51 protein-coding genes and 1 pseudogene (2 of these 52 only partly in view) are annotated in these 57,671 nt (G+C 38.0%); 23 read left to right on the forward strand and 29 right to left on the reverse strand.

Annotated features, from left to right (window positions below; all coding sequences use genetic code 11):
- The 3 genes in view from ACGHEH_RS09875 to ACGHEH_RS09885 are tightly spaced (each overlapping or abutting the next) and all read left to right on the forward strand, a layout consistent with a single transcriptional unit that may run on beyond the window.
- On the forward strand, positions 1-337 hold the final stretch of the coding sequence (locus ACGHEH_RS09875; RefSeq protein WP_390444634.1) for a TolC family protein. It extends 1,040 nt beyond the left edge of the window; only the last 337 of its 1,377 coding nucleotides appear in the window; its start codon lies beyond the left edge, outside the window; the stop codon is at positions 335-337.
- A complete protein-coding gene (locus ACGHEH_RS09880; protein ID WP_390444636.1) occupies positions 337-1,581 on the forward strand; it encodes an efflux RND transporter periplasmic adaptor subunit in 1,245 nt (414 codons plus the stop codon). Before ACGHEH_RS09875 ends, ACGHEH_RS09880 begins: the two co-directional genes overlap by 1 nt.
- Positions 1,578-4,679, forward strand: coding sequence for an efflux RND transporter permease subunit (locus ACGHEH_RS09885; RefSeq protein WP_390444638.1), 3,102 nt, complete (start codon positions 1,578-1,580; stop codon positions 4,677-4,679). The genes ACGHEH_RS09880 and ACGHEH_RS09885 overlap by 4 nt, the downstream gene beginning before the upstream one ends.
- A gap of 58 nt (positions 4,680-4,737) precedes the next feature.
- Here the strand turns inward: ACGHEH_RS09885 and ACGHEH_RS09890 are convergent, their stop codons facing one another.
- Together ACGHEH_RS09890 and ACGHEH_RS09895 are read right to left on the reverse strand one after the other, a co-directional pair.
- Positions 4,738-5,154: a response regulator gene (locus ACGHEH_RS09890; protein WP_390444640.1), complete on the reverse strand. Its 417-nt coding sequence runs from the start codon at positions 5,152-5,154 to the stop codon at positions 4,738-4,740.
- A gap of 57 nt (positions 5,155-5,211) precedes the next feature.
- The gene (locus ACGHEH_RS09895) at positions 5,212-6,153 is read right to left on the reverse strand and encodes a glycosyltransferase family 2 protein (protein WP_390444642.1); all 942 of its coding nucleotides are present in this window, start codon (positions 6,151-6,153) and stop codon (positions 5,212-5,214) included.
- Positions 6,154-6,356: 203 nt separating this feature from the next.
- Here ACGHEH_RS09895 and ACGHEH_RS09900 point away from each other — a divergent pair, with 203 nt between their 5' ends.
- The 16 genes from ACGHEH_RS09900 (at position 6,357) to ACGHEH_RS09975 (ending at position 25,042) form a co-directional block, all read left to right on the forward strand.
- A complete protein-coding gene (locus ACGHEH_RS09900) occupies positions 6,357-7,508 on the forward strand; it encodes a glycosyltransferase (RefSeq protein ID WP_390444645.1) in 1,152 nt (383 codons plus the stop codon).
- Positions 7,509-7,510: 2 nt separating this feature from the next.
- On the forward strand, positions 7,511-8,896 hold the full coding sequence (locus ACGHEH_RS09905) for a lipopolysaccharide biosynthesis protein (RefSeq protein WP_390444647.1): 1,386 nt from the start codon (positions 7,511-7,513) through the stop codon (positions 8,894-8,896).
- A gap of 4 nt (positions 8,897-8,900) precedes the next feature.
- Positions 8,901-10,268 carry an O-antigen ligase family protein gene (locus ACGHEH_RS09910; RefSeq protein WP_390444649.1) on the forward strand — a complete coding sequence of 456 codons (1,368 nt, stop codon included), beginning with the start codon at positions 8,901-8,903 and terminating at the stop codon, positions 10,266-10,268.
- A gap of 3 nt (positions 10,269-10,271) precedes the next feature.
- A complete protein-coding gene (locus tag ACGHEH_RS09915; RefSeq protein WP_390444651.1) occupies positions 10,272-10,970 on the forward strand; it encodes an acyltransferase in 699 nt (232 codons plus the stop codon).
- Between the two features lie 9 nt (positions 10,971-10,979).
- On the forward strand, positions 10,980-12,143 hold the full coding sequence (locus tag ACGHEH_RS09920; protein WP_390444653.1) for a glycosyltransferase family 1 protein: 1,164 nt from the start codon (positions 10,980-10,982) through the stop codon (positions 12,141-12,143).
- Positions 12,144-12,322: 179 nt separating this feature from the next.
- A complete protein-coding gene (locus ACGHEH_RS09925) occupies positions 12,323-13,825 on the forward strand; it encodes a GumC family protein (RefSeq protein WP_390444656.1) in 1,503 nt (500 codons plus the stop codon).
- Positions 13,818-14,894, forward strand: coding sequence for a glycosyltransferase (locus ACGHEH_RS09930; protein WP_390444658.1), 1,077 nt, complete (start codon positions 13,818-13,820; stop codon positions 14,892-14,894). Before ACGHEH_RS09925 ends, ACGHEH_RS09930 begins: the two co-directional genes overlap by 8 nt.
- 9 nt (positions 14,895-14,903) lie before the next feature.
- Positions 14,904-16,709, forward strand: a complete 1,806-nt coding sequence (locus ACGHEH_RS09935) for a sugar transferase (RefSeq protein WP_390444661.1) — start codon at positions 14,904-14,906, stop codon at positions 16,707-16,709.
- A gap of 253 nt (positions 16,710-16,962) precedes the next feature.
- A complete protein-coding gene (locus ACGHEH_RS09940; protein WP_390444664.1) occupies positions 16,963-17,277 on the forward strand; it encodes an STAS domain-containing protein in 315 nt (104 codons plus the stop codon).
- Between the two features lie 26 nt (positions 17,278-17,303).
- Complete coding sequence (locus ACGHEH_RS09945) at positions 17,304-18,170, forward strand: OmpA family protein (RefSeq protein ID WP_390444667.1); 867 nt, start codon at positions 17,304-17,306, stop codon at positions 18,168-18,170.
- A complete protein-coding gene (locus ACGHEH_RS09950) occupies positions 18,157-20,283 on the forward strand; it encodes an SLBB domain-containing protein (RefSeq protein ID WP_390444670.1) in 2,127 nt (708 codons plus the stop codon). The genes ACGHEH_RS09945 and ACGHEH_RS09950 overlap by 14 nt, the downstream gene beginning before the upstream one ends.
- A complete protein-coding gene (locus ACGHEH_RS09955) occupies positions 20,280-20,987 on the forward strand; it encodes a tyrosine-protein kinase family protein (protein WP_390444673.1) in 708 nt (235 codons plus the stop codon). The genes ACGHEH_RS09950 and ACGHEH_RS09955 overlap by 4 nt, the downstream gene beginning before the upstream one ends.
- Positions 20,988-20,994: 7 nt before the next feature.
- Entirely contained in the window at positions 20,995-22,485 is a 1,491-nt protein-coding gene (locus tag ACGHEH_RS09960) for a SpoIIE family protein phosphatase (RefSeq protein ID WP_390444675.1), read from the forward strand.
- A 28-nt stretch (positions 22,486-22,513) separates the two neighbouring features.
- Positions 22,514-23,959, forward strand: a complete 1,446-nt coding sequence (locus tag ACGHEH_RS09965) for a sigma-54-dependent transcriptional regulator (RefSeq protein ID WP_390444677.1) — start codon at positions 22,514-22,516, stop codon at positions 23,957-23,959.
- A gap of 132 nt (positions 23,960-24,091) precedes the next feature.
- The gene (locus ACGHEH_RS09970; RefSeq protein WP_390444679.1) at positions 24,092-24,382 is read left to right on the forward strand and encodes a hypothetical protein; all 291 of its coding nucleotides are present in this window, start codon (positions 24,092-24,094) and stop codon (positions 24,380-24,382) included.
- A 15-nt stretch (positions 24,383-24,397) separates the two neighbouring features.
- Positions 24,398-25,042 (forward strand): diguanylate cyclase, encoded by a 645-nt coding sequence (locus ACGHEH_RS09975; RefSeq protein ID WP_390444681.1) that lies wholly within the window; start codon positions 24,398-24,400, stop codon positions 25,040-25,042.
- A gap of 266 nt (positions 25,043-25,308) precedes the next feature.
- On the opposite strand, the gene ACGHEH_RS09980 is transcribed toward ACGHEH_RS09975, so the two are convergent.
- The 6 genes from ACGHEH_RS09980 to ACGHEH_RS10005 form a co-directional block, all read right to left on the reverse strand.
- The gene (locus ACGHEH_RS09980; RefSeq protein WP_138478836.1) at positions 25,309-25,557 is read right to left on the reverse strand and encodes an outer membrane protein assembly factor BamE; all 249 of its coding nucleotides are present in this window, start codon (positions 25,555-25,557) and stop codon (positions 25,309-25,311) included.
- A gap of 15 nt (positions 25,558-25,572) precedes the next feature.
- Positions 25,573-26,415, reverse strand: a complete 843-nt coding sequence (locus tag ACGHEH_RS09985) for a CsiV family protein (RefSeq protein WP_390444684.1) — start codon at positions 26,413-26,415, stop codon at positions 25,573-25,575.
- Entirely contained in the window at positions 26,412-29,885 is a 3,474-nt protein-coding gene (gene mfd / locus ACGHEH_RS09990; RefSeq protein WP_390444686.1) for a transcription-repair coupling factor, read from the reverse strand. Before mfd ends, ACGHEH_RS09985 begins: the two co-directional genes overlap by 4 nt.
- 222 nt (positions 29,886-30,107) lie before the next feature.
- Positions 30,108-30,995 carry a carbon-nitrogen hydrolase gene (locus ACGHEH_RS09995; protein ID WP_390444689.1) on the reverse strand — a complete coding sequence of 296 codons (888 nt, stop codon included), beginning with the start codon at positions 30,993-30,995 and terminating at the stop codon, positions 30,108-30,110.
- Between the two features lies 1 nt (position 30,996).
- Positions 30,997-32,040 (reverse strand): agmatine/peptidylarginine deiminase, encoded by a 1,044-nt coding sequence (locus ACGHEH_RS10000; RefSeq protein ID WP_390444692.1) that lies wholly within the window; start codon positions 32,038-32,040, stop codon positions 30,997-30,999.
- A gap of 76 nt (positions 32,041-32,116) precedes the next feature.
- Positions 32,117-32,692, reverse strand: coding sequence for a PilZ domain-containing protein (locus ACGHEH_RS10005; RefSeq protein WP_390444694.1), 576 nt, complete (start codon positions 32,690-32,692; stop codon positions 32,117-32,119).
- 166 nt (positions 32,693-32,858) lie between these two features.
- On the opposite strand from ACGHEH_RS10005, the gene ACGHEH_RS10010 reads away from it, so the two are divergent.
- Both ACGHEH_RS10010 and ACGHEH_RS10015 read left to right on the forward strand, forming a co-directional pair.
- Positions 32,859-33,872: a S66 peptidase family protein gene (locus ACGHEH_RS10010; protein WP_390444697.1), complete on the forward strand. Its 1,014-nt coding sequence runs from the start codon at positions 32,859-32,861 to the stop codon at positions 33,870-33,872.
- A gap of 255 nt (positions 33,873-34,127) precedes the next feature.
- Positions 34,128-35,174 (forward strand): GGDEF domain-containing protein, encoded by a 1,047-nt coding sequence (locus ACGHEH_RS10015; protein WP_390444699.1) that lies wholly within the window; start codon positions 34,128-34,130, stop codon positions 35,172-35,174.
- A 288-nt stretch (positions 35,175-35,462) separates the two neighbouring features.
- On the opposite strand, the gene ACGHEH_RS10020 is transcribed toward ACGHEH_RS10015, so the two are convergent.
- The 16 genes from ACGHEH_RS10020 to ggt form a co-directional block, all read right to left on the reverse strand.
- Entirely contained in the window at positions 35,463-36,785 is a 1,323-nt protein-coding gene (locus ACGHEH_RS10020; protein WP_390444702.1) for a Na+/H+ antiporter family protein, read from the reverse strand.
- Between the two features lies 1 nt (position 36,786).
- On the reverse strand, positions 36,787-38,721 hold the full coding sequence (locus ACGHEH_RS10025; protein ID WP_390444704.1) for a transglutaminaseTgpA domain-containing protein: 1,935 nt from the start codon (positions 38,719-38,721) through the stop codon (positions 36,787-36,789).
- Entirely contained in the window at positions 38,711-39,649 is a 939-nt protein-coding gene (locus tag ACGHEH_RS10030) for a DUF58 domain-containing protein (RefSeq protein WP_390444707.1), read from the reverse strand. The genes ACGHEH_RS10025 and ACGHEH_RS10030 overlap by 11 nt, the downstream gene beginning before the upstream one ends.
- Positions 39,649-40,551 carry an AAA family ATPase gene (locus tag ACGHEH_RS10035; RefSeq protein WP_390444710.1) on the reverse strand — a complete coding sequence of 301 codons (903 nt, stop codon included), beginning with the start codon at positions 40,549-40,551 and terminating at the stop codon, positions 39,649-39,651. Before ACGHEH_RS10035 ends, ACGHEH_RS10030 begins: the two co-directional genes overlap by 1 nt.
- A complete protein-coding gene (locus tag ACGHEH_RS10040; protein WP_390444712.1) occupies positions 40,548-40,931 on the reverse strand; it encodes a response regulator in 384 nt (127 codons plus the stop codon). The genes ACGHEH_RS10035 and ACGHEH_RS10040 overlap by 4 nt, the downstream gene beginning before the upstream one ends.
- A gap of 494 nt (positions 40,932-41,425) precedes the next feature.
- Positions 41,426-41,617, reverse strand: coding sequence for a hypothetical protein (locus ACGHEH_RS10045; RefSeq protein WP_390444714.1), 192 nt, complete (start codon positions 41,615-41,617; stop codon positions 41,426-41,428).
- A gap of 81 nt (positions 41,618-41,698) precedes the next feature.
- Entirely contained in the window at positions 41,699-42,958 is a 1,260-nt protein-coding gene (locus ACGHEH_RS10050) for a Y-family DNA polymerase (RefSeq protein WP_390444716.1), read from the reverse strand.
- A complete protein-coding gene (locus ACGHEH_RS10055; protein WP_390444718.1) occupies positions 42,946-43,359 on the reverse strand; it encodes a LexA family protein in 414 nt (137 codons plus the stop codon). The genes ACGHEH_RS10050 and ACGHEH_RS10055 overlap by 13 nt, the downstream gene beginning before the upstream one ends.
- A 367-nt stretch (positions 43,360-43,726) precedes the next feature.
- Positions 43,727-44,227 (reverse strand): AAA family ATPase, encoded by a 501-nt coding sequence (locus ACGHEH_RS10060; protein WP_390444721.1) that lies wholly within the window; start codon positions 44,225-44,227, stop codon positions 43,727-43,729.
- Between the two features lie 36 nt (positions 44,228-44,263).
- The gene (locus ACGHEH_RS10065) at positions 44,264-44,836 is read right to left on the reverse strand and encodes a tRNA-(ms[2]io[6]A)-hydroxylase (RefSeq protein ID WP_390444724.1); all 573 of its coding nucleotides are present in this window, start codon (positions 44,834-44,836) and stop codon (positions 44,264-44,266) included.
- A gap of 54 nt (positions 44,837-44,890) precedes the next feature.
- On the reverse strand, positions 44,891-45,544 hold the full coding sequence (locus tag ACGHEH_RS10070; protein ID WP_390444727.1) for a sulfotransferase: 654 nt from the start codon (positions 45,542-45,544) through the stop codon (positions 44,891-44,893).
- Between the two features lie 206 nt (positions 45,545-45,750).
- Positions 45,751-46,452, reverse strand: coding sequence for an SIMPL domain-containing protein (locus ACGHEH_RS10075; RefSeq protein WP_390444729.1), 702 nt, complete (start codon positions 46,450-46,452; stop codon positions 45,751-45,753).
- A gap of 419 nt (positions 46,453-46,871) precedes the next feature.
- Positions 46,872-47,174 (reverse strand): hypothetical protein, encoded by a 303-nt coding sequence (locus tag ACGHEH_RS10080; RefSeq protein WP_390444731.1) that lies wholly within the window; start codon positions 47,172-47,174, stop codon positions 46,872-46,874.
- A 44-nt stretch (positions 47,175-47,218) separates the two neighbouring features.
- Positions 47,219-47,350: a hypothetical protein gene (locus ACGHEH_RS10085; protein ID WP_390444734.1), complete on the reverse strand. Its 132-nt coding sequence runs from the start codon at positions 47,348-47,350 to the stop codon at positions 47,219-47,221.
- A 105-nt stretch (positions 47,351-47,455) separates the two neighbouring features.
- Positions 47,456-49,150 carry an NAD-dependent malic enzyme gene (locus tag ACGHEH_RS10090; RefSeq protein WP_390444737.1) on the reverse strand — a complete coding sequence of 565 codons (1,695 nt, stop codon included), beginning with the start codon at positions 49,148-49,150 and terminating at the stop codon, positions 47,456-47,458.
- 166 nt (positions 49,151-49,316) lie between these two features.
- Positions 49,317-51,074, reverse strand: a complete 1,758-nt coding sequence (gene ggt / locus ACGHEH_RS10095) for a gamma-glutamyltransferase (RefSeq protein WP_390444740.1) — start codon at positions 51,072-51,074, stop codon at positions 49,317-49,319.
- 159 nt (positions 51,075-51,233) lie between these two features.
- Between ggt and rrtA the strand changes: the two genes are divergently transcribed.
- Complete coding sequence (gene rrtA, locus ACGHEH_RS10100; RefSeq protein ID WP_390444743.1) at positions 51,234-51,761, forward strand: rhombosortase; 528 nt, start codon at positions 51,234-51,236, stop codon at positions 51,759-51,761.
- A gap of 54 nt (positions 51,762-51,815) precedes the next feature.
- On the opposite strand, the gene ACGHEH_RS10105 is transcribed toward rrtA, so the two are convergent.
- The 5 genes and pseudogenes from ACGHEH_RS10105 to ACGHEH_RS10125 form a co-directional block, all read right to left on the reverse strand.
- The gene (locus ACGHEH_RS10105; RefSeq protein ID WP_390444746.1) at positions 51,816-52,025 is read right to left on the reverse strand and encodes a hypothetical protein; all 210 of its coding nucleotides are present in this window, start codon (positions 52,023-52,025) and stop codon (positions 51,816-51,818) included.
- 26 nt (positions 52,026-52,051) lie between these two features.
- Positions 52,052-52,555, reverse strand: a pseudogene (locus ACGHEH_RS10110) (alpha/beta hydrolase).
- A 425-nt stretch (positions 52,556-52,980) separates the two neighbouring features.
- Complete coding sequence (locus tag ACGHEH_RS10115; protein ID WP_390444748.1) at positions 52,981-54,882, reverse strand: S9 family peptidase; 1,902 nt, start codon at positions 54,880-54,882, stop codon at positions 52,981-52,983.
- A 119-nt stretch (positions 54,883-55,001) separates the two neighbouring features.
- A complete protein-coding gene (locus ACGHEH_RS10120) occupies positions 55,002-55,655 on the reverse strand; it encodes an outer membrane beta-barrel protein (protein ID WP_390444750.1) in 654 nt (217 codons plus the stop codon).
- A 103-nt stretch (positions 55,656-55,758) separates the two neighbouring features.
- Positions 55,759-56,943 carry a serine hydrolase domain-containing protein gene (locus tag ACGHEH_RS10125; protein WP_390444752.1) on the reverse strand — a complete coding sequence of 395 codons (1,185 nt, stop codon included), beginning with the start codon at positions 56,941-56,943 and terminating at the stop codon, positions 55,759-55,761.
- 199 nt (positions 56,944-57,142) lie between these two features.
- Between ACGHEH_RS10125 and ACGHEH_RS10130 the strand changes: the two genes are divergently transcribed.
- Positions 57,143-57,671 carry the 5' portion of a winged helix-turn-helix domain-containing protein gene (locus tag ACGHEH_RS10130; protein WP_390444755.1) on the forward strand. It continues 1,583 nt past the right edge of the window, so the window shows 529 of its 2,112 coding nt (coding positions 1-529); the start codon lies at positions 57,143-57,145; its stop codon lies off the right edge, out of view.

The raw sequence follows: 57,671 nt of genomic DNA on the forward strand, positions 1-57,671 counted from the left end.
AAGGCTAACCTTAAAGACTTTTGAGGTGAGTTATTTAGAAGATATTAATTCGACCTTCAAAGACATTGAAAACAGTTTGGCTAACGAGCAAGCGCTTATTGCCAGACTTGAGAAAGTAAAACACTCATCTGAAAATGCAAAGCTTGCCGCGACATTATCTTTTGAGCAATACCAAAAAGGTCTTGTCAGTTACACCACTGTGTTAGATGCGCAAAAGCGTAGTTTTGATGCGCAGAGTAATTTCATTTCTCTTAATAACCAATTATTACAAAACCGCTTTTCTCTTTACCAAGCAATTGGTGGTAAATACCCAGTCGATTCTCAGGAAGTACAATAATGAATGATCGTAAAACCAACTTAAAAAAGGCTGTATTACCGATTTTGGTGGTTGTTTTTAGTACCATGATCATACTACTTATTGTAAACAATAAACCGAGTAATGAAAGAGGCCGACCTCAAGGAAGTGCAAAAATTCTGGTTGAAGGAAAAGATCTTGAAAGCGAAGACTTTCAAGTATCTATCGCCAGTTTTGGTGTTGTGAAACCACGTACTCAAAGTGTGCTTGTTTCTCAAGTCTCAGGGCAAGTCAGTTATATCAGTGACAGTTTCCGTGATGGCGGATTTTTCGAAAAAGGTGAGTTGCTGGTAAAAATTGATGAAAGGGATTACCAAGCTGAAGTCGATATCGCCAAAGCTGCATTACTCAATGCAGAACAATCTTTACTAGAAGAGCAAGCCAGAAGTAAACAAGCCTTGGCTGATTGGCAAAGGTTAGGTGATGGCTCAGAAGCAAACGATCTGGTTCTAAGAAAGCCTCAACTAGCCGCTCAGCAAGCTAATGTTTTATCAGCCAAAGCAAAATTAGATAAAGCAAAACTCTCACTTGAGCGTACAAAAATCATAGCACCTTATGCAGGTCGAATTTTGTCTAAGAAAATAGATGTTGGTCAGGTGGTCAATGGTAATACACAACTTGCTGATATCTATGCGACAGATTATGTTGAAGTGCGCCTACCAATCAATAACCGAGATCTCGCTTATATAGATTTACCTGAGCAAAATCGATTTGGGCAAAGTAATGCTGTAGACACAGAAGTGCAATTTACTTCTAATTTAATTGGTCAGCAAAAGTGGCGAGGTAAGTTAGTCAGAACAGAAAGCGCCATAGACAATAATTCTCAACAGCTCTATGTTGTGGCTCAAATCTTATCACCCTTCGATTCAACAAAAAATGCCATTAAAATCGGTCAGTACGTCAATGCGACAATCAAAGGTAAAACGATTAACAATGCGCTTTTAATACCTAACGAAGCAATTTATCAAGGTACATATGTTTATGTGCTGCAAAAAGGTAATTTATTAAAGCGTGTTAATATTGACTACGACTGGCAAAACGAATTTGTCACTTTAGTGCAAAATGGTCTTAAACTTGGGGATACCTTGATCACAACCCCCCTTGGTCAGGTTAGTTCAGGCACACCTGTCACTTTAATTGGAGACGAACAGGGCCACAATAAAGGTGAAAGAAAACGAGATAGAAGTAAAAAGGAACGTGATGCTGATAATGGAGAAAACACATGATAGCTTGGTTTACGCGAAATCATGTTGCGGCAAACCTATTAATGATTGCAATTTTATTTGCAGGTTTGTTTTCACTCTCAAATAAAATTCCTTTAGAGATCTTTCCGTCATTTGAAACAGATCGCATCAGCATTTCAATGAGCTTACGTGGTGCAACCCCTGAAGATGTCGAGCAGGGCATTGCAATTCGCATTGAAGAGTCCGTTCAAGATTTAGAAGGGATCAAACGCATCACGTCTCGTTCCTCTGAGAATTCAGCGAGTGTGACAGTCGAAGTCGAATCAGGCTACGACTCTCGAGAAATGTTGGCAGACATAAAAAGCCGTGTAGATGCAATTAATACCTTTCCCGCTGATGCAGAAAAACCGATTGTTTCGCTTGCCCAGCGCAGAAGAGATGTGATCAATGTCACGATTTCTTCGGACTACAGTGAGCTTGAAACCAGAGAATTTGCTGAGCAAGTCAGAGATGACATTTTACGTATCCCTGGGGTCACTCAAGTTGAGCTAGATGGGGTACGTAATTACGAAATTGCCATCGAAATCAGCCAAGATAAGCTTAGACAGTATAACTTAACTATCGCTCAAATCTCTAATTTAATCGCCAGTTCAAGTACGGATATTTCAGCAGGTAATCTAAAATCATCAGGTGGTGACATATTACTTCGCTCTAAAGGGCAGGCTTATAGAAAAAACGAATTTGAAAACATCGCAATCAAAACCAACAGTGATGGTTCCATAATTCGTTTAAGAGACATTGCAACCATTCTTGATGGCTTTGAAGAGACACCGGTTAGAACTCGTTTCGATGGTAAACAAGCCGCATTTATTGAGGTTTACCGTATTGGCGATCAAAGTGCCATTGATGTCGCTGATAAAGTTAAAAACTACATTAGCGATACTCAGGTAAATCTGCCTGTAGGCTTCGAAATGAGCTATTGGGATGACGACTCGGTTATAGTAAAGAATCGAATTGCCACCTTAACGTCTAATGCAATTCAAGGGGGGATCTTAGTTCTTGCGCTTCTTACTTTATTCTTACGTCCTTCAATTGCGTTTTGGGTATTTATAGGCATTCCTATTTCATTTATGGGAGCGTTTATCGCGATGCCGATATTTGGCATTAGCCTTAATATAATGAGCTTATTCGGTTTTATTCTAGTTCTCGGGATTGTAGTTGATGATGCTATCGTGACAGGAGAAAACGTCTATACCCACCTTAAAACTTCAGAAAGCGGTGAAATCGCAGCGATACGCGGTACGCAAGAAGTGGCTACACCTGTTACATTTGGTGTGCTGACTACCGTAGCAGCTTTTCTGCCTTTGGCGTTCATAGAAGGAAATCGAGGAGCGTTATTTGCACAAATCCCCGTGGTTGTTATTCCTGTTTTATTAATGTCGCTTGTTGAGTCTAAGTTCGTCTTACCTGCGCACCTTAAATATTTAAAACTAAGAAATGAGAAACAAAGCGTCAATAAGTTCAGCTTATTTCAGCAAGGGTTTGCCGATGGTTTTGAGCAGTTTATTTTAAAGTACTACCAACCGGTGCTCAAAAAAGCATTAAAATACAAGTTAGCGACACTGGTAGGCTTTATTAGCGTGTTCTTTGTTATTCTGACGCTTATCATGACAGGGTGGACTAAATTCATTTTCTTCCCTCGCATTCCGAGCGAGACAGTCAGAGCAAATTTAACTATGCCTGCTGGTACCCCATTTGATGTGACAGCAAAATACATCGATTTAATGGCTGATAAAGCGCAGGTTTTAAAAGACAAATATATAGACCCTGATACAGGTGAAAGTATTATTATTCATATTCTGGCAACAACAGGTGGTAGAGGAGGCGCAAGTAATGTTGGAAGAGTGCGCTTTGAAATTACGCCACCGGAATCTAGAAATCTAGATATAGATTCACGACAACTTGTAAGAGAGTGGCGAAAGCTGATTGGTGTAATACCTGGAGCAGAGTCTTTTACATTCAGAGCAGAAATTGGTCGTTCTAGCGATCCTATTGATGTGCAACTAACAGGGACCTCTTTAACTCAGTTAAAAGAGGCAGCTGAAAAAATCAAAACACATTTGGCGACTTATCCAACCATATTTGATATTTCAGATAGTCTAAGTGACGGTAAAGATGAATTAAGAATTGAATTAACGGAGCAAGGAGAAGCTTTAGGTTTAACACGCACTGAAATATCAAGGCAAATTAGAAGTGCCTTTTTTGGTGCGCAAGTACAACGTATTCAACGTGGAAGAGATGATGTTAGAGTCATGGTGCGTTTGCCGCTTGAAGAAAGAAGCAAATTGACAACATTAAATGAGTTACTGATAAAAGTACCTAATGGTGGGGTAGTACCGCTAAATCATGTTGCCCAGCTTATACCAGGCCAGAGCCCTTCAACGATTTACCGTATTGATAGATACCGCACAGTGAATGTTGTTGCGGATGTTGAAAAGAACAACACCAATATGACAGTGTTGCAGCAAGAATTAAAGGTCTATTTAGATAATCTGGTAGCGCAATACCCAGGTATTAATCACTCATTAGAAGGTGAAGCGAAAGAGCAAAGAGAATCTTTTGGTTCACTTGGTTGGGCGTTAATATTTGTGTTCTTCATTATCTATGCGTTATTAGCTATTCCATTTAAATCCTACATACAGCCACTCATTGTGATGAGCGTTATCCCATTTGGCATGATAGGCGCGGTAATAGGGCACTGGATCATGGGCATGGATTTAACCATTATGAGCTTGTTGGGTATGTTGGCGCTTATAGGTGTGGTAGTAAATGACTCATTGGTGTTGGTGGATTATATTAACAAGCAGAAGCAGCATGGCAAATCAGTCGATACGGCTGTATTGCATGCGGGCGTAGCTCGATTTAGACCTGTAATGTTAACCAGTATCACAACATTTTTTGGTTTGATGCCATTGTTATTCGAGCAGCAAACCCAAGCACAGTTTTTGATCCCTATGGCAGTATCACTCGGGTTCGGGATTGTATTTGCTACCTTGATCACTTTGGTCTTGGTACCAGTAAATTACATGCTTGTTGAAAGAATTATTGGCATCAGCAGTAAACAAACGGCAGTCGTTTAAATCTAAGAAAATCTAGAAAACAAAAATAATAAGCCCTTTTATAGGGGCTTATTTGATATTAGGCTATTTGAGCTCTGAGCTGAGCTTTTAACTGATTATTTTCAATTTCAAGTTGTTTAGCTTTAAGTGTTATCTTTAGGATATTTTTTAACTCAAAGTTATCCCAAGGCTTTGTCAAAATGATACTTGCCACTTCATCTTCTATGGCTTTTTGACATGCATCCATATCTGAATAACCAGATAGTAAAACTCTTGCAATTTCTGGGTTTGTTCGCTTTATTTGAGTCAGTAACTCAATGCCGTCCATATTAGGCATTCTGATATCTGACAAAATAATATCGAATTCGTTGTCAGCTATGAGTTTGAGCGCTTCATGTGCACCATTGGCCTTACTGATTTTATAATCTTTTCTTAGTACTCGACTAATGGCGTTTAGTACTTCAGGCTCATCATCTACTAGTAATATGTGTCCCATAATAACTCCTTAGTGTTCAGATACCTGAGTATCTATATAAATGCTAGAATAAAAAATCTAAACAGACAAACTTAGACTCTGCTTGCATAGCGCTTTTAAATCATGGGCGCATTGTTTTATGTGTCTTATATGTGGGTATAAACGCCAAGCTTTAAGTGAAAACTTAATTGAATTTAAGTAGTTATGATTTTCACGATACATTTCACCATATGACTCTAATAGCCAAGCCTGAGCATGCTCTTTGGCTTTTTCAGAGACTGTTTCGTGTTGCCCAATGCGGTTGATGATGTCTTCAATGGCATCTAAGCGTTTTTGCCTGTTAGAAGTGATTGAATTAGGTCTCATCAAGTAGCCCATGGTGTTATCTGCGGTATATGCAATGTCGCTAATAAGGGCAATTCTCAACCAGCAATCCCAATCGCTTGCACTTCTGAGGCTTGGATCAAAACCACCAGCTTCTAAGATTGTTGATTTTCTAACTACAACGCACGATGTACCGATTACATTGGTAGTTAATAGAAAATTGATCGCATCATCTAAACTAACATAGTTACCTTGGCACTTATTTTTATGTTTCGAAAACTCGGGCCAATAACCATAACAATCAATGATGTATTCATAATTCATAGTGAGATGGTCATAGTTTGTAAAAGATAACCCGCAATTAGGGTTGGCTTTAAAATAGTTAATTTGTTTCTCTAATTTATCTTTATACCAAAAGTCATCAGCGTCTAAAAAAGCGATATATGGCGCGGTTGCAGCCTTAATCGCGCGATTTCTTGCTGCGATTACACCTTGATTAGCTTGTGTGATTAAACGGATCTGAGGATTTCTGACTTGTTGCTTTAATAGCCAGTCTACAGAACCATCTGTTGAACCATCATCTACGATGATTATTTCGCAATTAACACCTTTTTGCATCATTACAGAATCTATGGCTTTAGGTAAAAACTCCAAGCAGTTGTAATTAGGAATTATCACACTGACATCAGGTTGCATAATCGTATCTCCAATTCATGTTTGATTAGATACGGCAAGCTTTGTTCCACCCTTAAAAGTGCCTATTTACAGTAGAATTTGTAAGATTGCGTTGCAAAATGCGAAAAAATTTCGAATTTATGATGGTTATTTGCAATTAAAGATACTTTTTAAGCGGCACAGAGATTGCGATGTAAAAGCATATCTTAATGTGGAGTTTAAAAATGAAACATATCGCAATTATGGTCCCGAGCTTTCCCGTACCATCTGAGACATTTGTCATTACAGAAATCAAAGCATTACAAAAAGCAGGTCATAAAGTATCTGTTATTACTTTTGAACAATGTGAAAACGACATTGAGCTGCCTTGTGATGTTCATGTTTTGAAAAAAACGCAGATAATAGACACCATATTTAGCCTAACTGAACTGCCTTTTGCTTTAATAGTTAAAGGCATTAAAGCATCAGTGAGACAAAGTGCAATTAGTACTACCTCGCTATTATTCTTTGCGACAAAAGCAGCTCAAATAATTAAAGTAAACCAAATTGAGCATATGCATTGTCATTTTATGCATAGCAGTCTGGCATATGGGGTTGTTGCAGCAAAACTTGCAAAAATTAGTGTGTCATCAATTGGTCATGGACATGATATCTATGTAAACAGCGCGGATTTAGAAGCAAAAGTGCATGAATGTGACTTTTGCGTTGCAGTCTGCGAAGACATGCTTAAATTGTTACATCGATTTTCTCCTACCAAAGCAAAGTTGCTGCATTGTGGTGTAGATACTGAAACATTCCAACCCGACTCATTGCAAGTTAACAAAGAAATTAAACTTCTTTTTGTTGGGCGTTTAGTTGAAAAAAAAGGGCTAAGTTACGCGATTAGTGCACTAGCTAATCTACCTGTTGAGATTAGACCGAAGCTAGATATTATTGGAGATGGGCCCCTTAGGAGTGCTTTAGAGTATCAAGTCGATGAAATGGGACTCAACGACTATATTGACTTCATAGGTGCAAAAAAACCACAAGATATAAGAAATATGGCGAAACACTATGATGGATTTCTAGCGCCATTTTGTATTGCTGAAAACGGCGACAAAGATACGGGGCCAGTCGTTCTAAAAGAAGCGATGGCAATGTCATTGCCTGTGATCACCTGTGATGTGATGGGGTGTGCTGAGATAGTCGATGACTCAGTTGGTTATCTTGTAGAAAGTCGTAACACACAAGCTTTAACACGCGCAATTAATCAATATGTACATTTAAGTAAAGAACAAAGATCTAAAATGCGTCTTGCAGCTAGAGCGCGTGTACTTGAAAGATTTGATGCATTTAAACAAGCCAAGCAACTTTCTGATTGGATACAGCAGGCTTAATCATGAGTAAGGCGACAAACATAGTCTACTACGCATTAGCGATTTTAAGCTTAAAAGGCATTAGTCTGGTTATGATGCCGATCATGACGCGCTATCTCAGTGTATCTGATTACGGTATGCTGAACTTCCTAGTCAGTATTGCCAGTATGTTGAGTATTGTTTTGTCTCTTGGTCTAAGTGAATTGCTGTATAGATTCAATCAATTTAAAAACAATTCACAGCGCTTTGGATTTTACAAATCATACTTAAAGGTTGCACTTTGTAGCGCTTGTTTGTGCTTTATATTTGCAATTTTCTTTGTAGATACTTTAGTAACGCTACTTCCAACCCAAGTGTCGATAGAGGCATTAAGACTGCTATTCATAAACCTAGGGGGCAGTGTAGTTTTGTCTTTACCGCTCGCTATACTTAGGATCCATGGCAAAGCAAAAGCATTTATGTTGACCTCTGTATCACAAGGGGGACTACAAGCCTTATTAACTTTGTTACTGCTCGAAGCTGGGTATGGTGTTGTTGGCGTGATGCTTTCGGGCGCTATGGCTGTATGGTTTATTCTTTTAATTCTTGCTTGGCATTATAGAGCCTTTATAATTGCAAACGAAAATAGTGGAACAAACATAACGAATGAACATGGCCTTTATATTCTTTCTATTACCTTATCTTCTCTATTTGCTTATGGTTTAAATGGCGCGGAAAACTGGTTTTTAGTGTCGTTTCAGGGCAAAGAAACACTCGCTATGTATTTTGTTGCAACACAATTCGCGCTTGTAACTTCTATAGCATTCGAACCATTCAGATTATGGTGGTTTCCACAACGATTCAATACGTTTCAAAGTAATGAGCAAAAAGCAGCAGATATCCCACTCTATGGTTTAGCGTATGCTCTGCTCATAGTTATCACCATGATGACACTGGGACCATTTATGATTGATTTTCTGCTGCCTGATGAATATGCAGAATCTAAACAAATACTACCTTGGCTATGCGTTGTTTTCTTCATAAAAACCATATCTGAACTACTGAATCTAGGTTGTTATTACAAAAACAATGCACAAGCAGCACCCATCATAAATGGGCTTTGTGCTTTGCTTGCCATTTTTGGCTGCTACTTGAGTTTAAAATATTATGATTTAAACATGATGCTCTATGTACTAATTGCAGTTCATACGATCCGTAGTTTGATGTTCTTAATTAGAAGTCAACTATTGGTGACCTTACCATATAAATACAAATATTTGATTCTCATGATAAGCCTATTGGTGGCGCAGACATTGCTGGTTTCCCACTATCAATTGTATGCATTGATACTTTTTGCAAGTGCTTGTCTGATTGTTTTAAGTGTAGGTTTTATTCAACGCAAACAAGTCATGCATCTTCTAAGAGGGTAGCAATATGGATATACACCAAAGTAAGAATCAAAAATTACAATATTTGTCTGCTGCCGCCATGTTATGTATGTTGACGTATGTTTTGTACACCACGTTTGGGGTTATATCAGTTTTTGCATTGCTGCTGTTACCCTTTGCACTTTACAGTACAATAAAAGCCAGTACAGCCTTTGTCATACTGTTTATTTTATTTAGTTATTTCAGACTCCACGAAGCATTTCCTGTTCTTTATAACTTTAAAATTCCAAAAATGTTGGCTTTGGCAGCCATGCTTGGCATCGTGTGGCATTTATTCATCAGCATGAAACTTAAGCCCTTTTGGCATACTTGTCATGCCATTTTTACCATCTTTTTCTTCTGGATCACTGTTTGTGTTTTTATGGCAACTAACCGTGCAGAGGCGATGTCGATGTACACTGGTACGTTATCAAAAGTATTCTTAATGGTGTTCGTTATTAGTTGGCTCATTAATACCGCAAAGCTTATGACCTATACCCGTATAGGTATAATGATTTCTGGTGCACTATTAGCCGGTGTCGCCATTTACAACAAACTAAATGGTATTGGTCTTATTGAAGGCACTCGGGTGACAATCTCTCGAGAATATCGATCACAGATCGGTGATCCAAATGACTTATCTTTAGTGTTACTTTTTCCAGTGGCATTTTTTGCTGGCGAAGTTTTTAACTCAAATAACAAACCTTTTTTTAGGTTCCTCGCATTTCTCGGCATGCTGCTTATGTGCTGGGGAATAATCGCAACGCAAAGCCGTGGAGGCTTACTGGGTATTTTAACCATCATGGGCTTCTTTATTTCAAAGAGAATTAAAAATCCAATTGTGCTAGGTAGTATTGGCGCTGTGGCTGGTTTGTTCTTATTGGCTGTCGCAGGTATAGGTGATAGACAAAGCGGCGGTGCAGCCGAAGAAGGGGTAGATGAGTCAGCCATGGGGCGTATTTACGCTTGGCAAGCAGCTATAAATATGGCACTAGCAAACCCTTTCACAGGGGTTGGTATAAATAACTTTTACGTTAATTATTTTTTCTTTAGTCCACATTGGGATGGCAAGAATCATGCAGTACACAGTACATGGTTTCAGGTTTTAGGTGAAACGGGGTTTGTTGGTCTTATACTTTTTGCGATGCTTATTGTATCTATATTTAAAAGTTTAAGACGGAGTAATTTGTACTGTAAGAGTAAAAACAAAGAATCGCTGCTTGTTAATGTTCACATTCTTCAAGCTGGACTATTTGGTTTTATGGTCTCTGGTACATTTTTAACACAAGCCTTCACTTGGCCTTTATACATAGTACTTTCGTTAACTATTGCACTGGAGCGTTTATTAACGAAAGAAAACGATGACAAGGGGTAAGTTATGTATATTGCATTGAAAAATTGGGTTAAAACAGATAATTCTCAACTCGGAAAATTTGTCCGTAAACTAGTATTTGGTATTAGACATATCGAATTCCCAGTGATCCCTCTATTTCATAAAGGCCTTTATGCTATTCATCGCTTCATACAAAACCTTTTGCATTCTGCAACGCAATTCTTTTATTTCACACCCATGTTTAAATCTCGGGTAAGTGGCACTAAAAAAAGACTCGCATTATTTTGCGGTATGCCGCAAATTTTTGGACCTCTTGAAATCTCTATTGGTGACGATGTACGCATGTCAGGTATTACAACATTTTGTGGTCGTGCGGTATCTAAACAAACCCCAGAGCTACGTATTGGTAACAATGTCGATATAGGGTGGCAAAATGCGATTTCGGTTGGCAACAAAGTCATTATTGAAGACGATGTTCGTTTTGCAGGGAAAATTTTTCTAGCCGGTTTTCCTGGCCACCCCGTTGATTGTGAGCTACGCGCACAAGGTTTACCAGACACTGATGATCAAGTTGGTGACATCATAGTAAAAAAAGGTGCATGGGTTGGTACAGGCTCAACCATCATTGCTGGTGTGACAATTGGTGAGGGTGCCATTATTGCTGCTAACTCTGTTGTCACTAAGGATGTACCACCATTCACTCTAGCGGGTGGCAATCCCGCTAAAGTCATCAGAGCTTTGTAGGAGTACGTTATGCGATTTGTCGTTTTCGCTGAGGATTGGGGAAGCCACCCAAGCAGCACACAGCACCTTTTTACGCGGATTGCAAAAGAGCATGATGTCATTTGGTTTAATTCAATTGGTATGAGAAAGCCAAGTTTAAATCTAAAAGACATGAATCGCATTGTTACAAAGCTTTCTTTGATGATAAAAGATAAGTTTATTCATGCAAGCAAAACACATGACAAAGCAAATCAAATAGACACATCATATTCTCCCAAAGTGCAAAACCCATTGGTGTTTCCATGGCATGATAATACACTGTGTTCAGCATTTAACTCATTCAAAATAAATCAATTAATCGATACATCAAACGAAGAGCCAATAATTTATTGGTTAAGTGTCGCCACCGCCATCAATGCAATAAAGTTAAGACCGCAAGACAAGCTTATTTATTATTGTGGTGATGATTTTTCATCCCTTGCAGGCGTTGATCACCAAATGGTTGAAGCGTTTGAAAAAGCATTAATTGAAAAAGCTGATAGGATCTTTGTGATCAGTGATAAGTTGATGCGTAAGATGCCGGCACATAAAACACAGCTACTTGAACATGGTGTCGATTTTAACTTATTTAATCAGCCAAAACCCAAAGCAGATGAGTTATCAGGTAAGAATAATGTCATTGGCTTTTATGGATCTATTTCAAGCTGGTTAGATATAAATTTACTAGAGTACTGTGCGAGACAAAGGCCAGAATACCAATTTGTATTGGTTGGAAAAGCTGAGGTAGATATTTCAGAATTACTTTGCTTGAATAATGTCACACATCATCAAGCAATTGACCACAAAAAATTAGCTGGTTTTTCACAGCACTGGCAAGCTTCAATTTTGCCTTTTAAAGATAATGGTCAAATACAGTCATGCGATCCATTAAAGCTGAAAGAGTATTTAGCTGCAGGAGTGCCGATTGTGGCAACCGATTTTCCTGCAGTAAGACGATTTCAAGAAGCGGTTTTAATTTCTAATTCTGCGGAAGGCTTTTTAAATCGCCTCGATATAGCGGTTGCCATAAATCATTTTCCTCAAATCGCTTGGAAATCTCATTCAAGTGACTTAGTTAAACGCCATAGCTGGGATCATAAAGCCCAATTTGTTTTATCCGAGTGTAAAAATTTTCATACCAACCCACTGAATTAATGAGCATTAATTATTTGTGGGTTGGTATGCAATTCTTAGCATCTTTGAACTCCGAAATTCAATTCTATTTTTAAAGTTGGTTCTATTCTTGCGACTGTTCATAACGAAGATATGAAATCTTTGTTTTTAACTGACATTTTGCAAGCGGGTTTAATTTTGCTTTGCAAAATGCAAAACGGATGAATTGTATGATATTGGCACAAGCTCAAATTAAAAGACTACTGTACTTAGCGTTATACGCCGTATATGAACGCTATCAGTTAGTTTTGCTGCCATTTATCATAGTCCCAATCATTGTCATTGGCTTGAGTGCAACGGCTGAAAAGCAATATACCAATCATGCCAGTATCCTAATTGAAGAATCGGCGTTATTAAATCCTTACCTAGATGAATTGTCTTTTTCATTCGAACTATCAGAACGTATAGATGCACTTCGTACTTTGGTGTTGAGTAGAAACAACTTAGCTGAAATTGTTGAAGAAATGCAATTAGTCCCTGAGGGCGCGCCGATAAGAAAAGTTGAGCAAATGCGTCAGAAGTTAGGCCAGGCAATTTCTATCTCAGTCGTTGGTGATGAACTTGTAAAAATAAGCTTTAAATGGAACAACCAAGCCCAAATGAAACCAATTCTCGAGCTTGTGGTTGAAAAGTTTATCGAGCGACTACTAGCACCAACTAAATCGTCTTTAGATACCTCAGAGCAATTCTTTTTAGATCAACTTGAGCTAATGAGAACAGAGCTTGAAAAGTCGGAAGATCAATTAGCACAATTTAAAGCAGATAACCGAGATGCTTTACCAGAGCTGATGAGCGTGAACCAGGAAACCATGTCACGCCTTGAACAGCAAAAGCAAATGAAAACCGTGGTACTCAGTGGGGCGCAGGCCAAGTTTAATACGCTTGCAAAGAAAATGAGTAAAGCAAACCCAATTCTAGGTCATATTGAAGATAAGATTCTTCGTACTGAGGCTGAAATTGCACTTTTAAGAACACGTTATACCGATAAGCACAGCAAATTACAGGCTAAATTAAAAGAGCTTGAAAACTTAAAAGCGCATAAGCAAACCATAAGCGAAAAACATCAATCAATTGATTCAACGGACCTAGATTCGCTTTGGCAAATCGCCAATACCTTGCCGCAAGATGGAGAAAAACAAAATAACGCCTTGTTGGTCTCCCAATTATTAACGCTCGAAGAAGCTAAAAATAGCTTGGCTCAACACCAACAAGAACTAGATATGTTAGACGAGCAAATTCGACTTATCGCAGCCCGTTTAAGTAGTACTACTGACATAGATAAAAAGCTTCGCAAATTGCAACGTGATTTAGAAGTAAAACAAAATCTCTACAAAGATATGTTAGAGCGTTATGAAATGTCTAAGGTCACGGGTCAGCTTGTTCGCTACGAAGGCCCAGATAAAGTTAAGACAATTGAACGTGCCTACAGCCCTAGCGTGCCAATTAATAACCCATTATGGATCAGTGTCGTCCTTGGTATTGTCCTTGGTCTATTTTGTGGCATAGCACTTGTATTTGTCTATGCACTACTTGATACACGCATTAAAGACATGAAGACAGTGGCCCATCTTACTGAGCAACCAGTACTGACCGTCATGCCGATAGTTCATCAAGAGTTTGAACGAGAGATCATTATTGAAGCATCGAGGAGTTCTTATGAATAACGTACTACAGCTAATTCAGCATCCACTGGTGGGTGGTTTAGAGAAGATGGTTCTTACCCTGTGTCAGCAAAGTAAGTTCTCAAATTATATGGCTTTAGTTGCCCTTGAAGGCTCGACTAATCGAGCTTTATCAGCATGGCCTGCATTAAAAGAGCTTTCTCATTTTGAATGTTTAGGTAAACAACCTGGTATTTCTTACCAAACAGTTAAAAAGCTAATCAAACTCATTGACGAGTGGGGCATTGATACCATTCATAGTCATCATGTTGGTCCTCTATTTTACGGTGCCATGGTCAAAATGAACAGACCACATGTTAAACACATTCACACAATGCATGATGCTTGGTATCTAAATAACTTTAAACAACGTTTGTTGACTAAATTAGTGCATAGTCTGACTAAAGTCACCATAGTGACAGACGCGAATGCAGTGGCATCTGAACTGACACATCAAACCTCTATTAAAGCGGATTATGTGGTGCACAACGGCATAGACACTCAGCTTTTCAGACCTTTTTCAAAGTACCTTGCACGTTGTCGCTTAGGTTTACCAAGCGGTATTAAACTGGTTGGCTGTGCTGCAAGAGTCGAAAAAGGTAAAGGTCATATAGCCTTAATTGATAGCCTTAAGTCCTTACCAGAACATGTTCACCTCGTTTTTGCTGGAGATGGCAGTCAACTTGAGTTCTACACCAAATATGGTATGGAAAAGTCACTTCAAGACCGTATTCATTGGCTCGGTAAAGTCGATGCTATGCCGCTGTTTTATTCTGCCATTGATGTTTTTTGTTTATTTTCAGAGCGTGAAGGGTTACCGCTTACCTTACTTGAAGCCATGGCCTGTAACATTCCTGTCATAGCTTCTGATGTCGGTGGCGTTAAAGAAATTGTAAGCAAACAAAGCGGTATTTTATTAAACGTAAATATGGCCCATTGCTTGCCAGATGCTATACAGAGAGGTTTGTCATTACAAAACGGCACTAAGGTCAGAGCACATGCTTTAGAGCTTGGTTGCTCAAAAAAAATGACAAAACGTTATGACTACTTATATGAAAGCATAAAAAGCTAGGAGTAAGTTATGAATACTATGGATATCATTCTCATCATCTGTATCGGCTTAGTGATCTATCACCATGGAGTGTACCCTTTGGCACTCAGTATTGTTGCAAAATACAAACAGCGTCGCAATTTGCAAAGCGATTGTATTAAAGCGTATCAGCCAAAAATTGCGGTGTTCATGGCTGCTCATAATGAGCAAACATATATCTATGACAAGCTCATAAATATTGCCAGCCAAATTTACCCGAATGAAAAAATTGCCATTCACCTTGTGCTAGATGGCTGTACAGATGACACATTGGCGTGTGCAACCCCAGCACTCGATAGACTGGCTGAACAAAACATATTTTGTCACATTGATGTCTTTGATGAGAATAAAGGTAAGTTAAACGCAATCAATCATCTCATTAATCTATACAGCAGTGATTATGATGTGGTGCTATTTTCAGATGTGAGTGCAATGCTAAGTATAAATGCTTTTCAAGAAGTTGCGTGCAAGATGGCTGATAAAAAAGTTGCCGTTGTATCGGGCTTATATCAAGTGTATGACCAAGCTAACAATGAACAGAGCGGCTACTGGGCTCTGCAAAATAAAACGCGCTTAGATGAAAGTATTTTCGGTGCGGTCAATGGTGTTTCGGGCTCTTTACTTGCCATCAAAAGTCATTTAGTCAAACCTCTTGATGAAGGCACTATAAATGACGACTTCATTCAAGCAGTTCAAGCAGTTGATAAAGAACATGTGATTGCAATATCAGAAGACATCAACATGGTTGAGATGGAAGAAGATGCGTTAGACAAAGACTATACACGCCGTGTTCGCATTTGTGCAGGAAACTGGCAACAACTTGGCTTGCTAGTTAAGAAGTTTGGGTCTTTTAACCTGTGGCAAAAACTTATTTTTATTTCTAGCAAAGGGCTAAGAGGCGTTATGCCGATTTGTATCGCTGTGTTTTATGTTTCTTTATTCATTCAGGCTGTATTAGTCGGTGGTTTATATACAGTTACAGCAATGGGATTGCTAGTAACGAACTTAATTGGTTTAGCTAAAATCCGTGGACTGTTCAGCTTTAAGCTGCCTGTAATCGACTCTGTAAATTATATGTTGTTTAGTTATCTCGTCGGTTTATACGGAATCGTACAATTACACAAAGGTGCCTATAAACAAAGTTGGTCTCGTGTGCCTAAAAAAATTAACTCAGAGAAAAAGCGCATCTTAATTACCAAGCGTATTATCGATATCATTGGCGCTTCATTTGGTCTGGTATTGACTGCACCTATTTTATTGCTTGTAGCCATTGCTATTAAGCTAGATTCAAAAGGGGGCATCATCTACAAACAACTAAGAGTTGGCGAGTCTACAGACAACTTTGTAAGCTTAATTTACGTTTATAAGTTGAGAAGTATGTATATTGATGCAGAATCGCGCAGTGGCGCTGTATGGGCTTCTGATAACGATCCTAGGATCACACGAGTGGGGCGCTTTTTAAGAAAAACACGCTTAGATGAATTACCTCAATTGTGGAATGTATTAAAAGGTGAAATGTCTTTAATCGGTCCGCGCCCTGAACGCCCAGTATTTTATAAAAATTTAGAAGAAAACGTACCTTACTTCACACACCGTACTTATCAACTAAAACCAGGTATTTCTGGTTTAGCGCAAGTAATGAACGGCTACGATGAAAATATTGAAGGTGTAAGAAGAAAGATTGCATGGGATTATGCTTATGCACTTTCGCTTTCTAATTTTTCATCTTGGTACAGAACAGAGATGAGTATTTTAGTTAAAACTATTCAAGTCGTGCTTATGGGAAAAGGAAAGTAATCGATATCAATTTTCACTTTGATATAAATCCAAGCCAAGTTTTTACTTGGCTTTTTTCCTTTCAATTGAAACTTTCGCGTATATCCAATTCTTAATTCACAAGTGACTCGCATTTTGCAATTGTTTACTGTTTCGCCAATTGCAATATGCGAAAACTAAAATTCACCACCTTACAAAGTCATTTATTTCAATGCTTTAAAGTCTGGCATTCAACTTGATAGTTAAAGTTAAACCTAACGAGAGGATATCTATCATGTATCAGCAACTACCAACAGAAGTGATCGACGACAAAATCATTGTAGAACTACCAAGTGACTTTTCGGGTATGTCTGTAGACAGATATAGAGAACAATTTGATTCACTTGCGAATACACATCAGGACAACATTGTACTAAATTTTAATAAGACAGAGTTTATTGATTCATCAGGTATAGGTGCAATGGTGTTCTTATTCAAGCGGATTGAGCAACGTGGCGTGAATATGCAATTACTGAAAGTAAACGGTCAACCAAGAAAATTAATGACATTGCTAAGAGTAAACTTAACCATTGATTTTATTGATGAGTAGATAAAATTAAAACCAGGAGAGTTGCTATGAGATGGATGTATATTTTACTAATGCTGATATTGATTTCGGGCTGTAGTACTTGGCCCGAACAAGGCAAAGGTGGTTGGGCTGAAGAGTATCACCCTGACAATGAGACAAATAGCGAAACCTGGTATGCATCAGCACCGATGCACATTGCAAACGAGTATGAACATATTCAAATGAAATTAGATTGGTTGAAAGTGCGTGGAATTAACAAATGTATGCCCGCACAAGTATATCAAGCTGAAATGTTATCTAATCGAATTAAGCGAATGCTTGCAGCTGAAATGTATTCAGATGCACAGGCTGATTTAAGAATTTTTTACCATCAACTGAATTTATTACAAAACCACTTTGAACGTGTTCTGAAGCTCACGGGGTGTGCTATGGCAAATAACGACACGAGCAAAGACGATTCACTCAAAATAATTAAACAGATCAAATCACTACTCAACAGTGATAATCAGTTTGCATTTGATAGTTTCGAAGTGACACCTAAATATATGAAAAGGCTAACCCAAGCCGCTGACCTATTAAAACTAGTTCCTGAAATTGAGTTACTTTTAGTTGGCCATACAGATAAAAAGGGCATTGACTCTGATAATTATGAGCTCGCCTTTAAGCGGGCGGAAAAGGTAAAGCATTGGTTAAGTGTTTATGGTGTTAACCCAACTACTATTACCACTGTAACGCAAGGGAGTCTTTCCCCTTACAGCGAAAGTAATAACAACGCGGTAAGCCGCCATTCAGACAGACGTGTAAATGCTTATATTCTCAATGCTGAATCACAAATCGATGCAGAAACTCAGCTAAAACCACTTACATCGTGGACGGATGAGCTGACTAAGGAGCGCAGTGATGGTAAGAATTAATCTAAACAGCCTGATCGCTTTTTTGCTTTTAATTATTGCTTCGAGCGTTTCGTTGCCATCTTCTGCAGAAGAAGCATCCACAACACAAGGTAATACTACGATTATAGAAGTCGGCAATAAACTATTTTTGAATATGCCCAATGAAGCAGATTTTACTGATGTATTTGAGGTAGATAAAAAAGGCCAAATCAATGTACCTGAAATTGGCAAGGTAACAGTGGCAGGTAAAACCATTCAACGTGTCGAAAATGAAATTAAATTGCAGTTGAGTGGAGTATACAAAGGTCTTGAGCAGTTTTATGTCGAAATCAGAGCAAGAGACTTACTGGTTACTGTTCTAGGTTATGTCAATGAGCCATCACAAGTGAGTATTCCTGAAGATGGCAACATACAGATGGTTATCTCGCAAGCAGGGGGGCTAAAACCTGGTGCGCAGCTAAATAAACTTCAGATACGACGCGGTGATGAGAGCATTAGTTTTGATTATAAGGCTTATTTAGACAGTGGCGACCCAAATAAGCTACCAGCACTTAAATCGGGGGATATTGTATTTGTACCAGTTTCGCCGCTGCTTGGTAATGTACAAATTGAATTCGACGCCCAGACACTATCTGCATCAGGTGATGCTGAAGGCAATGAAAAAGCGGTGACTCTATTTGGCGAGTTACACAGTCCTGGCAGTTTTTCTTACAAAGAAGATATGAATATTATTGATGCATTAATGCGTGCAGAAGGAGTAACACGCTATGCAGATGTAACAAAGATCCGTGTTATACGAAACGGTGAGCCTGAAATATTCGACTTAAAACAGTATTTAGACTCGGGTGAAGAATCTTTACTACCAAGAATTGAAGGTGGGACCACTATCTATGTGCCGATTATGGTTGAAGATGTTAATACTACAGCAAGAACCGTTTATATTATGGGTGAAGTTCAAAAACCAGGCGCCTATGAATCGACAGATAAAATAGGCTTTTTAGATATTCTAGCTAATGCTGGTGGACCGACTCGTTTTGCTGAAACACGGCAAATACGGATTTTGAAGCCATCAGGTGAAAGTATTTACTTTGATTTGCAATCTTACAGTGATGGCGTAGCTACTTCTCCAATCCCACCAATTAATCCAGGTGATGTGGTATTTGTACCAGAAAAAACAGATATCAATGAAAAAAGCTGGCTGAAAGTGCCGCCTCAACGCGCGGTTAAAGTGATGGGCGCTGTGAATAGTCCAGGGCGTTATGAATGGAGTGATGAAATGGATTTTACTGATTTATTCGCACACGCTGGAGGTCCTACTAAGGGAGCAAATGTAAATGATATTAAGATTTTTAGAGCTGGCGAAGTTTTACAGCGTTTTAGTATGGACGATTATGTAAATAGTCTAGATGGAAGTTACCCGTTACCTAGCATTCAAGCTGGAGATACAATTATCGTTGAAGAATTACCGCACGACCCTAAAGACAATAAATCACAATGGGTAAGACAAGATCCAGATACTTCAATTTATGTTATGGGACAAGTTGGTGCACCTGGCCGATATGCATTTGATGAGTCACTGCATTTCATTGATATTTTATCTGCAGCTGATGGGCCTAACAGTAATGCTGATATTAGAAATATTCGAATCACTCACCGTAATGGCTATGAAGCCAGAGTGAGCAAACTTGATCTAGCCCTTTATTTTGAGACCGGTGACGAAACGCTATTTCCGAAAGTTCTGCCAGGAGACACAATATACGTTCCTGAAAAGTCCAGAGATTGGTTAAGTCGAAAAAAAGAAAATGTCGTTCGCGTAATGGGGGCAATAAAAACACCCGGACGTTACTCTTTTGATGATTCAATGACTCTACTTGATTTACTAGCAGAAGCTGGTGGACCAACAGGAAGTGCTTTAATCGAAAACATTGTTGTGATAAATCACTCTTGCTGTAAAGAGCAAGCAAGACGTTTCGACCTTGAAGAGTTTATTCGTGAACCTAACTCAATGCGCATTCCTGTTTTACGTGCAGGAGATACCGTATATATACCTGATCAAGGTCAAGACTTTGGCCAAAGGGCGAAAAGTTCAGTTGTAGATTTCTTAACAATACTTGCATTGGCGGTGGGTCTATGAAGTTAATTCCTACAGAATATCAAGAAGTTGAAGCTGTCTATAGAAGTATTGTAGACAAAAAAGCTAAGTGCTTATGTGTTTTTTCTCCAGTGGGAGAAGAGGGCACAAGTTCAATTTCTGTCTGTCTAGCTAGAAGACTGCAAACCATCGATAAGAAAGTGTTATTAGTTGATTTAAATTCCTATAACCCTATGTCATTTGATTGGTTAGAAGGTCAGATGGAGGACCAAGGCTGGAGTTTTGATGATATAAGTTGCCAACTTTATACTAAGCCGTTAAAACAATTTGATTTTCTAACTGTGAAAGAATTAAAAGAGGACGCGCAAGTAAGGGAGTTTGGTATTTTACAGCAAGCTATTTTAATGCTTGAGCAAGAATTTACCTATATCATTTTTGATATGCCACCTTTGATGCAAAATAATCGTCAAAATATTCCTATTCATGTTATTTCAAGTGCAACAGATATGGCGATTTTGAATGTGGCACTTGGCATTAACAATGAAGAACAAGTTCAAGTTAGTGTAGATAAAGTTAAAAAAGCCAATTTCAAACATATTGAAGTCGTCGTGAGCCAGTTTGCACTACCTCCGTTAGGTCCGCGTTTAATTGAAAGTGTTGAACATAGATTCAATCGTTTTCCATGGCTTAAAGTAAAATTAATCACTGCGATTAAGAAACAAAAGTGGTTATTTGAAGCGGTATGAGGTGACCATGTCGACACTGTTTTATAGAAGGTTTAATTTAGTCTGGCCCGCAATTCAGTCAGTAAGAGAAATATTGCACCATTATCTTAAGCAGATGAAGGTATCAAATGAAGACATTGATAATACAGGTCTTGTATTAACAGAGTATCTATCGAATTTAATACGTCATTCAGAAGGGGAAGATGACGTAATGACCCTAGTAATAGATAATATTAAAGGGGGCGTTGCATTAACCATCATTGATAATAGCGCATTTTTTGCTGAGTTTGCTAAAGACGAACAAAACGACCGAAGTGCTGTGATAAACGATGGGCAGTTAAGAGAAGGTGGTATGGGTTTGGCACTTATCAATCACTACTTTCCGCAATATCAATATTATGAAGAGTCTGAGCAAAACCATTTCAGAATCACTCTCACCAGCTCATCAGATAAAACCAAGGTCGTTATAATTGAGGACGAACTATCAACCCTAAAATTAATCGAGTGCTATCTAAAAGATGATTATGACGTGTATGCATTCGACTGTGAATATAAAGCATATTCTTTTATCTCAAAGCATGACGTTGACTTACTTCTGATAGACTTGAATTTAAATCAGATGTTGGCAACTAAATTCATTGAACAGATAAATCGTTATCAGCATTTAGCCAACCTAGGGATCATAGTTATGTCTGTTGATGATGCGATTGATACGATCAAGCAAACAGTATCAGTGGGTATAGATGACTATGTAATTAAGCCACTAAAGAAAGAAGACATTCAACTTATTTGTGAACGTGTTTTAAGACGAAAAAAAGACTCGCTTAGAGCAAAAGTTAAAAACGCATTCAGTAATAACTTAATAGAGCTAGATTCGCATAAATCATTGTCTGTGTTTGGTAGTGCAACACACGATAGAAGTGGCGATTTTGTGCTTAATTACAGCAACAAAGAAACAGGTGCGCACTTTGTATATTTGGTCGATGTCATGGGGCATGGTGAAGTTGCTGCAAACACTGCAAGTGAATTAAAAGGCTTTATTTATGGGCTAGTAAAGAACTCAAATGATTTATCGAGCATGGTGAACGATTTGAACGACGCAGTAGTTAATGGAATTTGCATTAATAAAGACAAAATATTCACTTTGCTGGGGTTTAAATTTGTCGACGACACGCTTGAATACATCAATATCGGTCAACCTAGTTTCTTACTCATTGATAAACAAAACGACACTATAATTTCATTAGAATCGAGCGAGCCTATCATAGGGTTAAACTCTTCCTATCAATACACCTCAAAATCTATGATTTTACCCAAATCAGCATACATTATCGCATTTACTGATGGCCTTCACGAGAATAGTGACAAGTTTAGCGCATCTGATGAGTTTATTAAAAATAAGCTAAGTGAAATGAGTTTTCATAGTACTGAATTTCAAACACAACTTTGGCAAAAATGCCTACCTGATTTAACAAAAGAGATTGACGATTCAACATTACTGGTTCTTAATAAAGTATAGGAAATGATTTTGCAATCAGGAGGTTGCTATGCCAGCGAGTATTTTAATTGTAGAAGATACAGAGTCCCTTGCATTACTGTATCAGTCTTATCTTATTCCTACAGGATTAAAAAGCTTTGTAGCGGGCACAGGGCAAGCTGCATTAGATTATTTAGATGCTAATCAACCGGATTTAATCATTTTGGATATCATGCTCCCAGATATGAGCGGCATGGACATCTTAGCGCAATTACCAGAACAAAACCGCCCTGATGTTATCGTACTCACAGCCCATGCTAGTAAAGAACTTGCTGTAGAAGCAATTCGTCATGGTGCCATCGATTTTCTTGAAAAGCCGATTGACGCTGAGCGTTTTAGGATCACGGTAAACAATGGCTTAAAATTAAAAACACTCAGCAAAAAAGTCGAAGAGTATCAATCAACGTTTGAAAACGGGCGTTTTTGCCAATTGATAGGCAAATCTTCTGTAATGCAAAGTGTTTATCAAATCATTTCTAATGCTGCGAACTCTAAAGCAACTGTTTTTATCACAGGTGAAAGTGGCACGGGTAAAGAGTTATGTGCTAAAGCGGTGCATGAATGTAGTGATCGAAAACAAGCCCCTTTTGTTGCATTAAATTGTGCTGCGATCCCTAAAGATTTAATAGAAAGTGAAATTTTTGGTCACGTCAAAGGTGCTTTTACGGGCGCGACATCAAACCGAGAAGGTGCAGCTGGACAAGCGGACGGCGGTACATTATTTCTAGATGAATTATGCGAAATGGACCTTGGACTGCAAAGTAAGTTACTCCGTTTTATACAAACCGGTACTTTCCAAAAAGTAGGGAGTGAAACCTTACAGTCAGTAAATGTTAGATTTGTATGTGCAACAAACCGAGACCCTTGGTTAGAAGTACAAGAAGGACGTTTTAGAGAAGATTTATATTATCGTCTTTATGTTATTCCAATTCAGCTACCACCTCTCAGAGAGCGTGGAGAAGATGTTGTGCAAATAGCACAAGCCATGTTTGAACGTATTGCAAAAGAAGAAGGCAAATTCTTTGAAAAATTAACTGAAAATGCGAAACAAAAACTGCTTAACTATGATTGGCCAGGTAACGTGCGTCAGCTCGAAAACATGATCCGCAATACCTTAGTCATGAATCATAGTGAAGTCATTGACGCGCATATGTTTCCTGCTTTCCCAGTTACTAATAGCAACGTCCAACAAATTAGCCCTACCACTCAAAACAATACACAATCAACGCCTAACCAATCATTTGATGCAATACAAACAGAGTCACACTTTACAGCACCGAATGAACCTGTTGTTGCAATGCAAAGCCATCTTGATATCAGACCGATGTGGATTGTTGAAAAAGAGTATATTGAACAAGCAATTGAAATTTGTGGAAATAATATCCCCAAAGCAGCTGCCATGTTAGAGCTTAGCCCTTCAACAATTTATCGAAAAATGAAAACTTGGGAGCAGTAGTGCCTTAACTTTTACCTTTCGAGTTTAAGCTGAATTCTGCATTAAACTTGATTTAAATTAACAGTACTTTTTTTACCCAGCCTAAAATCTCATCATAATAATGTTCATTACATAATGAGGTGAGTTTTAGGCATGGTAAATTCAACAGATTTGATAAACTTTAACAATGGAAATAAAAGGAAGTGGCAGTTAAATACGGTTTTGAAACTACTAGGGCTTGAACAGACCACATTATTAGACTTATTGAGTTCAAATAATCATTCGAACGACTTTACACAAAAACGCTCCATTTATATTAGAAAACGACTCTGGGTAATGTGTATTTTCTTTGTCATTTCGGTGCCTTTTTTCTCTATTTATGACTTTAATGCCTTCGAATATGAGCAAGCGACTACAATTTTAATGAGTGGATTTGTATTGTAAGTCAGTCTGTTCGCAATGGCTTATTTTATTAAAAAATGTTGTTCTGCTTTACTTATTAAAAAAGTAGTCGCACTGTCTTTTTTCTTACTTTCATTCTTTTATTTAGCTTCAATGATGACCTTTGATAGTCTCAATGACGTGCCATCTATTTTCTCAATGACGTGCCATCTTTTCTCAATGTTACCTTATTTAATTTTAGCTATTGTCGGATTATTTCCTCTAACGATTAGAGGGAGCCTTATTCTAATGACTTTTATCTTTTGTCCGTTTACAATTGTACAAAGCCTTTTCTATCAAGCTAATGTTTGGTCACTGTTTAATAATACTTGGCTATTTGTACTATTCGCTGGGATAAGCTTATGGTTGAAAGTAGCACAACTTTCAATGTTGATTCACCTATATAGAGAATCCACAGTTGATCCTTTAACTAAACTGATAAACAGACGTGTTTTATTACGTTCGATCGAACACTTAAAATCTGGAGCAATCAAGTTCTCAGATATTATGTTTGACCTATATAGATTTAAACGTATAAATGATACATTTGGCCATATTGCTGGTGATAAGGTACTGAAAGAAGCAGCATGTGTATTATCAAATTCGGTAAGAAGTACTGATATAGTTTCACGTTATGGCAGAGAAGAATTTGCAATAGTATAGCCACATAATTCAAATGCTCAGGCTTTAAAACTAGCACATGAAATTGCCACAAGGTTAAGAGAAACACCTATTGCAGTGAGTGAAGCACAATCATTGTGTGTAACCTCAAGTATCGGTGTAACTGAATATCGATCTGGTGAAACAACAGAGGAGAGATCGGGTTTTATCTGATGCTGCTTAACCATTTGATTTTTATAAATACTGAGCGGAAATAAAAAATCCCCACATTTGTGGGGATTTTCGGATGAACTGGTAAGGTGTTTACGTTATTTTAAGCCTTTGCTCGAGAATAAGGTAACTTTATCTGATACAAGTGTGATAGTGATGTTTTTCTCTTCACCGCCCCAAACGCAATTTGTGTGTAATGTTTTTTCTTCACAAGAATCTGCTGAGCCTATAATTGCTTCAACTTCAGCTTTGTCCATACCGACTTTGATTTTGTCGTAGTTTTCTTTATTTACTTTCGAACAGCCAGCTAAAGTAAGTAGTGCTGCAACTAGAAGTAGCTTTTTCATATTAACCCCACATGCTTAATGTTTATATTTTCTTATTTGAAATATTATCCCGAGTCTAGGGTGATCTAAGTAATGTATGTCACCGCTATAAACGCGAGTATATTGAGACATTCTTGCTTGTTGTAATTCACCTTCGTTATCAATGAAATTGATATCTAAGTCTGTAGTAACAAACAAATAATGTCTGACATGGATTTTCATTAACCCTTCGACTTGCCACTTAAACTCATCATTAATAGCTTGATGTTGTACAGGCTTATCCAATAGGCTAATGTAACCATCGTTACTGATTTCATTAATTGCTTTATAGCTTGTCGGCTTAGCAATTTTTTGGCCGGCTATGATTTCAATACTTGGCGCTCGTCGGCTACTCATTTCAGGAAAGCGCCAGCCAGTATGTAATATTGGATCCAAACCTTTACGCTTTAATTTATTTAAAACAGATTCAAATTGAAACTGTTCTTCAGCGAGCAAATACATTGAATCCATATGCTCTTGCGGCTCTGCAAAGGGGGCTAATGGCAACGACTCCATTTTTTCAAGATAATTTCTATCATCATCACATTGCCAAGAGCTGGATGTCGAGACAATTTGCTGACTCAATTCTCTAGGATCAAATTGTTGTTCACCTGCCAAACATTGGATCTGACCTTGATTGTTTAGCCCTGTTTCTATCATATCCAATGTTTTTCGAGCCTGAATCGGTTTACGCTCAAGTTTAAAATCTTCTCGTAACTCAGGCGTTGGTTTTTGCTCAAAAGCAATGAGTTCAATTTCAAACCAACGGGTTGCGTTTGCATTGGCTGCAAACACAGTTAAAAACGTCAATGTTGTGAGGTTTAAAAGCTTATGCTTCATGCAGATGCCTTTTTATCAAAATCATTTATCATGGCGCTGATTAATTTTAGTCTTTCTTGGCCATTTTTTTCTTCTATATTGAAGCGTAACTTATTTGCACCTTCCATTCTATAGACTGACGGATTACTTTGTATCAAAGCAATGATGAACGTTGGGTTAACTTTTGTATCAGAACTGAACTCGAAGTAGCCACCTTTGATGTTGGCTTCAATTTTACTCACGCCAATTTTGTTCGCTTGAAGTTTAATTTGCTGTATAGCAAACAAATTTTTAGTTGCATCTGGTAGCAGTCCAAAACGGTCAATGAGCTCAACTTTCATTTCGTCGATTTCATCGCCATTTGCAATAGTGGCGATACGCTTATACATGCTAAGTCGAATATTAACATCTGGAATATAATCATCTGGCAGTAGCGCAGGAATTTTAAGATCTACTTCAGTTTGCTGTTGTAACAAGTTTTCAAGTGTAGGCTCTTTACCATCACGTAGAGCTTGAACAGCATGTTCAAGCATCTCCATATATAGAGTGAAGCCAACAGACTGGATTTGACCACTTTGATCATCACCTAACAGCTCACCGGCACCTCGAATTTCTAAATCGTGTGTTGCCAACGCAAAACCAGCGCCTAAGTCTTCAAGTGATTCTATGGCTTGTAAACGTTTGACAGCATCTTTACTTAGAGATTGGCTATTTCTTGTTAACAGATAAGCATAAGCTTGGTGGTGACTTCGACCAACACGACCTCTTAACTGATGAAGTTGTGCAAGACCAAGTTTGTCAGCTCTATCCATGATAATGGTATTTGCAGACGGAATATCAATACCCGTTTCGATGATTGTTGTACACACCAGTACATTATGTTTTTGGTGATAAAAATCACTCATCAGATTTTCTAGTTCACGCTCACGCATTTGACCATGGGCAATGGCGACACTGGCTTCAGGCACAAGCTCTGAAATGTCAAATGCCGTTTTTTCAATGGTTTCAACATTATTGTGTAAGAAATACACTTGGCCACCACGTTTGATTTCACGTAAAATGGCTTCTCTTATTAGTTCATCATTGCGTTCTTGAACAAATGTTTTCACAGCTAGGCGTTTTGCAGGAGGTGTGGCGATAATAGATAGATCGCGCATACCACTCATGGCCATATTAAGCGTTCTTGGAATTGGTGTAGCTGTCAGCGTTAAAATATCAACATCAGCACGAAGTTGTTTAATTTTCTCTTTTTGACGCACACCAAAGCGGTGCTCTTCGTCGACAATGAGTAAGCCTAAATCACTGAACTTAATATTGTCTTGGATAAGTTTATGTGTGCCGATGACGATATCTATGGTGCCATTTTCTAACTTAGCTAATGTTTCTTTTTGCTCTTTTGTGCTGTTAAATCGCGATAATACACCGACTTCAACGGGTAAATCTGCAAAACGGTCTTTGAAGTTTTCAAAGTGTTGCTGAGCAAGTAGCGTGGTTGGCACAAGCACTGCAACTTGTTTGCCATCGTTAACAGCGGCAAATGCCCCTCGCATCGCCACTTCAGTTTTACCAAAACCTACGTCACCACATATTAATCTATCCATCGCTTGATTAGATTGCATATCAGCAAGTACAGCTTCAATGGCGTTACGCTGATCGTCGGTTTCTTCAAATGGAAAGCTATCTGCAAAATCACGATAGCCTTGACCATCAAGTTTAAACTTGTATCCTGGTTTACTCTGGCGTTTAGCATAGATATCGAGTAATTCAGCTGCAACGTCTCTGACTTTTTCAGCAGCGCGCCTTTTCGCTTTTTCCCACACATCTGAGCCCAACTTATGTAGTGGCGCAGAAGCTTCTTCACCACCAGAATAACGACTCAACATGTGTAAGGCTGATACGGGTACATATAGTTTTGCTTCGTTCGCATAGGTGATGGTGACAAACTCGGTTTCGACACCAGCAGCATCAATAGTTTGCAAACCTAGGTACCTACCCACGCCGTGATCTAAATGAACAATTGGTTGACCTTCTTTGAGCTCGGCTAAGTTACGAATTAAAGCATCTTGTCCTTGCTCATATTTATGTTTTCTACGGCGTCGTTGTGAAACCTTAATACCGAGTAATTCTTGCTCAGTAATAATATTAAGTTTCGGCTTACCGGAAAGTGAAATAGTTTGCTCGAGTGGACTGACAATAATACCTACATCATTAGAGGCAGCGATAAAATCGTTGAGATGCTCGAATTGCTTAAGTTTTAAATTTGTTGTTTTTAATAATGTAAGTAATGATTCTCGACGACCGTCAGATTCAACACTAAATAAAATGCGTGCTTTTTGCTTCTTTTGATCAGAAACAAACTTTAAAATTGTATCGTAAGGGTCGGCTTTTTTATGGTCTATTCTAATCCCATCGATAAAGGCAGCATCTAAATTTGTGTTACCTGCTTTAGTAGGCAGGTTGGCTTGACTTAAATTGACTCGAGCGAATTGTTTAAACTGCTGATAAAGCGACTCTACGGGTAAGTAAAGTTTTTCTGGTGACAATAGTGGTCTTAAGGGATCTACTCGTCGGTTTTCGTAACGCTTTTCAACATCTTCCCAAAAACTCTTTGCAGCATGCTCTATGTCTGCAAGATGCATAACTACGGCATCTTCCGGGAGATAATCAAAAATGGTTGAAAGTGACTCAAAGAATAGGGGTAAATAATACTCTATACCAGCAGGCCAATTTGCCTTGCTAACCTGCATATAGATAGAGTCTTGTTCTGAGCTTGCGCCAAACTCTGCCCGATAAGCCGTTCTGAACCTTTCAATATCTTCTGGATTAGTTGGAAATTCATGGGCTGGTAATAGGTCTATTTCTTCGACTGTATCACTAGAGCGCTGTGTTTCAATATCGAATAAACGGATTGAATCTATTTCGTCGTCAAAAAAATCGATACGGAATGGTGTTTTACTGCCCATTGGGAATAAATCTACAATAGAGCCCCTAACTGCAAATTCACCATGTTCCATGACCTGTTGAACATGTCGGTACCCCGATTCTGTTAATGAGTCTTTTAACTGCTGCGCATCAACAGTATCACCACATTTAAATTTAAGTGCTTGACCATAAATAAAACTCGGTGGTGCTGTTCTAAGCATGAGTGTTGAAACAGGAATGATTAAAACAGTTTTACTTTGTTGCTTTAAAGCATTAAGCGTTTCAAGGCGCTGTGAAATAATATCTTGGTGTGGCGAGAAGTGGTCATAAGGAAGTGTTTCCCAGTCAGGGAAAGTCATCACCTTATGTTCTTGTAATAAATAGTCTAACTCTGTTTCAAGGCGTAAAGCAGAAGGGGTGTCAGGGGTGACAATTACAGTCATTGTTTTCTTATCAGCTATGTTTGCACTGATTGTGAGTGCTAAGCCGCTGCCAGTTAACTGTCCCCAACTAATTTTGTCTTTGTTATTTTTTACCCAAGGCATAGATTGCCAATGCGCAGACGCCATGAAAGCTCCTATTTATTATAATAATGCTGAGAATTAGTACTAACCCTAAATAATACTCAATTAATTTGAGGGACTAAAACTGACGCTAACTTCGTTGAAAATTTCTTATTTAGAACAACTAAAAAGCAAAATTTCCGCCTCGTTATCAATAAGTTTACCTTGCCTCAAGATAGATCACTTAATTATGAGGATTGCATTGAGGTGGTTAACAACCACCCCTGTTTAGTCTCTATAAATTTTTTGTAAATCACCGTAATGGTCGATACGGCGGTCACGTAGATACGGCCAAATACGGCGAACAGATTCACTACGGGCCTGATCAATTTCGACCGTTAAGGTTTGTTCTTCTTGCTCATCAGCATGAAGTAAGATTTCACCTTGAGGACCTGCTACAAAAGAGTTACCCCAAAATTGAATACCTTCACTTCGACTTGATGGATCTGCTTCATGACCGACACGGTTTACTGAAATAACTGGCACTCCATTTGCAACGGCATGTGCACGTTGTGAGATGATCCATGCGTCGCGTTGACGGATTTGCTCATCTTTATCATCGCGAGGATCCCAACCAATCGCTGTTGGGTAAATTAATAACTCAGCACCAGCCATTGCCATTAAACGTGCAGCTTCAGGGAACCATTGATCCCAACATACTAATACACCTAATTTACCAAACGACGTTTGAATCGGTTCAAAGCCTAAATCACCAGGCGTAAAGTAGAACTTTTCGTAGAAACCAGGATCATCAGGAATGTGCATTTTTCTGTATTTTCCAGCGATGCTGCCATCAGTGTCTAATACAACTGCAGTATTGTGATATAAACCCGTAGCACGCTTTTCAAATAATGAAGTTACAATAACAACACTCAGTTCTTCCGCGAGCTCACCGTAAAGTTCAGTCGAAGGACCTGGGATCGTTTCTGCTAAATCGAACAGTTCTGTATTTTCTGTTTGGCAAAAATAGAGACTTCTGTGAAGCTCTTGAAGCACAATAATCTTTGCACCTTGCGCTGCGGCATTTCTAATTTCAGCGACTGTTTTATTAGTGTTTTCTGTAACATCACTTGAGTTACTGTGTTGAACAATGCCCACTTTTAATTTGTTAGACATGTTAAATCCTCTTTAAAAAGCCCTTCGGCAATTGCATGGTAATACAGTGTAAGCTGCCAAATTGTTGAATGATTGGAACACAATCAACACCAATCACAGTGTGTTCAGGGTAAGCTAGCTGAATTTGTTTAATAGCAAGCGCATCTTTTTCATCATTATAAACAGGCACAAGTACAGTTTTGTTCATGATTAAATAGTTCGCGTAAGTTGCTGGTAGGCGGCAGCCTTCATCATCAAAAATGGCTTTTGGCCAAGGCAGCTCAATTAATTTATATGCCTCACCTGAAGGAGTTCGAAATGAACGCAACTGCTCAGCCATTTTAGTTAAAGCAGGGTAATGTTCATCAATTTCATCATCGCAGCCAACATAGACTAAGGTATTTCCTGTTGCAAATCTGACTAGGGTATCTATGTGACTGTCGGTATCGTCACCTGCTAAATAACCATGATCGACCCATAAGAAATCTTTAGCGCCTAGCTTGTCTTTTAAGATTCGCTCAACGTCTTCTTTTGACAATTCTGGGTTACGGTTATCATTTAACAAGCACTCGGTGGTTGTTAATAATGTACCGGATTCATTAATTTCAATTCCACCACCTTCAAGCACCATGTCGACGACATCATAATCATTCTCTGAACTGGCAAGTTCATAGACCAGCACACTATTGATTTTATTATCTAGTTCAGCGGCAAATTTATTGCCCCAACCTGTAAATGTGAAGTCTTTAATGGATAACTTACCCTCAGCATTTTGGGTTGTGATAGGGCCGTGATCTCGTGCCCAGGTATCATTGCACGGGGTAACTACAAAATGAACTTTTTTAAGATCAACGTCATGGCTATTTAGTAAGCTTGAAATGTGCGCTTTAAGTGATTCATTGTGGGCAACAATCACAACGTCTTCTACTTGTGATATTTGCTGGCATAGAGCGACGTAAACAGGCTCAACTTTGTCTAAGATATCAGACCAATCAGTGTCTAAATGAGGCCAAGTTAGCATAACAGCATCTTGCTCGGTCCATTCTGGTAAAAGTGTAAATTGCATTAGCGATTGACATAAAAGAAATATAATTCTCTATTTTATCATTTACACTCGAGCTGTCAGTATTTTTGTCTGTTCGTTACTTATTTTGCTTCTTTTTTAGTTGTCTTGTTTGTGCATGAAGACTTGCTCTGACCATTAACTCTTGATCATCGTCTCTTATTTGTACAAATGCCAAAGTATGCTTGTATTGATTTTCACCTAAATATTCAATGTCAATGACTTGTGTATAACAATATATCGCACTGGCTTCATGATTTAAAAATATTTTGGTTCTTAAGTTTTGACCTTCAGGAAAGGGGGCTGCACACGTTATTTTAAGACCACCACCACCATAACTATCGCAATATTGATTGCTATCATCAGGTTGTTCTGTTGCGAGAATATGACTCATTATTAGGTCTATTTTTCTAGACTGTGCTTTTAAATATTCAGCAAGCTCAGAGGCAACATCTCCTAAATTTCTCAGTGGCCTTAATGCATTGACGTCTAATTCATTGACTTCATTTGCTAATCTAAAAAGTGGAGGGATGGAAAGTTCTAGCGCTTGTTTAGTTTGTGGTACTTCATTTTCTTCTACAGCAAACAGATTGACTTGATTTGCTTCTTCTACTTGAAAATAGGCACTAAATTCTTCTTTTAAGTTGCTGCTCATTGGGTTACGGCTTTATCAAATTTTAAGTATCTTAACCTTGTTTATTATTAATCTCTAGTTTTGTTGTAATCGGTTATGTCTATATGATATGAAATAGAACACATCATACTAATTGTGTATTAAATATAACAGTGTTATAAATGCTTTTAATTAAACAAGGAAAACAATGAAGATCCCAACAAAATTAAAAGCAGGGTGTAATGTAGCAGTTTGCACCTTTTCATCACCTGTACCTCTGAGCTTCGAAAAGCGTTTCAATGAATGCATTAAGATTTTAACGTCAAAAGGACTTAACGTGGATGTAGATGAAAATGTCTTATCTGATGTAGCCATTTCAAAACAGTGCATTGCAAATTCATTAAATAAATATTTATGTGACGATAAGTATGATGCAGTTATTCCGCCGTGGGGCGGAGATTTTGCTTTAGAAGTTTTGCCTTTGCTCGACTGGGATATGATTTCAAAATCAAATCCGAAATGGGTTTTTGGTTTTTCTGACATTAGTACTTTGACAACGGCGATCACAAGTAGATTAGGTTGGTATACCATTCATAGTGCTAACTTGATGCAAATTGCAGGTAATGAAGATTGTAATTATGTTAAATCAATGTTTGATTTACTTTTCAATGCAGCAGAGGGTTATTCGTTTGAGCAGAAGTCATCTTCTTATCATGAGTTTGATTATCCTGATTATAAAATCAAGCCCTTGTCATCTTATTCTTTAGATACATTGAGTGAATTAATCATCATTAATAATCATGAAGAAGCTTCTATAAAAGGTTCATTAATTGGTGGATGTATTGACACACTCCAGCTAACGATGGGCTCAGAGTTTTTGTCTCTTGAAAATAAGGACGATTCAAAAGACATCATAGTTTATTTAGAAAATGCAGAGTTAAGTCCAACACAATATAAACGTGCACTTTTGAGTCTTAAAATTAAAGGGTTCTTTTCGAAGTGTTGTTGTATTTTAGTAGGAAGAAATAAATTTGAGTATTCGAATAACTCACTTGGAAGTGAAGAAGTTATTTTGAATGAGGTGTTTGCTGATCTAAGCATCCCTGTTTTCGGAAATCTTGATATTGGCCACGTTTCTCCTAATTTCACACTCGTGAATGGTGCGACAGCGCAGGTGAATTTTGTTAAAAATAAAATAATCTTGAACCAAGAGTTGGTGTAAAATTGTTGTTATTCAACAGGTTGAGTTTTACCTTTTATAGGGATTTATAATTAAATTCCTTTTAACTAGTTAAAAGTATTAGTTTTTTATTCATCCCCTAATATCTTTATCCCTTTCTCTTATAATCCCTTAAATTTAAATTGATATCATTTTGGATTTCTATTAATTTAGCACTTAAGGGTTAGTTTTTTCTTCCTATTGTATAAAAATAAAGCGTATCACTGATTGTGAATGCCAATATGAGTTATCTCAACTATGGATTTTAATACCTCGTTATCTCATTCTGCCCAGTGTCTTAAGCAAGCAATACCGCTCCTGGTCAAATATAAAATACCCGTAACACCCATTAATTATGCTATTTGGTATTGTTATGTTCTAGGTAGCAATTTAGCTTTAAATATTGAGCTTGATAATATTCTCGCAGAACACGGCACTTGTCCGGCTTCATCAGCCAGATATTTATTTGATAAATATCTGTCTGACAAAGACTTAGCGCTTTTCCATCAGATCTCCGATAATTTTCAAGGTACACTTGATTCTGTTCAAACAGATATAGACTCAACACTTGCGAGTTCCCAAAGCTTTAATTCTGTTTTATTGCAGTGCAAATCATACCTAAGTGCACTTGATAAGAATGATATATCTAGTTTTGATAATGTATTGAGCTATGTCGATAAACTGACTGAAGAGTCTGTTGTTATGCAGCAAACTGCTTTTTCTTTTCAAAAAAAATTGCAAGCCGCATACAGCGAAATTACAGAGTTAAAACAAGCCCTTGTAACTACACAGGAAGCAGCAGTAACAGATCAGCTTACTGGTTTACTTAACCGAGGTAAGTTCGACGAAGATATTGTTGTACATATCAATCAGTTTATTATCAGCAACACGATTTCTAAAACACTTATCTTTTTAGATATTGACCACTTTAAACAATTCAATGACGATTTTGGTCATCAGAAAGGTGATGATGTACTCAAAGTTGTTGCCAATAAGCTTTCGAGACATTGTTTAAATAAAGCTAATGCTTACAGATATGGTGGTGAAGAGTTTTGTATTTTGGCCGATTTCAAGAGTGTTAGCGAGGCACTAAATTTTTGTCAGGCTATTCGTCAAGATATTGAAAAGCTCTCAGTTAAAGGAAAGAAAACCGGTAAAGCAATACGCAATATAACAGCGAGTTTTGGTATTGCCTTTTATAAGCAAAAACAAAGTTTAGAAGACTTTATTGCTTCTGCGGACAAGGCTTTATATCTAGCAAAAGCCCATGGTCGTAATAGAGTAGAAATAGCGCCAGCAATTTAATCAGGTTTTAACGAATCTATTAGACGCTATAATGTGGTTTTATTTTACATAGGGATGATTACAATATTCTTGTTTTCACACTTATCCCTCATGTTTACCCATGATGTGTTTTAGGCCGCGTTTAGCGGCCTTTTTTTATCCTTCTTGAATATATTACTTATAAAGCAGTAATCGTTTTATTTTAATCTTCCCTTGCTTAATCTAGCCGATTTAATTCATATCATGTAAAAAAAAGTTGCATCAGAAGCAAGTGCGGCTTATTACGTTTTTTCATTACAATGCTTTGCTTTATAGCACCATGGCTGCAATCCAACCAAAGATGAGCAATGGAATATTAAAGTGGATAAATGTTGGGATTACTGAGTCTTTAATATGGTCATGTTGACCGTCAGTATTGAGCCCTGATGTAGGGCCTAAAGTTGAATCTGAAGCAGGGGAACCCGCGTCGCCTAGAGCTCCGGCGGTGCCAACCAATGCTGCAGTTGCCATTGGAGAAAAACCAATAGTGAGGCAAAGTGGTACAAATAAAGTGGCGATAATTGGCACTGTAGAAAATGAACTACCTATTCCCATTGTGATTAATAAGCCCACTAGTAAAATCATTGCAGCTGCCAAAGGCTTATTACCTGCGACTATATCTGCTGTAGTGTTAACCAAACTAGCTACATCACCTGTTGCTTTCATCACTGACGCGAAGCCTTGAGCTGAGATCATGATAAATCCAATCATGGCCATCATAGCAACACCTTGGCTAAAGACATCAGAGCTTTGCTCCCATTTTACAATGCCGAATATGCTGAAAATCATCACACCAACAAGGCCACCTAAAATCATTGAGCCACTGACATTTTGTGCCAGTAATGAGCAAACAACGGCAATACAGCCAATGATCATTACCTTTCTAGGGTTCTCGACGTTTATCTTAGTCGATGATTTTTCTGATTCTTTGTCTGCGTAGTGTCTGTCCTTTCTATAACTAAAAAACACAGCGATAATCAGGCCAACAAGCATACCTAGCGCAGGAATAATCATTGCCTCAGGTACATCGGTATTTACTATTTCTAAGCCATTCTCAGCTAAGTTTTTATGCAAAATAGAATAAAGGTAAATACCACCAAACCCAAAAGGGAGAACCATATAAGAAGTCGCAAGTCCAAATGTTAGAATACAAGCAATAGCACGTCTATCAAGCTGTAGCTTATTAAAGACTACCAACAATGGTGGGATCAAAATAGGTATAAATGCTATATGTACAGGGACCAAATTTTGTGACGCAATCGCGCATGCCAAAATAATGGTCATGATCAGCAAACTTAACGTTTGCATATGTTTAGAGTGTGCTTTGTCGACTTTCGACAGTAATTTATCTGCAAGAATGAGCGTTAAGCCAGATTTTGATATGGCTACTGCAAATGCACCGAGCATGGCGTAACTTAAAGCGATTTCTGCGCCACCAGATAAACCACTGTTAAATGCTTGTAATGTATCACCTAAGCCAAGACCTGCAATTAAACCTGCAGAAAGAGCACTGATTGTCATTGCAACAATCACGTTCACTCTGGCCAAAGACAGGCCTAACATGAGTAAAACCCCAATTAATACTGAATTCATACTAATCTCTTTTATTGTTTTTAAATTGTTTTATTAATGCGAAATAATGTTTATTTAATTCTTCTAATTCATTTTTATTTCCGTATCGGACTTTTTCGAACTCACTTAAGAAATTATTAAGTTCTGCTTCTAACTTTGGATATTTTGATTGAATCGACAAAATGATTTGCCTAGGCGTTTTAGTATTATTAAATTCACCATAAGCGCTAACTTGTAATTTGCGTAACAGTTTAACAGGTAAGGGGATTGGTTGACGCGAACTGCGTTGTAATACCCAATAAACAAATGCGAATATCAGACTAAGACCTATTATCACGGCGATAGCTGAGAGCATTTTAGCTTTTTCCCCAAATATGCTTTTTAGAAAACTACTTTGCTTTTGGTCATCAAAATTTAAAACCCAACGTGTCCATTGATAATCAAATGCTTCTAGTTGCAAGCGTAGCCAGTTAACCAGTGCGACATCAGAAAACCCCATTAGTGTCATACCGATATTACTTTTTAATTCTTCAGACAATTGACTATGCTGTGACAAAGAACCGTTTAAACGTTCAGGCGATACCCATGCCGTTGGGTCTAATTCAAGCCAACCTTGGTTAGGCACGTAGTATTCAAGCCAAGCATGCGCATCGTATTGATAAATGCTGAAATAGTTATTTTCAGGATTCAGTTCACCACCTAAATAGCCCGACACTAACCTTGCTGGGATCCCAACACTTCGCATCATCATGGCTACTGTAGAAGCGAAATGCCCACAAAAACCCGCTTTGTTATTAAATAAAAACTCATCAATTTTGTTATTAGACTGGCTGATAGGTGGGTTTAGCGTATAAGTAAAACCTTGTTCTATTATGTAGTTTCTTAATAAATCAATAAATTGTGCAGTATCAGTACTTTGCTTATCAAACTGCTCAGCCAGCGCTCTTGCTTGTGGGTTTAAATCACCTGGTAATTGAATATTTTGTCTGTATTGCCAACGGGAAATACTGTTGTCTTGAGTATCTAAGACATTATAAACTTTGTATTCGAATGCTGAACTGACAGGACGCTTTCTATAAGGCAGACCAAATACATTTATAGCGACTAAATCTTGCTTTGTTGTCATTTTGTCTAGCGCATATAACCACTTTAAATGACTCGGCTCAGCTATAATAGTGTAGCTATACATATTATCACTGGCTTGATAATTGGCCGAAACACTTTGCAATGACGACATATTCCAACGCGTACCTTCAAATTCATCATGCACAAGTGCACGCCAATAAAGGGGACCTTCTACATTTCTCTCTTTTTGAAAAATTGCTCGGAAGACTAACTCATTTGACTCGGACAATTTTGAAATTTCAAACGGATCAACGTTCTCCGATAAACCTGTTTTAGCAGAATTAGGAGCAGGAAGTTGCCAAAATGCCGTTAGTTTTGGAATAAATAGAACCAACAACACACTGATTGGAATTGTTAAAGCTAGTTTACTGAATGCGTTTTTAATGGCTTCTTTTGGTGAAAACTCATAATGATGGATCAGCATTAAGGCTAAATTAAACCCAATTAATATAAATACTAGCAATGCTGAAAAGAAGTTTTGTGAAAAAATAAATAAGCATGGGATTGTGAAAAAGTTAAGTACAAAAACCTGCATGGTCTGTCTTTCACTTTGCGCTTGATAGATTTTGAGTAACGATGCAAGTAGCATCATAGAAACAAAAAATGCGACTGAGTTTTCAACTCCAACAAACCCCATTAACAGTGCAATACCTGCTAATGCGCTGCCATTGACAATACTGCCCGATATTGTCTTTTTGTAGATTACTCTGTTCAATTCATAAGCTATGAACAAACCCGTAATATAAGACACAATAACGAAACTAAGATCATCGACCATTATCCAAGCAAGTAATAGGTACATTAGAGAGCAAGATATTTGATTAAGCTTCACTTAGCGCCTCCAAACATTGCTTTTTATGACTGTTTCCTTGGCTTAAAGTAATAAGTCTATTTGGTAATTTAAGGGCGTAACTTTGTTGCTCTATTTCGGCCTGCACGATTAAAAAACTTAGCTGTGACAATTTGTCTTCTTTAGTGCCTGAAACTTTATCAAAATCAAAGCCGTAGCTAGCTGACTTATTTGGGGATTGATAGTCTTTGACTAAGAGCTCTTTATTCTTAGCAAAATGCCGCCAAGATATTCTATGAATACTCATACCTTCGCGATAACTTTTTAATTCATTAAAGTCTTCAGCTAAAGCCTGATCGTCGACTGCTTTTTCGCCTTTTTCGGAAATAACGAAGCTATTCTTTGGAAGCTCTGTTTCAATTTGTGCTGGGTAGGCATAGATGTGTTTTTCACTTATCAAATAACTCCAAATAGTGACTAAACCAAAAGGATAGTGAGTCAGAATCTTAAAACGCCCGAGTGTATGTTTGCCACGCTTTATAGGCAAGAATACGTCTAAAAACTCGTTATTTTTTATTCTTTTTAAAATGTTTTTTTCTTTTGTTTCAACATGTTCAATCTGGATGTCGTAACGTTGTTTTTGATTTTCTATTTTGAAGGTCACCGATGGTCGCTTATCTGCAAAATCATCTTTAATTGCTGTAACTTCAATTATCAAACCATTGAAATTGCTAAAAGCATATATCAAGCACATGAGCAGAAGAACAAACATTAAATAAGAGGCAGCTAAGATCAAATTATTTTGATAATTAATCCCTAATATAAAGTTTAAGACTGCGATCCCTAAAAATCCCAGCCCTGATTTAGATGGTGAAACATAAATGGTGTCATGCTTGAGTTTTACACTGTCTCCTTGATGCTTTTTTAGTAACAAAGCATCAAACCAAGCAGGTTGGGGCAGTTTTATCATTACATCTGAACCGGCACTTGTGTGTAAATATCGTCGATGATTCTAAATTGCTCATTGGCATCTAAGTTGAGTCTATGGCCAGCAACTGCTGGAAAAACATCTTGCACATCATCATGCGTCACATAGTCTCTGCCGTGGATCATAGCCCATGCTTTACTGGCTGTTCCTAATGCAATACTCGCACGTGGTGATAGGGGATCTTTAAATAAACCAGACTCTCGAGTGAAACTTACTAAATCTAGTATGTATTGAACAACTTGCTCTTTTATGTCCATTTCTTCAACAGCTGATTGCAATTCTGATAGGGTGCTTAATTCCATCAATTGTGTGAGCGTTGTTTTTCTACCATGATCACCAAGTATGAGTTTTTTCTCAGCATCTTTAGACGGGTAACCTAAACTTACACGCATAAAAAATCGGTCCAATTGAGATTCTGGCAGGGGGTGTGTACCTGATTGATGAAGTGGGTTTTGTGTCGCAATCACAAAGAAAGGTTCAGGTAGACGGTGAGTGTGAGCATCCATTGTTACTTGTCTTTCTTCCATTGCTTCAAGTAATGCACTTTGCGTTTTTGGGCTCGCTCGGTTTATTTCATCAGCCAGTAAAACCTGTGTAAAAACAGGGCCTTCATGAAATACAAAGCTTTGTTTATCGGTATTAAATATGGTTGAGCCAGTTATATCCGCCGGCAGTAAATCACTGGTAAATTGAACTCTTTGATAGGTTAAACCTAACACTTCAGCTAAACCATGAGATAAAGTGGTTTTACCCATACCAGGTAAATCTTCAATCAGTAGGTGGCCTTTACAAAGTAAACTACAAATGGCCAATTTTACTTGTGGTTGTTTGTCATAGATAACGGTTGAAAGCGCTTTTAAGAGCGTATTTATTTTTGTATTCATGTAACCAGTTCTAATCTTTTTAATACGGTACCAACTTTCTTGGCATTAAATGGTTTTTCTATAAAATCTTTAGCACCACATTCCCAAGTATTTTGCACACACTCCAGACTGTTATGACCAGAACACATAATGACATGTGATTTAGGATAGTGTTCATTCAAATAGTCTAAAATCCCTGACCCATCTGTATTAGGAAGTTCAATATCGAGGAAAATTAAGTTAGGGGGATTTTTTTCAAGGAGATGTTTTGCAGACTCGAAGTCTTCAGAACCAGAGACTTCTTCAAATCCGAGGTTCTCTAGTATATTGCTTAAATATTCACGGGCTTCAACTGAGTCGTCGATAATTAAAATAGGTTCTACTGGTCTAACAAATTCCATATGTTTTTACTTCTTAAAAAATTTTTCTTCATACTAAGATAACAGCCGAGATTAAACAATACATTACTCTGCTTTAAAATGTCCGATACCGTCTAGTATTGGACATTAATGTGTATTTGTTAATGTTCAAAGTGCTGAAGCCGGTATTTGTTAGAAATACAATTAATTGCACATAATTTATATTATGTTAAATTAAATGAATGTTTGGGTTAAACAACTACCTTTGATTTATTTAAGCTTTTTTGGATCGCCCTTGGTGTTAACGCCATAACATGACAAATATTCTTTTCTGCAGATATGTTCATAAATTTTATTACTCATGTTACAGCCAACCGGAATTTTTCCTTGTAATGCCATTTCACAATCTTTCGGGCTTTTACAATACAAATTTATAGATGCATAAATTAATGGCGCATTTATCTTTATTAGATTTTCATATCCATCAGCGACTGAATTAACTCTCAAAAACTCCGCATCTAGCTTACCTTTATTCGTTAACTTGAGCGTAAGGTTTTCCAAAAAACGGTTTTATCTAATTCGTTGTAAGCTTGTGTTACGTTCTCTTTTATATCTGCAATGTATTTGTTTTCTTTGACTGCAATACCAATAGAAATTTCATTGCTTGTACTGTTTGCTACATTTGAATTTAATAACATCACCATTGCAAATATCAATTTGTTAAACATATTTCTTCACCACAGCACTCTGCGTTAGCTTTACTTCTTTGAGTATAGATTGTTTTTCCTACCGAGATTCTCTACCATTTTTTATTGGCATTTTATTAGCGGGATCTCAGGCCATCGCGTTGTATACCTTCTCGATAACCAATCTCTTTTCATTTGCCATTGATTGCTTTGTAATTCTGTCGCAATACGTAAGCTACTGCTGCCGTAACGTTTATTGATTGTATCTAAGCATTGCATAAGCTCAGGCTTATCATCAGAGACATTAAACATATCAATTTGTTGATGCATATCGTCTTCTAGCTCAATAGCACCAACACCCGCTTTGTAATATCTTACACCAGGCTGGAATAACTGGCTGAATATCAATTCGACTTGCTTGGCAAACACCGTACTATCATTCGACGGCACAGCAAGTTTCTGAATGAACGACCTTTTATAATAGTTATCTTCATGTGGTGAGCTGTGAGCGAAAATAATTAAACGTTTCGTTAAAGAGCCTTGTTTTCGTAGTTTTTTGGCTACTATTGAGCAATGCGTTACCAATGATGATTTGAGTGCGAATGGGTTTTCGACACGCTCACCAAAACTGCGCGTGCTAAACACTTCTTTTTTGCGTTGTTTTACATCATCCCATGATAGACATGATACTCCGTTAAGCTCTGATATGGTTCGCTCAAGCACAACACTAAATTGTTTTCTCATCATTTTGGGGTTTTGTTTGGCCAAATCTAACGCACTTTCGATGCCGAATAACTTAAACTGTTTGGTTAATCGTCGCCCTACACCCCAAATGTCCGATACTGCCATATTGGCTAAAATTTGCTTTCGAGATTTTTCACTGTCAATGACAGCAACGCCTGTTGCGCCCACAAATTTTTTAGCTGCATGATTGGCAGCTTTTGCAAGTGTCGGTGTTGGCCCAAAGCCTACCCCTACTGGCAACTTAGTTTTGCGCCAAACCGTGCGGCGAATTAGGTGCCCGTATTCATACCAAGAATTTACCACATCACTGTAGCCATCAAACTTTAGAAATGACTCATCGATAGAATACACATAATGTTGATCGCTAAATTGGTTGATAACAGCCATCATCTTGTCGCTTAAATCAGCATATAACTCATAATTTGAAGAACGAACAACCACATTATGCTTATCTAAAATAGGCTTTAATTTGAAGTAAGGCTCAAACTTTGGGACTCCCAGCTTTTTAACCTCAGGAGATGCCGCAACAATGCAGCCATCGTTATTCGAAAGCACAACTACGGGTCGCTTGCGTATTGATAAGTCGAATACTTTTTCGGCTGAAGCATAAAATGAGGTGGCATCAATTAACGCATACATTGTTTTAATCTCATGTTTTGCCGATGCATTCTTAATGAACCAGTCACAATACCTTCGAGCTGAAAAACATCACAATCACTGATAAATACTGGTTTAAACAAAGGTGATGCAGACAATAACCTTCGATTATGGATATCAAGGATTTTACATACAAACTCATTGTTAAAGTTAGCAACAATAACATCTTGGTGTTTTGGCTCGGCCGCCCTATCTACAATTAATAAATCACCATCAAAAATACCAACGCCCTGCATCGAGTCACCAGATGCGAGGCCCAAAAAAGTGGCATTAGGGTCACCAACTATAAGTTGGTCAAGGGATAAACCGAGCTCTTTATATTCGGCTGCGGGAGACTCAAAACCGGTGATCCCCGCTGCTGCTTTAACAGGTATTACTTTCATACTGCACCAAAATACATATACTGTATATAAATACAGTATATGTATAATTAGCCATATCGGCAAGCTTAACAACGCCAGCAAAAGCGCTATCAAGTGAAACTATGAAGGGCATTGATGCCATTCCTCTTAATAAAGCGAGCAATTTTAGGCAAGGAAAACGTGTCGATAACGGGGCAGAAATTTTGCTATTTAGTTGCTCTAAATGAGAAATTTGCAACGAGGTTGGCGTCAGTTTTAGTCCCTCAAAGTGATTGAGTATCATTACTGTAGGTAAAAAAAAGCAGCTTAGTGTTTACCAAGCCGCTGAGTTTTTATACCAACTCTCAATATAAGGAGCTCTATTTTGAGAGGTTTGATTTATTACGTACTACTTCAAGCTAAACGCCCTACTTTGCTGATTGCTCTCTAAACGCACTTTATTACCAGTGAAAGTCTCAAATAGTTTTGTATGGGCTGCTTTTGAAAATACATCATCTCTATTGTCATAGTCTTCAATCCAAGCCAATAACATGGCTAGATTTTCATCTTGTGCTTCTTTTGATGGGTATTTGTGCGGCTCCCAAGGGCGCGCTTTAGCGTTGGCTTGACAGGTCTCAGCATCTAAATCGATAAACACCAAATACTGACATTGCCCTGCGATCGGTTTAATGAGATCACTATAGCAACCCTCAATCACCCAATCTGAATGGGACTGAATAAACTCGTTGATTTTATCGAGAGAAGACTCAAGTGGTGCTCGCGTTGGTGGTGACGTTGGTAACCAAGCAAGTGTATCTAAATCTAAATGTGCGGCTGAATGTTCTTGTGCTAAACGCTTTGAAAGCGTTGATTTTCCTGAGCCCGAGTTTCCAAAAATAATCGTTTTCATTCGATAGTCCTTACCTATTCAGCCGTCATAAATTGATTAATGAAGCGCCGCTGTAAATGGGATCTTTTTACATATCTCGGCTTCAGCCTCAAGTATTTCTACTAAGCGTGCATCAATAATGTCTTTATCAAAGTATTCGTAGCCCAATTCTACAAACAGGTTTTTATGTTTTTCTTCTGATTTAGCAATGGATACATAAAAGTCTTTCTCTTTGCCTTCAGGTAAGGCTTCAGCAACCAAAGAAAAACGTTCGTGGCCTCGCGCTTCAATCACCGCAGCCACTAACAGACGGTCGATTAAGAATTCATCGGTGCCCTGTCTGAATAATGCGCGCATACCTTTAATATAAGGGTCTTTTTGGTCGTTACCTAAGGTAACCCCACGCTCTGTTAATAATTTCAATACCTGCTTAAAGTGGATCATCTCTTCAATGGCTAAATCTGTCATCGCTTTCACAAGCTTAATTCTGTCAGGGTAATGACCCAACATAGACATAGCCATGCCTGACGCTTTTTTCTCTGCGGCAGCGTGATCTTGTAAGAAAGTATCAAAATCAGCGAGCACTTTTTCAGTCCAATTAAACGGGGTATGGTACTTCAGTTCAAACATAAACATTCTTAATCAATATAAACTGCGGGTATTCTAGCGTAGGATATACACGAATTAAACAGATTGCATAAATGTGAGTAAATCGGCGTCTTTATCTACTTTTCCCATACGTGTAGAGCTAACTTTAAGTGGGTGCTTTAAGTCATTCCAAGCCGTAACTTTACCGTTCACGTTGAGCTTAGGCATGTCTGCCATTTCTGTGCAAGCAGCATCAACTTCTAGAAAATCACACAGTTTATTAAGACTGTTTGGCTGGCTAACATTCAAAAACAAATGCTGAGCTTGAGTGTCCTCGAAAAACGCAATGGCTTTGGCTTTATGTGTTTCGTAACACATAGTCAGAAATTCGAAGTTATCAAGGTGCTTGGCATCTAATCCCGAAAAGGAGTTTAAGAAACAGCGCTTGATGGTGTCGTTAAAGCCCCCTTTATCAGAAAAAAGGTTACCTGACATGCGTGTTAATAATTTAGAGATAGACGGTAGCCAAACTTCTAAGTCTCTTTCTAAATAAATAAATTTAGCATCAGGATATTTTTGAAACAGCAGCGCATAATCATTAAATACAGGTGTGTCGGCAATGACTTGTGCGTTATTGAATGACTCTATTGTATACGCTGTATGTGCCGTCGTTAAACCAAGTTCAATGCATGCGGCACAAAGACTTGTCGTGCCTGTTCTCGGTAAACCAATAATTAAGATTTTACTCATAATGCGCCCTACAATAGTAAAGGCGCATTATATCGAAAAATTTATACCAATCCTCTTAATTAATCGATCTATTTTGAGTCGAGAAAAACTTGTCGATAGCACCGCGAAATTTTACTATTTAATTGTTCTAAATAAGAAATTTTCAACGACGCTAGCGTCAGTTTTAGTCCCTCAAAAAGATTGAGTATTATTGAGGACTGGTATTATTATTTAATTAAATAAGTGACGAAAACTTCTGAAGAAATAACAATATCAGAGACATTATAAGCCTGCTTATGTGTTCGGCCTGATTCAATCATTGATTGTTTTGCATACGGTGTAGGCATAGATGGCGCATTTGCAAAATTTACAGAGTAAACACTGTCTAAACTAGCATCGAACGCTTTAGCAAGCTCTCTTGCCTCAGACTTTGCGTCTTTGATAGCAAGCTTTTTAAGCTTATCTTGCACTTCATCTGCCTTTGAATAAGAAAACTGCGTAAAACCAATTTCATTGACGCCGGCTTCAACAAGCTGTTGTAAAAATTGCGCATATTTATCGACGTCTGTCAGCTTTATCTCAACATTACGTGTTACCTGAAAAGTCGTAAACTCTTGCTGTTGCGTGCCTCGATTGTATTCATGTTGGCGATAAATATTAAGTTGCGATGCATCAATGTTGTTTTTACTGACATTAAAAATATTGGCGACTTTAATAACTCGCGCGATTACATTATCAACTTCATTTTTTGCTTTGTTGATATTTTTATCGGAGTTAGAAATCGCAACACTTAAAACAACTTGATCTGGCTGAACAAGCTGCTCTGCGTACCCTGTCACACTTAGATGAGGACTGGTTGGCTCTGCATAAGCGTAATTAAAACTTGAAGATAAAAGTAAAGACGTAACGGCTAGTAATTTCTTAAACATACCTACTCCATTTATGGATATTGAGCCAAAATCAGAGTTAAATCTCTAATGTGGCCAAAGATGCGCTATTAAACTAAAAACTTGATTAATTAAGGCTGAATAGAGAAAACAACTTTAAGGAGTCGCTAATAAAGTCGAGTTAATAAGGTAAAATAAGTATCAATACACTTCAACTATTAATTCTTAAATCTCAGATTCTGCCATTTTTGATTAAATAAATTAATCGCTTATTTTACTAACGGTGTTTTTAAACAAACAACATTGCCAAATACACTCGGCACTTGATCAATTATGCGATGAAAACTAATTTTATTTTCGCCCAGCACCTCTGCATACTCACTTATTATGACTGACGTATATTCAATCATGCCATCAAAGCGACCTTGCATGAGTATTTTGCATAGACGCTTAGCGCTCTCTTAACCTTCGCTCACAGCAAATAGCTGTGGATGGGACTTAATAAAATCATCAATGCATTTCTCGTAACTTTGGCCTTTCGTTATGGCTATTTTAAAATCTGTTTTGACTAGATCATTTAAAGCAACATCAGCGGAGAACCCTTTTTTATCTCTTAAAACTAATCTATTCGCAGGAAATGCCGTAAGTGGTCTGGCTGAGAAATAAGCTAAGGCTTCACGTTTAGGGTTTTTAACTTTGTTATACAAACACGTATTTGGATACATACTCAAGGTTCGCCATTCGCGAATGCGACTTGCGGGCATAAAGTCTATTTCTAACTGCGGATATAGTCTTTTTGAAATATCAATTAATAACGTGTAACCATATCGGCGCTGCTGTTAGGACTCGGTAAATAATCCGAAGCGATATTCACTTTTAAAGGCGCGCTATAAAGTCCGATACTAAATAATCCCAATAAGAAAACTAGCGCATACTTCATCAACTTGCCTCACCACATAATTAAATTAAGTATAGAAGCTTGGTGAAATTAGACATAAAAAAAGCCAGCAAGATTGCTGGCTCAATTTAAATTACAAGCAAAGTATTAAATGCTACAACGCTTGTAATTGCGGTACTCAGGGTACCAGTAGTTTTTATCGATTGCTTTAAGGATAGCTTCATCAGACATTTCTAATGCGACACCTTCTTCCATCGCTTTCTTCGCAACAGCAAACGCAATCTTCTTACTTAACGGCTCAATCTCCACCAGCGCAGGTAATAAACTACCTTTACCTGTGTTTGCACGAGGTGAAGCTTCAGCAAGCATTTCACTTGATACCATCAGCATAGCATCGGTGATGCGCTTGGCTTTAGCTGCAATAACACCTAAACCGATACCTGGGAAAATATAACTATTGTTACACTGAGGAATAATGAACTTTTCACCGTTATATTCCACTTCATCGAATGGGCTACCAGTTGCAACAATTGCTTGGCCACTCGTCCACTCAATCACATCTTTTGGATGCGCTTCGACTTGGCGTGATGGATTGCTTAATGGGAAGATAATTGGCTGTTCACAACCTGCATGCATCGCTTTAATCACTTGCTCAGTGAACAGGCCTGGCTGACCAGAAACACCAATTAAAATGTCTGGTTTCGCACAGTGCATTACATCTAATAAAGACGCAAAATCACCGCTATACTGCCAATCAGTTAAAGCATCTTTTTGTTGCACAAGCGCAGCTTGGAAATCACGTAACCCTTCCATACCTTCAGTAAGTAGACCGAATCTGTCAACCATGTACACTTGGCTACGCGCTTGCTCATCTGAAATGCCTTCAGATACCATTTGACTGATTATCTGCTCAGCAATACCACAACCCGCAGAGCCAGCACCTACAAACACAACCTTTTGATCGCTCAGTTTTACATCTTTAACACGACAAGCAGCAAGTAAGGAGCCTACAGTAACAGCCGCAGTACCTTGAATATCATCATTAAAGCTACAAATCGTATCTTTATAACGCTTAAGTAAAGGCATGGCATTTGGTTGTGCAAAATCTTCGAATTGAAGAAGTACGTTTGGCCAACGACGTTTAACCGCTTTGATGAATAAGTCTAAGAACTCGTCATATTGCTCTTGGTTGATACGCTTATGACGTGCGCCCATATACATAGGATCAGCAAGTAACTTCTCGTTATTAGTACCCACATCAAGCATAACAGGTAACGTGTATGCAGGGCTAATACCGCCACATACGGTATAAAGAGATAGTTTACCGATTGGAATACCCATACCACCGATACCTTGGTCACCCAAACCAAGAATACGTTCACCGTCTGTAACAACAATAACTTTTACCTTGCCCTTTGTCGCATTACGTAAAATATCATCGATGTTGTGACGCTCTTCATATGAAATGAATAGACCGCGAGAGCTACGATAAATATCAGAGAATTTTTCACATGCATCACCTACCGTAGGCGTGTAAATAATCGGCATCATTTCTTCTAAATGATCACGGACTAAACGGTAGTAAAGGGTTTCATTGTTATCTTGAATTGCGCGCAGATAAATGTGTTTATTTAAGTTGTCTCTGAATGAAGAGTACTGCTGATAACAACGCTCTACTTGCTCTTCAATGGTTTCGAAACGCGGTGGCAATAAACCATTTAAGTTAAAGTTCTCACGCTCTGATTGACTAAATGCACTGCCTTTGTTTAATAAAGGCGTTTCTAACAGGTTAGGACCTGAGTATGGAATGTATAGATAATTTGGATCGGTTTGTTTAGTCATATTTACTTGTAATGATACGTCTGGCTGATTTTATTATTAATTAGCTGTGAATAGGCAAGAAAGCAAAAAATTGCTTATAAATAAAAAAGGCGCTTTAACACAACTAAATAATTAAAGAGCCTTGCAGTATATCTTAAAAATATCACTAAACCTATGGGTTTAGCCGTCATTCACCGAGCACAATGCCCTCTCGTCGAGGATCCGCGCCACCTACGAGCTGACCTCCGACCAGTTCAATGCCATGTAAACCCGAGTTCAAATCTCGAATAAAAACTTTATGCCCTAAACTTTCAAAATAGGCTTGGTGCTTTTCAAGCTCAGTGCCTTTTTCTAAAGTCGTTACTTTGTTGCGGTTGGTTATCTTTGGAAGATTGATAGCAGACTGAATATCTAACTGCCAATCAAGTACACCAATAACTGTTTGTGCAACATAATTTATAATACGACTTCCCCCCGGAGAGCCGACGACTAAACGTAGACTGCCATCTTTGTTGAACACCATAACAGGCGACATAGAGCTACGTGGACGTTTATTGGCTTCAACGCGATTAGCACGTAATTGACCATGCTTCTTCGGAGAAAGCGCAAAGTCGGTTAACTGGTTATTTAATAAATAGCCGTCAACCATTACCGTCGAGCCAAAGGCCATTTCGATAGAGCTGGTCATAGAGACTGCATTGCCCGCTTGGTCCACAATTGAAACATGGGTAGTTGAAGGCAGTTCATAGCTGTTATCAGCGGCATAACTTAACGTGCCGTTTAGCGGTTTACCAACAGGTACTTTATGGTTATCTGTGTCTGAAATCAGCTTTGCACGTTCAGCTAAGTATGCGTCATCAAGTAAGGCATCGGTTGGTACAGTGACAAAATCAGGATCAGCCACATAATGGTTTCTGTCAGCAAATGCCAAGCGTGAAGCTTGGGTGAATAAGTGCAGCGCTTTGGGGTCATTAGGCTGATATTGGCTTAACTTTTTACCTTCAAGTAATTTCAAAATTTGAAGTACAGCAATGCCACCACTACTCGGTGGTGCCATAGAGCACACTTTATAAGCATGATAAGACGTACAGATAGCGTCTCGATGTTTACTTTGGTAGTTTTCTAGGTCTGATAAAGACAATAACCCAGGTGCAATTTCAGCGTTTTGCACTGCATCAACCATATTTTCTGCATGTTGACCTGTGTAAAAAGCAGAAATACCCTGCTCAGATATATTCTTATATAGTGTAGCCAATTTAGGGTTTTTACGAATACTGCCCACAGCTAAAGGTTGATCATCTGGGTAAAAGTACGCTTTTGCTTCAGGCAAACGGGTAAGGCCTGGATTAAACTTTTTAGACAACAACATATTTAAACGTGGCGAAACCACAAACCCTTGCTCAGCTAATTCAATTGCTGGTTCAAATAAATCGGCCCAAGCCAATTTACCATGTTCTTTATGTGCTTTATCAAAGGCGTGAAGAATACCGGGCACACCCACCGAACGACCACCTACAACGGCCTTAATCCAAGGCACAGCTTTACCATTGTCATCTAAGAATAAACTAGAGGTTGCTTTAGTGGGGGCTGTTTCTCGGCCGTCTAAAGTTATTAGTGTGTTTTCACTTTGATCGTAATGCAAAATAAAAGCACCGCCACCAATACCTGAAGATTGCGGTTCAACCAAGGTTAAAACCAATTGCGTGGCAATTGCCGCATCAATTGCACTGCCGCCTTTGTCGAGCATTAATTTCCCCGCTTTAACAGCGTAAGGGTTTGCAGCCGCAATCATATAATTATCGGAAATTTGCTTTTGCTTTTTTGTAAAACCAGTGGCTGCTTCTGGCTCTCTTACTTCTTGTTTTGGTGAGATTTGGCTAGAGCAGGCACTTAATAGAGCCAATGAACAAAGCGATAACGCAAAAGGCAGAGATTTGAATGTCATAGTTGTTGTCATTAATTTTCAAGTTCTGGTTTGCATGATAAGAGTAAACGGGCAAAATATGCAAAAAATAAAAAAGAATTTTAATTGATGATCCAATTGCCACTAGAAAAAAAATACATACTGCCTCCCATCCTGCTTTCGTTATTAAGCTTTACCTTAATGGTCCTTAATACCAATGACTTACTAGAGTTTCATCGAGATAAAATCGCAGCAGGTGAAATCTGGCGCATCTTTACAGGCCAATTTGTACACGCGAACCCAACACACTTACTACTTAACATTGTTGGTATTGGTTTTATATGGCTGTTACACGCAGAACATAGAACACAAAGCCAATACTACCTTCATACCGCTTTCTTAGCTTTATGGACAGGACTTGGTATTTGGCTATTTGTACCTGATATAAAAGTCTATACCGGCCTAAGTGGCCTGTTACATGGCGTTATTGTTTGGGGCGCACTTAAAGACATTCAAGTTGGTATGCGTTCAGGCATTCTTTTGTTCGTTGGTATTTGGGCAAAACTCGCTTGGGAACAATGGGCTGGACCAAGCGCTGAAGTAGGCGCACTGATCCAATCGCGTGTCGCCATTGAAGCACATTTGATTGGTGCCATTGGTGGCCTGGTGATGGGATTAGGGTTAATTACAAACAAATTAAAAGACAAGTCAGAAACAAAGGCTAAATAATTAAATTTTAAAAAGGCCATAGTGTGATATGGCCTTTTTAAATTAATCGACTCACTAGTCGATGAGTAAAGCTTTTATCGCGTCATCTATTGCATGCTCAACAACTGGGATATGATCTACATCGTATTCCAGCTTTATCATTTCAAGCCCTTTAAGTTGCTCATATTCCAGCATCCCTTCAAACCAATCAACATATCTGCCATTACTTATTTTACCTCTTGCTGCAATTAAGATGGCTTTGCTTTTTAAACGACTATCAAGCACGCCTTTATCAGAAACAAGTAAAGGAGTTATTTCTGTATGCGCCCAGAAACTAGCATCGAACGAAACATGCGCGCTAAAAACGGATCTTGCGGATCATCCATTAACATGGCTAAACCTACAAACAAACCGGTATAAGAGTGTCCAACTATACTGCGTTTAGATTGATTTATTGGATAATTCGACTCTAATTTTGGCGCTAACTCATTAACAATGAAATTAAAGTAATCTTGCCCTAACGGCCATTGAGATTAATCCTCACGGTGCTTGTAGCTAGCATCGACAAAGTTTTCAATGCCAACAATAATGGCTTCAATTTCTAGTTCATCCAAACTATCAGCCACTTTACTAAAATGCCACTCTGCGTCTAAAACATATAAAACAGGGTAAGTTTTATTGGCACTTATGTTTTTTGGCAAATATATCTGAATTGGATAAGTAACACCTGTAAATGAAGAAAATAGATTAATATTAAATAAAGGCTTGTACAAATAACCTTGTTTTAAGAACAAATTTGGTATTGGAAGCGACACACATTAACTGTGCTTGGCTCTTTATTCAATGCTCTGTCAAGCACAAATAAAAAAGATAAGATTATTATCTATTCGCAATAATTTTCGATTACTTTATAGTTGCTCATTTCAACTTTTTTGTATGTATTTATTATTTTCTGTTTCAATAATCTCGAATAGCTTTACACCACACGTTTCTTTTCCATTAGGTAATTCCACATAATCGTATAAAGCTTCATAATTTCAGTTTTCTTGTGCTTCAAATGTAAGGACCATCAACCATAGGCTGAAGATAAATATTTTGAGCGCACCCAGATAACATGACCACAGCCGCAGATAACAGAACCTTTTTCACAAGTTCTCCTTTTTATTTATATAAAAAAGCCAGAATACATAAATATCCTGGCTATAAAATTCCTGTGAAAGGTACTATGAAGTTGTGTTTTTTACAACGTTTCTTCTAACCACTTGAAGAACTCACGCTGCCACACAATGCCGTTTTGCGGTGTCAGTACCCAATGGTTTTCTTCTGGGAATAATAAGAAGCGACTTTTTAAGCCACGTAACTTAGCAGCTTGGAAAGCCGCAATGCCTTGCTCAAGTGGTACACGGTAATCTTTTGCTCCGTGGATAACAAACATAGGCGCATCCCACTTATCAATGTGATTGATTGGATTAAATTGACCGTACGCTTTGTTTGTAGATGCGTTATTTTCCCAATAAGCACCACCAAGTTCGTTATTAACGAAGAACAGTTCTTCAGTTGTACCGTACATGCTGCGTAAGTCGAAAATACCACAATGTGCAATAAAGGTTTTGAATCGGCCTTCATGGTTGCCTGCTAAATAAAACGCAGAGTAACCACCGTAACTCGCACCTACAGCACCAATTCGAGACTTATCAACGTAAGACTCTTTCGCAACATCATCAATCGCAGCAAGGTAATCTTCCATGACCTGACCACCCCAATCGTTACTGATGTCTCTATTCCATTGCTCACCGTGACCAGGCATACCACGACGGTTAGGTGCAACAACAATATATCCCTGAGAAGCCATTACTTGGAAGTTCCAACGGAAAGAATAGAACTGTGAAAGTGCAGACTGTGGACCACCTTGTAAATAAAGAAGTGTTGGATACTTTTTCTTCTTATCAAAGTTCGGCGGGTAAATCACCCAAGTCAGCATGTCTTGGCCATCTGTTGTTTTAACCATACGCTTTTCAACGTTTGGTAAATCAAGACTCGCATAGAAAGCGTCATTCTCTTTGGTGAGAGCTGTCAACTTTTTGCTGCGAAGATCAAAGCGATAAATCTCACGCGCCGCATTCATGCTATTGCGGGTAACGATGAGTTTGTCTTTTAGTACTGCAACAATACCATTTACGTCAAACTGACCTTTAGTAAGTTGTTTAATTTTTGGCATTGACCTGCCTTTTGAGCTAACACCAACTTGAAAAAGTTGTATAGTGCCGTCAATTGGTGCAATGAAATAAATGCTCTTACCATCGTGACTCCACTTAAAGCTATTTACCGTACCGTCCCAGTGTTCGGTTAAGTTATGGTCACGATTTTTAATTCTAACAATAATGTCGTTTTTATCAGCTTCGTTACCAGCTTCATCCATTTGTAGCCAAGCTAAGTGGCCATTAGGAGAGAATGCAGGGTATTTATCGTAACCTAAGTTACTTTCAGTGATATTGGTCGTCTTTTTGCTTTTCAAGTTATAACGATAGATATCAGTATTTGTACTTTTTACATACTCTGTGCCAGTAAGTTTTTTACTAACATAGTAAATGTTTTCACCTTTTGGGCCCCATGTATAATCAGCTACACCACCAAACGGCGATGTTGGGCTATCAAACGGCATGCCCTTCATGATATCTACCTTTTCTTCTGTCTTAAGATCTTGGTAGAAAACATGCTTATATTTACCGTCTTTCCATGTATCCCAATGACGGTAATTTAAATCGTCAAACACATACGCATTGGCCTTACCCAGCTCTTTATAACGATCTGTCGCAAGTACATCTTCTAGCTGTACTTTTTTATGGAAAAGTTTTTTAGTGCCATCAGGTGACAGGCTTTTGTCAATCACAACACCTTGGTAGTTTTCTAAAAGTTGTGCATCGCCACCTTTCAAAGAAACCTGATAAACTTTGCTATCAAAACTATTGTTTTCAATGCTTGGTGTCGTAACTTTATAAATGACGTGGGTTTTGTCTTTATTAAGGCCTAAAGCGCTTACTCTTTTTAGTTCCCATAACTTTTCGGGTGTCATCACCTCATTGGCAAAAGCACCAACACTAAAAGCCAGTCCTAAGCTGACAGATACAATCGTTCGCATCATCGCGAATGTCCTCCAAAAATAAATCGATGTAAGAGTACATAATTAGAGGACGCGTGAATAGTAGATGAGATAATATAATGATTTATATTATTGAAGCTTGTTTGTTTTAGAAGCTGAGTTTAAAAAGTCCAGCCTAACACTAAAGATAAGTCGTTTATTTTATGGGAATAACTGACATCAGCAGTATATACTCCTTGTTCGGTTTCTTTAATACTGAATTGAGAGTACTCAAAACCTATATAAATACTATCTGAAACTTCATATTCAGAGCCAACTGAAAAATATACGTCTCTTCCACTGTGGCTTTGTTCTTGGATATCATTTATGACTAACATAGCTGGCGAATACTGTTTATAACGCCAATTCGCTAAACCAACTCGCAAATTTACATTCAATTTTGCATTAATATTTACATGACCCTTAATACCAAATTTAAGCGCGTTTGTTTCGATTGGTAAGCTAACAGGGATAGATTTGAATACGTAATCATGTATAAAACCTGAAGGTATTTTTAGTATGTACGAATGATCTGCCTCACCATAAAAATGCTTAGATAACTCAACCGAAAAATATTCCGAAATAGGTAGACCAAATCTAATACCATGAGAAGTTGAGTTATTACTAGAAGAGCGTTTGTCTCCTATATCAAAGTCTTGAGATGCGTGGAGCTTATGAGAAGAAGACCCGATTAAAAACTCAGTCGTAAAAGAAGGAGTAGAAGACGCGAATGAATTTGATGCTAAGAAAACGAGTCCAAAAAGATATTTGTTCATTACAGCCTTAAAGATATAAATTGGCCGATAATGATAACACTTATCATGCAAATAATTGAAAGACTACATAAAAATATTCAACTTTATGTAGCCTTATAAAACTTTATAAAAATGCAGGTAAAACCGTGTTTAAAGCGGCATCGAGTATTCTATCTTCTCTGTCGTGGCCCTTTATCACAACAACCAAATCAAGATCTTTGACTGAAATAACATATTGGCCACCACCGCCCCATGCAAAGTTAGCTTTAAACTGTTTATCATCTATCGAAATATCCGTCTGATAAATAAAGTAGCCATACATAAAGGTTTCGGGGATCCAAGTATCAAGCGGGTCAACAATGGCTGAAGTGGCTTTATCTAAATACGCTTTAGAAACAAGTTGCTTACCTTGCCACTGACCATCATTGAGTAATAGGCTTCCCCATTTTAGCATGTCTCTTGATGTGAATTTGGCACCATATCCGCCAGTGGGTAACCCACTGATAGACTCTCTCCATTGATAATTTTTAATGCCTAACTTATCAAGCAATTCGGTTTTAATAAATTGCTCTGCACCACCAGGCACAACAGCATCAATGACTTGCATTACCAGCACATCATTTAAATTACCATATGCATAGGCTTGTGACGTTTCAGTAATCGCTTTAGAGTTTTCAAAAATGGCTTGTATATGTTTTTTGCCTTTCAGATTATCAGGCTGTTTTTCAATCTCTTTAATCGTTTCTTGATCAATTTTAATTCCTCCACGCATTGTAAGCGCTTTATGAAGCGTTATTTTTTCAACACCAGACACAAATTTACTCGAATCTAAGTCAGAGAAAAAACTCATTAATGGTTTATGTAAATCGTCTAGTGTTAAATGTCCCTTTTGAATTGCGATACCAACTATAAGACTCGTAAGGGCTTTTGTCGCAGAGGCTTGCCCAGTCGGTAAATCTACTCTTGAACGACGGTAATAAGATTCATAAATCAATCTACCTTTGTGACTGATAAGTAAACTGTCATACAAGCCATACTTTCCTGACTGAATGTCTTTTGATAATTGAATAATTTGACTTTTATTTTTGGTAATTTTAGAAAGGTCACCTACTGCTAACCCATCCGATCTTTCTTCGGGACGAGTACTAATATAAGCACTTTCTAAGTATGGTAAATCCCAAAATGACATGGTTTGCTCAGCTTTACTTGCGAGTGGAATGTTCTTATTAAGTTCATCTGAAAGTGCATCACTAGATAAAATGCTCATAGAAACAATTAGAGTAATGCTTAATTTTGTTTTAAGACTCATACAGCCTCCTTTTAGTCAGTCGTACAACAAAGCTACTAAAAACATTTAAAAACACATGAACTGACAATGATTTTCTACTGATGTTTACCTGATAATTTTTAAAAGCATATATATCAGTCGGTTAGCGAATTGCGTTTTGAAAGGCCCAAAGGTACTCTATTCATAAATAACTTAATTCTAATTGGCACTTCGAGCTGGCATGGCAGAGCAATATAAAATTGGCGAGTTTCTTATAGACCTTTCGCGCAATCAAATTACACAAGACACTAAACCACAAATCATTCCGCCAAAAGCCCTCGCCGTACTCACTTACTTAGCCAAACATCAAGGCAAAGTGATTAGTCAAGATGAATTATTAGATAACGTTTGGAAAGGCACTGTTGTCTCACCTAACACATTACAACGCAGTATCGCGCAGCTCAGAAAAGCATTAGGTGATGATGGTAAAGAGCAAACCTATATTAAAACCCATGCAAAACAGGGTTACAGCCTTGAGCAAAACGTACATTGGCTCACCAAAGAAGAAACAATACTCTTCCAAAAGCAAGATCCTGAAGATGTCCCTTTAGGCAGAGATAACAAAGTAAGTCAAAGCGATAGCTCTTCAAAAAGTTATAAAAAGCAGATGTTAAACAAACCATCTTTCTTGTTTACATTCATATTATTAAGCCTTGTACTGATAAGTAGTTATTACTTCGCAGCACAACCATCAAAACCCTTTTCCATAG

This window comes from Pseudoalteromonas sp. MTN2-4, from assembly GCF_042848605.1.
Lineage (GTDB): Bacteria > Pseudomonadota > Gammaproteobacteria > Enterobacterales > Alteromonadaceae > Pseudoalteromonas.

Coding starts and splice junctions, on each gene's coding strand:
- ACGHEH_RS09880 (WP_390444636.1), top strand. CDS start 337: ATGAATGATCGTAAAACCAACTTAAAAAAGGCTGTATTACCGATTTTG.
- ACGHEH_RS09885 (WP_390444638.1), top strand. CDS start 1,578: ATGATAGCTTGGTTTACGCGAAATCATGTTGCGGCAAACCTATTAATG.
- ACGHEH_RS09890 (WP_390444640.1), bottom strand. CDS start 5,154: ATGGGACACATATTACTAGTAGATGATGAGCCTGAAGTACTAAACGCC.
- ACGHEH_RS09895 (WP_390444642.1), bottom strand. CDS start 6,153: ATGCAACCTGATGTCAGTGTGATAATTCCTAATTACAACTGCTTGGAG.
- ACGHEH_RS09900 (WP_390444645.1), top strand. CDS start 6,357: ATGAAACATATCGCAATTATGGTCCCGAGCTTTCCCGTACCATCTGAG.
- ACGHEH_RS09905 (WP_390444647.1), top strand. CDS start 7,511: ATGAGTAAGGCGACAAACATAGTCTACTACGCATTAGCGATTTTAAGC.
- ACGHEH_RS09910 (WP_390444649.1), top strand. CDS start 8,901: ATGGATATACACCAAAGTAAGAATCAAAAATTACAATATTTGTCTGCT.
- ACGHEH_RS09915 (WP_390444651.1), top strand. CDS start 10,272: ATGTATATTGCATTGAAAAATTGGGTTAAAACAGATAATTCTCAACTC.
- ACGHEH_RS09920 (WP_390444653.1), top strand. CDS start 10,980: ATGCGATTTGTCGTTTTCGCTGAGGATTGGGGAAGCCACCCAAGCAGC.
- ACGHEH_RS09925 (WP_390444656.1), top strand. CDS start 12,323: ATGAATTGTATGATATTGGCACAAGCTCAAATTAAAAGACTACTGTAC.
- ACGHEH_RS09930 (WP_390444658.1), top strand. CDS start 13,818: ATGAATAACGTACTACAGCTAATTCAGCATCCACTGGTGGGTGGTTTA.
- ACGHEH_RS09935 (WP_390444661.1), top strand. CDS start 14,904: ATGAATACTATGGATATCATTCTCATCATCTGTATCGGCTTAGTGATC.
- ACGHEH_RS09940 (WP_390444664.1), top strand. CDS start 16,963: ATGTATCAGCAACTACCAACAGAAGTGATCGACGACAAAATCATTGTA.
- ACGHEH_RS09945 (WP_390444667.1), top strand. CDS start 17,304: ATGAGATGGATGTATATTTTACTAATGCTGATATTGATTTCGGGCTGT.
- ACGHEH_RS09950 (WP_390444670.1), top strand. CDS start 18,157: ATGGTAAGAATTAATCTAAACAGCCTGATCGCTTTTTTGCTTTTAATT.
- ACGHEH_RS09955 (WP_390444673.1), top strand. CDS start 20,280: ATGAAGTTAATTCCTACAGAATATCAAGAAGTTGAAGCTGTCTATAGA.
- ACGHEH_RS09960 (WP_390444675.1), top strand. CDS start 20,995: ATGTCGACACTGTTTTATAGAAGGTTTAATTTAGTCTGGCCCGCAATT.
- ACGHEH_RS09965 (WP_390444677.1), top strand. CDS start 22,514: ATGCCAGCGAGTATTTTAATTGTAGAAGATACAGAGTCCCTTGCATTA.
- ACGHEH_RS09970 (WP_390444679.1), top strand. CDS start 24,092: ATGGTAAATTCAACAGATTTGATAAACTTTAACAATGGAAATAAAAGG.
- ACGHEH_RS09975 (WP_390444681.1), top strand. CDS start 24,398: ATGGCTTATTTTATTAAAAAATGTTGTTCTGCTTTACTTATTAAAAAA.
- ACGHEH_RS09980 (WP_138478836.1), bottom strand. CDS start 25,557: ATGAAAAAGCTACTTCTAGTTGCAGCACTACTTACTTTAGCTGGCTGT.
- ACGHEH_RS09985 (WP_390444684.1), bottom strand. CDS start 26,415: ATGAAGCATAAGCTTTTAAACCTCACAACATTGACGTTTTTAACTGTG.
- mfd (WP_390444686.1), bottom strand. CDS start 29,885: ATGGCGTCTGCGCATTGGCAATCTATGCCTTGGGTAAAAAATAACAAA.
- ACGHEH_RS09995 (WP_390444689.1), bottom strand. CDS start 30,995: ATGTCTAACAAATTAAAAGTGGGCATTGTTCAACACAGTAACTCAAGT.
- ACGHEH_RS10000 (WP_390444692.1), bottom strand. CDS start 32,040: ATGCAATTTACACTTTTACCAGAATGGACCGAGCAAGATGCTGTTATG.
- ACGHEH_RS10005 (WP_390444694.1), bottom strand. CDS start 32,692: ATGAGCAGCAACTTAAAAGAAGAATTTAGTGCCTATTTTCAAGTAGAA.
- ACGHEH_RS10010 (WP_390444697.1), top strand. CDS start 32,859: ATGAAGATCCCAACAAAATTAAAAGCAGGGTGTAATGTAGCAGTTTGC.
- ACGHEH_RS10015 (WP_390444699.1), top strand. CDS start 34,128: ATGGATTTTAATACCTCGTTATCTCATTCTGCCCAGTGTCTTAAGCAA.
- ACGHEH_RS10020 (WP_390444702.1), bottom strand. CDS start 36,785: ATGAATTCAGTATTAATTGGGGTTTTACTCATGTTAGGCCTGTCTTTG.
- ACGHEH_RS10030 (WP_390444707.1), bottom strand. CDS start 39,649: ATGATAAAACTGCCCCAACCTGCTTGGTTTGATGCTTTGTTACTAAAA.
- ACGHEH_RS10035 (WP_390444710.1), bottom strand. CDS start 40,551: ATGAATACAAAAATAAATACGCTCTTAAAAGCGCTTTCAACCGTTATC.
- ACGHEH_RS10040 (WP_390444712.1), bottom strand. CDS start 40,931: ATGGAATTTGTTAGACCAGTAGAACCTATTTTAATTATCGACGACTCA.
- ACGHEH_RS10045 (WP_390444714.1), bottom strand. CDS start 41,617: ATGTTTAACAAATTGATATTTGCAATGGTGATGTTATTAAATTCAAAT.
- ACGHEH_RS10050 (WP_390444716.1), bottom strand. CDS start 42,958: ATGTATGCGTTAATTGATGCCACCTCATTTTATGCTTCAGCCGAAAAA.
- ACGHEH_RS10055 (WP_390444718.1), bottom strand. CDS start 43,359: ATGAAAGTAATACCTGTTAAAGCAGCAGCGGGGATCACCGGTTTTGAG.
- ACGHEH_RS10060 (WP_390444721.1), bottom strand. CDS start 44,227: ATGAAAACGATTATTTTTGGAAACTCGGGCTCAGGAAAATCAACGCTT.
- ACGHEH_RS10065 (WP_390444724.1), bottom strand. CDS start 44,836: ATGTTTGAACTGAAGTACCATACCCCGTTTAATTGGACTGAAAAAGTG.
- ACGHEH_RS10070 (WP_390444727.1), bottom strand. CDS start 45,544: ATGAGTAAAATCTTAATTATTGGTTTACCGAGAACAGGCACGACAAGT.
- ACGHEH_RS10075 (WP_390444729.1), bottom strand. CDS start 46,452: ATGTTTAAGAAATTACTAGCCGTTACGTCTTTACTTTTATCTTCAAGT.
- ACGHEH_RS10080 (WP_390444731.1), bottom strand. CDS start 47,174: ATGCCCGCAAGTCGCATTCGCGAATGGCGAACCTTGAGTATGTATCCA.
- ACGHEH_RS10085 (WP_390444734.1), bottom strand. CDS start 47,350: ATGAAGTATGCGCTAGTTTTCTTATTGGGATTATTTAGTATCGGACTT.
- ACGHEH_RS10090 (WP_390444737.1), bottom strand. CDS start 49,150: ATGACTAAACAAACCGATCCAAATTATCTATACATTCCATACTCAGGT.
- ggt (WP_390444740.1), bottom strand. CDS start 51,074: ATGACATTCAAATCTCTGCCTTTTGCGTTATCGCTTTGTTCATTGGCT.
- rrtA (WP_390444743.1), top strand. CDS start 51,234: ATGGTCCTTAATACCAATGACTTACTAGAGTTTCATCGAGATAAAATC.
- ACGHEH_RS10115 (WP_390444748.1), bottom strand. CDS start 54,882: ATGATGCGAACGATTGTATCTGTCAGCTTAGGACTGGCTTTTAGTGTT.
- ACGHEH_RS10120 (WP_390444750.1), bottom strand. CDS start 55,655: ATGAACAAATATCTTTTTGGACTCGTTTTCTTAGCATCAAATTCATTC.
- ACGHEH_RS10125 (WP_390444752.1), bottom strand. CDS start 56,943: ATGAGTCTTAAAACAAAATTAAGCATTACTCTAATTGTTTCTATGAGC.